This is a genomic window from Pseudomonas sp. GW456-12-1-14-TSB6, from assembly GCF_059424205.1.
In genome coordinates this window covers 1-55,530 of sequence record NZ_JBWKZE010000035.1, presented here as the reverse complement: position 1 = coordinate 55,530, position 55,530 = coordinate 1, and the positions used below count along the sequence as shown (strand labels likewise).

Annotated in this window: 51 protein-coding genes, 2 tRNA genes and 2 pseudogenes; 35 read left to right on the top strand and 20 right to left on the bottom strand. The window is 61.0% G+C overall.

Annotated features, from left to right (window positions below):
• Positions 1-102 precede the first annotated feature (102 nt).
• Together hemH and AC07Y2_RS25130 are read right to left on the bottom strand one after the other, a co-directional pair.
• On the bottom strand, positions 103-1,128 hold the full coding sequence (gene hemH / locus AC07Y2_RS25135; RefSeq protein WP_039766307.1) for a ferrochelatase: 1,026 nt from the start codon (positions 1,126-1,128) through the stop codon (positions 103-105).
• A 13-nt stretch (positions 1,129-1,141) separates the two neighbouring features.
• The gene (locus AC07Y2_RS25130) at positions 1,142-2,044 is read right to left on the bottom strand and encodes a TIGR01777 family oxidoreductase (protein ID WP_039766308.1); all 903 of its coding nucleotides are present in this window, start codon (positions 2,042-2,044) and stop codon (positions 1,142-1,144) included.
• A gap of 197 nt (positions 2,045-2,241) precedes the next feature.
• Between AC07Y2_RS25130 and AC07Y2_RS25125 the strand changes: the two genes are divergently transcribed.
• The 12 genes from AC07Y2_RS25125 (at position 2,242) to AC07Y2_RS25070 (ending at position 12,272) form a co-directional block, all read left to right on the top strand.
• Positions 2,242-3,228: an NAD(P)/FAD-dependent oxidoreductase gene (locus AC07Y2_RS25125; RefSeq protein ID WP_039766309.1), complete on the top strand. Its 987-nt coding sequence runs from the start codon at positions 2,242-2,244 to the stop codon at positions 3,226-3,228.
• Positions 3,225-3,440 (top strand): TIGR02450 family Trp-rich protein, encoded by a 216-nt coding sequence (locus tag AC07Y2_RS25120; protein WP_039766311.1) that lies wholly within the window; start codon positions 3,225-3,227, stop codon positions 3,438-3,440. The genes AC07Y2_RS25125 and AC07Y2_RS25120 overlap by 4 nt, the downstream gene beginning before the upstream one ends.
• A 112-nt stretch (positions 3,441-3,552) precedes the next feature.
• On the top strand, positions 3,553-4,515 hold the full coding sequence (locus AC07Y2_RS25115) for a YbgA family protein (protein WP_074690984.1): 963 nt from the start codon (positions 3,553-3,555) through the stop codon (positions 4,513-4,515).
• Positions 4,515-5,456, top strand: a complete 942-nt coding sequence (locus AC07Y2_RS25110) for a MerR family transcriptional regulator (RefSeq protein ID WP_074690983.1) — start codon at positions 4,515-4,517, stop codon at positions 5,454-5,456. The genes AC07Y2_RS25115 and AC07Y2_RS25110 overlap by 1 nt, the downstream gene beginning before the upstream one ends.
• A gap of 20 nt (positions 5,457-5,476) precedes the next feature.
• Complete coding sequence (gene phrB / locus AC07Y2_RS25105) at positions 5,477-6,922, top strand: deoxyribodipyrimidine photo-lyase (RefSeq protein WP_178082884.1); 1,446 nt, start codon at positions 5,477-5,479, stop codon at positions 6,920-6,922.
• Entirely contained in the window at positions 6,915-7,337 is a 423-nt protein-coding gene (locus AC07Y2_RS25100) for a nuclear transport factor 2 family protein (RefSeq protein WP_039766317.1), read from the top strand. The genes phrB and AC07Y2_RS25100 overlap by 8 nt, the downstream gene beginning before the upstream one ends.
• A complete protein-coding gene (locus AC07Y2_RS25095) occupies positions 7,334-8,116 on the top strand; it encodes an SDR family NAD(P)-dependent oxidoreductase (protein ID WP_039766318.1) in 783 nt (260 codons plus the stop codon). Before AC07Y2_RS25100 ends, AC07Y2_RS25095 begins: the two co-directional genes overlap by 4 nt.
• The gene (locus AC07Y2_RS25090) at positions 8,113-9,360 is read left to right on the top strand and encodes an NAD(P)/FAD-dependent oxidoreductase (RefSeq protein ID WP_103387144.1); all 1,248 of its coding nucleotides are present in this window, start codon (positions 8,113-8,115) and stop codon (positions 9,358-9,360) included. The genes AC07Y2_RS25095 and AC07Y2_RS25090 overlap by 4 nt, the downstream gene beginning before the upstream one ends.
• The gene (locus tag AC07Y2_RS25085) at positions 9,357-10,172 is read left to right on the top strand and encodes a DUF1365 domain-containing protein (protein WP_103387143.1); all 816 of its coding nucleotides are present in this window, start codon (positions 9,357-9,359) and stop codon (positions 10,170-10,172) included. The genes AC07Y2_RS25090 and AC07Y2_RS25085 overlap by 4 nt, the downstream gene beginning before the upstream one ends.
• Positions 10,159-11,430: an SAM-dependent methyltransferase gene (locus tag AC07Y2_RS25080; RefSeq protein WP_103387142.1), complete on the top strand. Its 1,272-nt coding sequence runs from the start codon at positions 10,159-10,161 to the stop codon at positions 11,428-11,430. The genes AC07Y2_RS25085 and AC07Y2_RS25080 overlap by 14 nt, the downstream gene beginning before the upstream one ends.
• Positions 11,423-11,914, top strand: coding sequence for a DUF2878 domain-containing protein (locus AC07Y2_RS25075; RefSeq protein ID WP_039766325.1), 492 nt, complete (start codon positions 11,423-11,425; stop codon positions 11,912-11,914). The genes AC07Y2_RS25080 and AC07Y2_RS25075 overlap by 8 nt, the downstream gene beginning before the upstream one ends.
• 52 nt (positions 11,915-11,966) lie before the next feature.
• The gene (locus AC07Y2_RS25070; RefSeq protein ID WP_007951707.1) at positions 11,967-12,272 is read left to right on the top strand and encodes a YkgJ family cysteine cluster protein; all 306 of its coding nucleotides are present in this window, start codon (positions 11,967-11,969) and stop codon (positions 12,270-12,272) included.
• A 57-nt stretch (positions 12,273-12,329) separates the two neighbouring features.
• Here the strand turns inward: AC07Y2_RS25070 and AC07Y2_RS25065 are convergent, their stop codons facing one another.
• From AC07Y2_RS25065 to hemA, 6 genes are all read right to left on the bottom strand, one after another.
• Positions 12,330-12,848, bottom strand: coding sequence for an acyloxyacyl hydrolase (locus tag AC07Y2_RS25065; protein WP_039766327.1), 519 nt, complete (start codon positions 12,846-12,848; stop codon positions 12,330-12,332).
• 112 nt (positions 12,849-12,960) lie between these two features.
• A complete protein-coding gene (gene murI, locus AC07Y2_RS25060; protein ID WP_039766330.1) occupies positions 12,961-13,752 on the bottom strand; it encodes a glutamate racemase in 792 nt (263 codons plus the stop codon).
• Positions 13,745-14,500, bottom strand: a complete 756-nt coding sequence (locus tag AC07Y2_RS25055) for a molybdopterin-synthase adenylyltransferase MoeB (RefSeq protein ID WP_039766333.1) — start codon at positions 14,498-14,500, stop codon at positions 13,745-13,747. The genes murI and AC07Y2_RS25055 overlap by 8 nt, the downstream gene beginning before the upstream one ends.
• Positions 14,494-15,324, bottom strand: coding sequence for a peptide chain release factor N(5)-glutamine methyltransferase (prmC, locus tag AC07Y2_RS25050; protein WP_074690977.1), 831 nt, complete (start codon positions 15,322-15,324; stop codon positions 14,494-14,496). The genes AC07Y2_RS25055 and prmC overlap by 7 nt, the downstream gene beginning before the upstream one ends.
• The gene (gene prfA / locus AC07Y2_RS25045; RefSeq protein WP_103387141.1) at positions 15,325-16,407 is read right to left on the bottom strand and encodes a peptide chain release factor 1; all 1,083 of its coding nucleotides are present in this window, start codon (positions 16,405-16,407) and stop codon (positions 15,325-15,327) included.
• Positions 16,404-17,690, bottom strand: a complete 1,287-nt coding sequence (gene hemA / locus AC07Y2_RS25040; protein ID WP_039766341.1) for a glutamyl-tRNA reductase — start codon at positions 17,688-17,690, stop codon at positions 16,404-16,406. The genes prfA and hemA overlap by 4 nt, the downstream gene beginning before the upstream one ends.
• Positions 17,691-17,872: 182 nt before the next feature.
• Here hemA and AC07Y2_RS25035 point away from each other — a divergent pair, with 182 nt between their 5' ends.
• The 8 genes from AC07Y2_RS25035 (at position 17,873) to ychF (ending at position 24,797) form a co-directional block, all read left to right on the top strand.
• The gene (locus AC07Y2_RS25035; RefSeq protein ID WP_039766343.1) at positions 17,873-19,597 is read left to right on the top strand and encodes a tetratricopeptide repeat protein; all 1,725 of its coding nucleotides are present in this window, start codon (positions 17,873-17,875) and stop codon (positions 19,595-19,597) included.
• Positions 19,598-19,600: 3 nt separating this feature from the next.
• A complete protein-coding gene (gene lolB / locus AC07Y2_RS25030; RefSeq protein ID WP_039766346.1) occupies positions 19,601-20,218 on the top strand; it encodes a lipoprotein insertase outer membrane protein LolB in 618 nt (205 codons plus the stop codon).
• Positions 20,219-20,221: 3 nt separating this feature from the next.
• Positions 20,222-21,073, top strand: a complete 852-nt coding sequence (gene ispE, locus AC07Y2_RS25025; protein WP_039766349.1) for a 4-(cytidine 5'-diphospho)-2-C-methyl-D-erythritol kinase — start codon at positions 20,222-20,224, stop codon at positions 21,071-21,073.
• A gap of 37 nt (positions 21,074-21,110) precedes the next feature.
• Positions 21,111-21,185 (top strand) — tRNA-Gln (locus AC07Y2_RS25020).
• 47 nt (positions 21,186-21,232) lie between these two features.
• Positions 21,233-22,174 (top strand): ribose-phosphate pyrophosphokinase, encoded by a 942-nt coding sequence (locus AC07Y2_RS25015; protein ID WP_003171603.1) that lies wholly within the window; start codon positions 21,233-21,235, stop codon positions 22,172-22,174.
• Positions 22,175-22,315: 141 nt separating this feature from the next.
• Positions 22,316-22,918: a 50S ribosomal protein L25/general stress protein Ctc gene (locus tag AC07Y2_RS25010; RefSeq protein WP_011335926.1), complete on the top strand. Its 603-nt coding sequence runs from the start codon at positions 22,316-22,318 to the stop codon at positions 22,916-22,918.
• 171 nt (positions 22,919-23,089) lie between these two features.
• The gene (gene pth / locus AC07Y2_RS25005; RefSeq protein WP_007951726.1) at positions 23,090-23,674 is read left to right on the top strand and encodes an aminoacyl-tRNA hydrolase; all 585 of its coding nucleotides are present in this window, start codon (positions 23,090-23,092) and stop codon (positions 23,672-23,674) included.
• Positions 23,675-23,696: 22 nt separating this feature from the next.
• Positions 23,697-24,797, top strand: coding sequence for a redox-regulated ATPase YchF (ychF, locus tag AC07Y2_RS25000; protein WP_007951727.1), 1,101 nt, complete (start codon positions 23,697-23,699; stop codon positions 24,795-24,797).
• Between the two features lie 63 nt (positions 24,798-24,860).
• On the opposite strand, the gene AC07Y2_RS24995 is transcribed toward ychF, so the two are convergent.
• Positions 24,861-26,078 carry an MFS transporter gene (locus AC07Y2_RS24995; RefSeq protein WP_039766351.1) on the bottom strand — a complete coding sequence of 406 codons (1,218 nt, stop codon included), beginning with the start codon at positions 26,076-26,078 and terminating at the stop codon, positions 24,861-24,863.
• 333 nt (positions 26,079-26,411) lie between these two features.
• Between AC07Y2_RS24995 and AC07Y2_RS24990 the strand changes: the two genes are divergently transcribed.
• From AC07Y2_RS24990 to AC07Y2_RS24970, 5 genes are all read left to right on the top strand, one after another.
• Positions 26,412-28,469, top strand: a complete 2,058-nt coding sequence (locus AC07Y2_RS24990; protein ID WP_103387140.1) for a methyl-accepting chemotaxis protein — start codon at positions 26,412-26,414, stop codon at positions 28,467-28,469.
• Between the two features lie 115 nt (positions 28,470-28,584).
• Positions 28,585-28,661 (top strand) — tRNA-Met (locus AC07Y2_RS24985).
• 225 nt (positions 28,662-28,886) lie between these two features.
• The gene (locus AC07Y2_RS24980) at positions 28,887-29,462 is read left to right on the top strand and encodes an S-type pyocin domain-containing protein (protein ID WP_039766354.1); all 576 of its coding nucleotides are present in this window, start codon (positions 28,887-28,889) and stop codon (positions 29,460-29,462) included.
• Positions 29,450-30,136: a pyocin-S2/colicin E7-DNase domain-containing protein gene (locus tag AC07Y2_RS24975; RefSeq protein ID WP_256587076.1), complete on the top strand. Its 687-nt coding sequence runs from the start codon at positions 29,450-29,452 to the stop codon at positions 30,134-30,136. Before AC07Y2_RS24980 ends, AC07Y2_RS24975 begins: the two co-directional genes overlap by 13 nt.
• A gap of 6 nt (positions 30,137-30,142) precedes the next feature.
• The gene (locus AC07Y2_RS24970) at positions 30,143-30,394 is read left to right on the top strand and encodes a bacteriocin immunity protein (RefSeq protein WP_064599398.1); all 252 of its coding nucleotides are present in this window, start codon (positions 30,143-30,145) and stop codon (positions 30,392-30,394) included.
• Positions 30,395-30,470: 76 nt separating this feature from the next.
• On the opposite strand, the gene AC07Y2_RS24965 is transcribed toward AC07Y2_RS24970, so the two are convergent.
• On the bottom strand, positions 30,471-31,577 hold the full coding sequence (locus AC07Y2_RS24965) for a M14 family metallopeptidase (RefSeq protein ID WP_103387139.1): 1,107 nt from the start codon (positions 31,575-31,577) through the stop codon (positions 30,471-30,473).
• Between the two features lie 155 nt (positions 31,578-31,732).
• Here AC07Y2_RS24965 and ggt point away from each other — a divergent pair, with 155 nt between their 5' ends.
• A complete protein-coding gene (ggt, locus tag AC07Y2_RS24960) occupies positions 31,733-33,565 on the top strand; it encodes a gamma-glutamyltransferase (RefSeq protein WP_103387138.1) in 1,833 nt (610 codons plus the stop codon).
• 88 nt (positions 33,566-33,653) lie between these two features.
• On the opposite strand, the gene AC07Y2_RS24955 is transcribed toward ggt, so the two are convergent.
• The 4 genes and pseudogenes from AC07Y2_RS24955 to AC07Y2_RS24940 all read right to left on the bottom strand — a co-directional run bounded on the left by AC07Y2_RS24955 (position 33,654) and on the right by AC07Y2_RS24940 (position 37,084).
• Positions 33,654-34,253, bottom strand: coding sequence for a flavin reductase family protein (locus tag AC07Y2_RS24955; RefSeq protein WP_103387137.1), 600 nt, complete (start codon positions 34,251-34,253; stop codon positions 33,654-33,656).
• An 83-nt stretch (positions 34,254-34,336) separates the two neighbouring features.
• Positions 34,337-34,768 (bottom strand): annotated as a pseudogene (locus AC07Y2_RS24950) (methyl-accepting chemotaxis protein); the annotation flags it as partial.
• A gap of 156 nt (positions 34,769-34,924) precedes the next feature.
• A pseudogene (locus tag AC07Y2_RS24945) lies at positions 34,925-35,563 on the bottom strand (PAS domain-containing protein); the annotation flags it as partial.
• Between the two features lie 207 nt (positions 35,564-35,770).
• Entirely contained in the window at positions 35,771-37,084 is a 1,314-nt protein-coding gene (locus AC07Y2_RS24940; RefSeq protein WP_103387135.1) for an MFS transporter, read from the bottom strand.
• Between the two features lie 199 nt (positions 37,085-37,283).
• Here AC07Y2_RS24940 and AC07Y2_RS24935 point away from each other — a divergent pair, with 199 nt between their 5' ends.
• From AC07Y2_RS24935 to AC07Y2_RS24915, 5 genes are all read left to right on the top strand, one after another.
• Positions 37,284-38,702 (top strand): short-chain fatty acid transporter, encoded by a 1,419-nt coding sequence (locus tag AC07Y2_RS24935; protein ID WP_103387134.1) that lies wholly within the window; start codon positions 37,284-37,286, stop codon positions 38,700-38,702.
• A 200-nt stretch (positions 38,703-38,902) separates the two neighbouring features.
• Complete coding sequence (locus AC07Y2_RS24930; RefSeq protein ID WP_103387133.1) at positions 38,903-40,600, top strand: molecular chaperone HscC; 1,698 nt, start codon at positions 38,903-38,905, stop codon at positions 40,598-40,600.
• A gap of 11 nt (positions 40,601-40,611) precedes the next feature.
• Positions 40,612-42,339: a J domain-containing protein gene (locus tag AC07Y2_RS24925; protein ID WP_103387132.1), complete on the top strand. Its 1,728-nt coding sequence runs from the start codon at positions 40,612-40,614 to the stop codon at positions 42,337-42,339.
• Between the two features lie 62 nt (positions 42,340-42,401).
• The gene (locus AC07Y2_RS24920; protein ID WP_103387131.1) at positions 42,402-43,574 is read left to right on the top strand and encodes a hypothetical protein; all 1,173 of its coding nucleotides are present in this window, start codon (positions 42,402-42,404) and stop codon (positions 43,572-43,574) included.
• Positions 43,575-43,751: 177 nt separating this feature from the next.
• On the top strand, positions 43,752-44,279 hold the full coding sequence (locus AC07Y2_RS24915; protein ID WP_039766379.1) for an SET domain-containing protein-lysine N-methyltransferase: 528 nt from the start codon (positions 43,752-43,754) through the stop codon (positions 44,277-44,279).
• 8 nt (positions 44,280-44,287) lie between these two features.
• Here AC07Y2_RS24915 and can read toward each other — a convergent pair whose 3' ends face one another.
• Positions 44,288-44,932, bottom strand: a complete 645-nt coding sequence (gene can / locus AC07Y2_RS24910) for a carbonate dehydratase (RefSeq protein ID WP_007951756.1) — start codon at positions 44,930-44,932, stop codon at positions 44,288-44,290.
• A 141-nt stretch (positions 44,933-45,073) separates the two neighbouring features.
• On the opposite strand from can, the gene AC07Y2_RS24905 reads away from it, so the two are divergent.
• Positions 45,074-45,478, top strand: coding sequence for a hypothetical protein (locus tag AC07Y2_RS24905; RefSeq protein WP_039766381.1), 405 nt, complete (start codon positions 45,074-45,076; stop codon positions 45,476-45,478).
• 15 nt (positions 45,479-45,493) lie between these two features.
• On the opposite strand, the gene rimI is transcribed toward AC07Y2_RS24905, so the two are convergent.
• Both rimI and AC07Y2_RS24895 read right to left on the bottom strand, forming a co-directional pair.
• Complete coding sequence (rimI, locus tag AC07Y2_RS24900; protein WP_039766383.1) at positions 45,494-45,946, bottom strand: ribosomal protein S18-alanine N-acetyltransferase; 453 nt, start codon at positions 45,944-45,946, stop codon at positions 45,494-45,496.
• Positions 45,939-46,691 (bottom strand): energy transducer TonB, encoded by a 753-nt coding sequence (locus tag AC07Y2_RS24895; RefSeq protein ID WP_085668215.1) that lies wholly within the window; start codon positions 46,689-46,691, stop codon positions 45,939-45,941. Before AC07Y2_RS24895 ends, rimI begins: the two co-directional genes overlap by 8 nt.
• A gap of 218 nt (positions 46,692-46,909) precedes the next feature.
• Between AC07Y2_RS24895 and mksB the strand changes: the two genes are divergently transcribed.
• From mksB to mksF, 3 genes are read left to right on the top strand one after another with little or no spacing between them, the layout of a single operon-like run.
• Positions 46,910-48,190: an Mks condensin complex protein MksB gene (gene mksB / locus AC07Y2_RS24890; RefSeq protein ID WP_162803847.1), complete on the top strand. Its 1,281-nt coding sequence runs from the start codon at positions 46,910-46,912 to the stop codon at positions 48,188-48,190.
• Positions 48,180-48,881 (top strand): Mks condensin complex protein MksE, encoded by a 702-nt coding sequence (mksE, locus tag AC07Y2_RS24885; RefSeq protein ID WP_011335946.1) that lies wholly within the window; start codon positions 48,180-48,182, stop codon positions 48,879-48,881. Before mksB ends, mksE begins: the two co-directional genes overlap by 11 nt.
• Positions 48,878-51,718, top strand: coding sequence for an Mks condensin complex protein MksF (mksF, locus tag AC07Y2_RS24880; protein WP_039766389.1), 2,841 nt, complete (start codon positions 48,878-48,880; stop codon positions 51,716-51,718). Before mksE ends, mksF begins: the two co-directional genes overlap by 4 nt.
• Positions 51,719-51,787: 69 nt before the next feature.
• Here mksF and AC07Y2_RS24875 read toward each other — a convergent pair whose 3' ends face one another.
• Genes AC07Y2_RS24875 through AC07Y2_RS24865 form a run of 3 tightly spaced genes read right to left on the bottom strand, consistent with a single transcriptional unit; the run spans position 51,788 to position 55,353 of the window.
• The gene (locus AC07Y2_RS24875; RefSeq protein WP_103387130.1) at positions 51,788-54,091 is read right to left on the bottom strand and encodes a PqiB family protein; all 2,304 of its coding nucleotides are present in this window, start codon (positions 54,089-54,091) and stop codon (positions 51,788-51,790) included.
• Positions 54,084-54,707, bottom strand: a complete 624-nt coding sequence (locus AC07Y2_RS24870; RefSeq protein WP_007951771.1) for a paraquat-inducible protein A — start codon at positions 54,705-54,707, stop codon at positions 54,084-54,086. The genes AC07Y2_RS24875 and AC07Y2_RS24870 overlap by 8 nt, the downstream gene beginning before the upstream one ends.
• Complete coding sequence (locus tag AC07Y2_RS24865) at positions 54,694-55,353, bottom strand: paraquat-inducible protein A (protein ID WP_039766393.1); 660 nt, start codon at positions 55,351-55,353, stop codon at positions 54,694-54,696. The genes AC07Y2_RS24870 and AC07Y2_RS24865 overlap by 14 nt, the downstream gene beginning before the upstream one ends.
• Between the last annotated feature and the right edge of the window lie 177 nt (positions 55,354-55,530).

The following is a 55,530-nucleotide window of genomic DNA, read 5'->3' as shown; positions in this document are numbered from 1 at the left end:
CCGCGTGGGAATGCAGCCCGTGACGCTCTGCGTCACTGGACGCGGAGCGTCCCCAGAGGCATTCCCACGCGGAGCGTGGGAACGATCAATCATCGACGATCATTAAAGGGCCAATGGCGCCCGTTCACAAAGTGTTGCCAACGCCTTCGCCCATTGCGGGTCATCATTCAGGCACGGCACCAGCACCAGCTCCTCTCCCCCCGCTTCGCAGAACTGTTCCTTGCCGCGATCGCCGATCTCTTCCAGGGTCTCGATGCAATCGGCAACAAACGCCGGGCACATCACCAGAATCTTCTTCACGCCGCTTTTGGCCAGCTCATCCAGCCGCGCTTCGGTGTAGGGCTCGATCCATTTCGCCCGGCCCAGCCGCGACTGAAACGACACCGACCACTTGCCGTCCGGCAGCCCCATACGCTCAGCGAACAACGCCGCTGTGCGCAGACATTGGGCGCGATAACAGGTGGCCAATACGGCAGCCGAGGCGTTTTTGCAGCAATCTTCATTCTTGAAGCAATGATTGCCGGTCGGGTCGAGCTTGGTCAGGTGCCGCTCAGGCAAACCATGGAAGCTCAGCAACAGGTGATCGTAATCCTGCTGCAAGTGCGGTTTGGCGCTGGCCACCAGGGCGTCGAGGTATTCCGGTTGATCGTAGAACGGCTGCAACACCGACAGTTGCACATCGAGTTTTTTCTCGCGCACCACCCGCTTGGCTTCTTCGATCACCGTGGTGGTGGTGCTGTCGGCGAACTGTGGATAAAGCGGCGCTAGGGTGATGCGTCTGTGCCCCGCCGCGACCAGCTTCAACAGGCTTGTCTCAATCGACGGCTCGCCGTAACGCATGGCCAGCTCAACCGGACCGTGAGTCCACTGCGCCTTCATCTGCTGTTGCAGGCGACGACTGAGTACCACCAGCGGCGACCCTTCGTCCCACCAGATCGAGGCGTAGGCGTGGGCCGACTGCTCCGGGCGCTTGATCAGAATCAGCGACACCAGCAGACGCCGCACCGGCCACGGCAGGTCGATCACGTAAGGATCCATCAGGAATTGATTGAGATAGCGGCGCACGTCGGCCACCGAAGTGGAGGCCGGCGAACCCAGGTTGACCAGAAGCAAGGCGTGATCGGTCATGCAACGTCCTATTTCAGAGGCGGCTGGAAAGATCGTCCAGGGCCGCGCGTAAATCCGTGAACCGGAAAGTGAATCCCGCTTCCAGCAAGCGTTTGGGCGTGGCCCGTTGGCCACCCAGCAACAGCAATGACATCTCGCCGAGCCCGACCTTCAAGGCGAGGGCCGGCATCGGCATGAACGCCGGGCGGTGCAACACGCTGCCCAGGGTCTTGGCGAATTCGCGATTGCGCACAGGTTTCGGCGCGCACGCATTATAAGGACCGCTCGCCTGATCGCGGTGCAGAAGAAAATCAATCAGGGCGATTTGGTCATCGATATGAATCCACGGCATCCACTGCCGACCGTTGCCCAAAGGCCCGCCCAGCCCGAGCTTGAACGGCAGCAGCAGGCGCGACAAAAAGCCGCCCTCGGCCGACAGCACCAGCCCGGTGCGCACCAGCACCACGCGAATGTCCATCGCTTCGGCGCGTTGCGCGGTTTCCTCCCAGGCGATGCATAACTGGCTGGCGAAATCGTCAATCACCGGTGGGGAGTCCTCGGTCAACTCGCGCTCGCCGCCGTCACCGTACCAACCCACGGCCGAGCCCGAGATCAGCAGCGACGGTTTCTGCCCGCGATGTTCCAGCCACGCCAGCAACGCTTCGGTCAGCGTAATCCGACTGCTCCACAACAACGCCTTGCGCCGATGGGTCCACGGCCGGTCGGCAATCGGCGCGCCGGCCAGGTTGACGATCACGTCGACCGGTTCGTCGCCAAGGTCCTCCAGACGCGCAATGCCACGCACCTGGGCGCCACAGATTTTCGCGACTTTTTCCGGACGACGACTCCAGACCGTCAGGCGATGCCCCTGTGCGGACCAGTGCCGGCAAAGCTGACGTCCGATCAATCCAGTACCGCCGGTCAGCAATATGTGCATGACTTCTTCCTCGCGTGGCGTTTTACCCCGATCACTAGTCTATTTTTATAAACAGGGATCTTTTCTATCGGGCAGGCTCTATTGTTTAACCATAGGCCAAGCTGTCAGAACAAGAACGCTGGAAGTTATACCAAAAAACATAATTGTACAGGTTTCATCCACGGCGTAGTCTGTACAGAAAGGTAAACGAGGCCCCTATGACTGTACCTATCGCAATCATTGGCACCGGCATTGCCGGACTCTCCGCCGCCCAGGCGCTGACAGATGCCGGGCATACCGTTCAGTTGTTCGATAAAAGTCGCGGCAGCGGCGGGCGCATGTCGAGCAAGCGCAGCGATGCCGGTTCGCTGGACATGGGTGCGCAATACTTCACCGCCCGTGATCGGCGCTTCGTGACCGAAGTCCAGCGCTGGCAAAGCAAAGGCTGGGTCGCCGAATGGGCACCGCAGCTCTACACCTTTCATGGCGGGCAGTTGAACCTGTCGCCGGACGAACAGACCCGCTGGGTCGGCACGCCGCGCATGAGCGCCATCACCCGGGGCCTGCTCGATGGCCTGGAAGTGCATTTCGCCTGCCGGATCACCGAGGTCTATCGCGGCGAAGAACACTGGCACCTGCAAGATGCCGAAGGTTTCACCCACGGGCCGTTCAGCCACGTGGTGGTCGCCACACCGGCGCCTCAGGCTACTGCCCTGCTGGCCTCCGCACCGAAACTCGCCGGTGCCGCCGCCGGCGTGAAAATGGACCCGACCTGGGCCGTCGCCCTCGCCTTCGATACACCGCTGGATACGCCAATCGAAGGCTGCTTCGTCCAGGACAGCGCCCTCGACTGGCTGGCTCGCAACCGCAGCAAACCGGGACGCGACACCACGTGCGACACCTGGGTCCTGCACGCCACCAGTGCCTGGAGCCGGCAGCACATCGATCTGCCCAAGGAAGCGGTGATCGAACAATTGCACGGTGCCTTCGCCGAGTTGTTGCACAGCGCCATGCCGGCCCCGACCTTCAGCCTCGCCCACCGCTGGCTCTATGCCCGGCCGGCCAGCAGTCATGAATGGGGCACCCTGGCCGACGCCGACCTGGGCCTGTATGCCTGTGGCGACTGGTGCCTGTCGGGTCGGGTCGAAGGGGCATGGCTCAGCGGTCAGGAGGCGGCAAGACGCTTGCACGAACACCTGCAGTGAATCGCATCAATCCGCGCAAATTGCTGCTGTCGAAATGGACAGCAGCTCACCCGCAAAACCGTGAAAAGCATTTTCTGGTGACCGAACTGTTCCGCGACGAGGACGGCACGGTGCTGGAAATCGAACTGCAGGCGGTGCTGACCCGGCGTACCGAGCAATGCGACTGGCATGCCCTGCAGGATGATTCACGCTGGAAAATGGGCTGGCGCTAAAAACCTCAAAAAAACTTATACAAACAATTTGACTTGTACACCCATGAATCTATGCTGAAGGCATGTTGTACAGATCAGATTGCCTGTACAGGTTCAGATTCGAGGTTGCTGCATGTCCGACTCATCGACGTCCCTACCGAAAATCGCCATCAGCGCCTGCCTGATGGGCGCCGAAGTGCGCTACAACGGCGGGCACAAGGAATCGCGGCTGTGCAGCCGCACCCTGGCCGAGCATTTCGAATTCGTTCCCGTCTGTCCTGAAGTAGCGATTGGTCTGGGGATTCCCCGCGAGCCGATTCGTCTGGTGGGCGATCCGCAAAAGCCTGATGCAGTCGGCACCGTCAATCCGTCGATCAACGTCACCCAGCCATTGGCCGCCTACGGCGAGAAAATGGCCGGGGAGCTCAATGACATCTGCGGCTACATCTTCATGCAGCAATCGCCGTCCTGCGGACTTGAGCGAGTCAAGGTCTACCACGCCAACGGCGCACCGGTGAATGGTGGTGGGCGTGGCATTTACGCCGAGGCGTTCTGTGCACAGCATCCGGATCTGCCGGTGGAAGAAGCCGGGCGTCTCAACGATCCGGTGCTGCGGGAGAATTTCATCACCCGCGTGCTCGCCTACCGCGAATGGCAGCAGGTGCTCGAGCAGGGCTTGAGCCGCCGTGCACTGACCGAATTTCACTCGCGCTACAAATACCTGCTGATGGCCCACAACCCGGTGCAATACAAGGCGCTGGGCAATCTGCTGGGCAACATGGGCCAGACCGACCCGGCCGAGCTGGGCCCGCGCTATTTCAGCGAACTGATGGCGGCACTGAAAAAATGCGCCACCCGCCGTACCCACAGCAACGTCCTGCAGCACATCAGTGGCTACCTGAAACAGGCGATCAGCCCTGAAGACAAACAGGAAGTGCAGCACATCATCGGCCAGTACCGGCACGGCATCGTTCCGCTGGTGGTGCCGCTGACCCTGCTCAAGCATCACTTTCGCCTCCACCCGGATCCCTACATTGCGCAGCAGGTGTACCTGCAACCGCATCCGGAAAACCTCAGCCTGCGAAACGCCATTTGATGAATGACTCACTAGACACCAGCGCCCGTGAAGACCTCGGCGCCGACTTCAAGAAAGCCCTCGACGAGGGCTGGCTGCCGATCCGCGAAGTCGCCCGTCAGACCGGCGTGAACGCCGTCACCCTGCGCGCCTGGGAACGGCGCTATGGGCTGATCGTTCCGCAGCGCACGCCCAAGGGTCATCGCTTGTACAACGCCGAGCATGTGCAACGTATCCAGAACATCCTTACCTGGCTCAACCGTGGCGTAGCGGTCAGCCAGGTCAAACCGCTGCTCGACACCGCGCAGACGTTCAACGAACCGGCGCAGGACGAATGGCATCCACTGCGCCAGGCCGCCCTGCTGGCGGTCACCCACCTGAACGAGCGCAGCCTCGACGACGGCATCAACCAGGCGATGGCGCTGTATCCGCCACGCACTCTGTGCGAGCAATTGCTGCTGCCGCTGCTGAGCGATCTCGAACAGCGCTGGCAGGGCCAGTTCGGCGCGCAGATGGAGCGGGTGTTCTTTTATGCCTGGTTGCGCAGCAAATTCGGCGCACGCATCTACCATAACAATCGTCAGTTGCGCACCGCGCCGCTGCTGCTGATCAACCAGTCGGACCTGCCACTGGAGCCGCATCTGTGGCTCTGCGCCTGGCTGATCAGCAGCGCCGATTGCCCGGTGCAGGTATTCGATTGGCCGCTGCCGGCCGGCGAACTGGCGTTGGCAACCGATACCCTGCAAGCCCGTGGCGTACTGCTGTATTCCAGCAAAGCCCTGAACCTGGCGCAGCTACCGAAACTGTTCAACGGTGTCAGCTGCCCAAAACTGATTGTCGGACCAACGGTGTGTATCCACCACGCCGAGCTGTCCACAAAGACTTCCGAACTCGCTGATCTGTTCCTGGCCGAAGACCCCCTTTCGGCACATCGGGCACTCATTGAGCGTGGGTTGATTTAATGATTTCGACAGAGACCGACATGCAATTGATCTGGCTGCGCAGCGACTTGCGCCAACATGACAACACCGCCCTCGCGGCCGCCGCCGAGCGTGGCCCGACCGTCGCCGTGTACCTGTTGAGCCCGCAGCAATGGCAGGAACATGATGATGCTCCGTGCAAGATCGATTTCTGGCTGCGCAATCTGCGTGAGTTGAGCAAAACCCTTGGCGACCTGAACATCCCGCTCCTGATCCGCACCGCGCCTCACTGGGATCAGGCACCCGCCGTGCTGCTCGAACTGTGTCGGCAACTGAAGATCGAGGCGGTGCACGTCAACGAAGAATACGGCATCAACGAAAGCCGTCGCGACGAGGCAGTTGCCAAAGCGTTGCAAGCGGCAGGCATAACCTTCCACAGCTATCTCGACCAATTGCTGTTCAAGCCCGGCAGCGTGCTGACCAAAACCGGCACTTACTTTCAGGTGTTCAGCCAGTTCCGCAAGGTTTGCTACGAACGCCTGCACCGCTCGATGCCGTCGCTGAAACAGCCGCCGGGCAAGCAATCGGCGCTGAATATCACCAGCGACCCGGTCCCGGCAGCCATCAAAAGTTTCCCGACACCCGGCGAATCCCTGCGCGCCCTGTGGCCCGCCGGTGAATCCGAAGCCCGGCGTCGCCTCGACACGTTCGCCGATGCACAGATCGATTACTACAAGAGCGAACGCGACTTCCCGGCCAAACCCGGCACCAGCCAGCTTTCGGCCTATCTGGCTGCAGGCGTGATCTCGCCGCGCCAATGCCTGCACGCCGCCCTGCAAAGCAATCAGGGTGAATTCGAAAGCGGCAAGGTCGGCGCCGTCACCTGGATCAACGAACTGCTGTGGCGCGAGTTCTACAAACATATTCTCGTCGGTTATCCGCGGGTTTCACGCCATCGCGCATTCCGTCCGGAAACCGAAGCCCTGGCCTGGCGCGACGCCCCGGAGGATCTGGCCGCCTGGCAAGAGGCGCGCACCGGCTTGCCGATCATCGACGCCGCCATGCGCCAACTGCTGGAAACCGGCTGGATGCACAACCGCCTGCGGATGGTGGTGGCGATGTTTCTGACCAAGAACCTGCTGATCGACTGGCGTGAAGGCGAACGTTTTTTTATGCGCCACCTGATCGACGGCGACCTGGCTGCCAACAATGGCGGCTGGCAGTGGAGTTCCTCGACGGGCACCGATTCGGCGCCGTATTTCCGCATCTTCAACCCGCTCAGCCAGTCGGAAAAATTCGATAGCGAAGGTCTGTTCATCAAGCACTGGTTGCCGGAGCTGGCCGGGCTGAACAAGAAAGAAGTGCACAACCCGGCCAGTGCTGGCGGGTTGTTCGGCGTCGCCGACTATCCGGCGCCGATCGTTAATCTGAGTGCATCACGGGAGCGGGCGCTGGCAGCGTTCAAGAACCTGCCGTCGCGCGCATCTCAAGGAGCGAGTGATGAGTGAATTTCTACGCAGTTTCGCCCAGCGGTTCGCACAGTTGAACAAAGACAATTTGCGCACCCTGGACGAACTGTACAGCGAGGACATTCACTTCACCGATCCACTGCATGAAGTGCAGGGACTGACGCAATTGCGCGGTTACTTCAGCGAGTTGTACGCCAACGTCAACGAACTGCGCTTCGATTTCCACGGCTTCGACCAGATCGGCGAAGGCGAAGGCTATTTGCGTTGGGTCATGAGCTACCGCCACCCGCGTCTGAGCGGTGGGCAACTGATCCGCGTCGCCGGCTGCTCGCATCTGCTCTGGCGCGACAAGGTTTACCGCCACCGGGATTATTTCGATGCCGGAGCGCTGCTTTATGAACATTTACCCGTATTGGGTCGGGTGATTGCCTGGCTGAAAAGGAGATTGGGATGAGTCGTACAGCTCCACGGCGTTATTGGCTGACCGGTGCCAGCAGTGGCATCGGCGCAGCACTCGCGGAAGACATTCTCAAAAGCGGTGCACAGCTGGCGGTCAGTTCCCGCCAGGTCGCGCCGCTCAAGGTTCTGTCACAACGGTATCCGGGACAGGTTCTGGTGGTGCCCGGCGATCTGACCAACAGCCAGACCGTACGCGAAATTGGCGAACAGATAGCCGCGGACTGGGGCTCGCTGGATACCGTCATCCTCAATGCAGGGACCTGCGAATACGTCGACGCTCACCAGTTCGACGCCTCGATCATCGAGCACGTGGTGCGTACCAACCTGCTCGCCAGCAGCTATTGCATCGAAGCCGCCCTGCCCTTGCTGCGCAAAGGTACGGCACCGCATCTGGTGGGGATGGCCAGCTCGGTGACCTATGTGCCGCTGCCACGGGCAGAAGCCTATGGCGCGTCGAAGGCCGGGCTGCGTTATCTGTTCGAATCCCTGCGCATAGATCTGGCGGACGAAGGCATTGAAGTCACGGTGATCAGTCCCGGTTTCGTCGACACGCCGCTGACCGCCAAGAATGACTTCCCGATGCCGCTCAGCTGGCCTGTGGATAAAGCCGCGCGGCATATCTTCGCCAAGCTGAAAGACCGGCCACTGGAAATCGCCTTTCCGGCGTTGTTCATGGCGGTCCTGTGGCCCCTGTCGAAAATGCCTGCACGCGTACAACTGGCGATTGGCAAACGCATGGTGCGCAGCAGCCCGCCGCTAAGGGATGCGACATGAAAATCGCCATCGTCGGCAGCGGCATCGCCGGTTTGACCTGCGCGTACCTGCTCGCACGCCGACACGAAATCACCGTGTTCGAAGCCGACGCCCGGATCGGCGGCCATACCCACACGGTGCCGGTCACCGTGGACGGGCGCGAGTACGCGGTGGACACCGGATTTATCGTGTTCAACGACTGGACGTATCCGAACTTCATTCGTTTGCTTGGCAAACTGGGTGTGACGTTCAAACCCACCGAGATGAGCTTTTCGGTCAACGATCCGGACACTGGCCTGGAATACAACGGCAACAACCTGAACAGCTTGTTCGCCCAACGCAGCAATCTGCTGTCCCCCGGATTCTGGGGCATGTTGCGCGACATTCTGAGATTCAATAAAGAAGCCCGGCGCGATCTTGCCGAACAGCGGATCGCCACCGACACCACCCTCGACGATTACCTCAAGGCCGGCGGTTACGGCGAGCGCTTTATCCTGCATTACATCGTGCCGATGGGCGCGGCGATCTGGTCGATGCCGATGGCTGAAATGCTCAATTTTCCGTTGCAGTTCTTCGTGCGTTTTTTCGAGAACCATGGGCTGTTGTCGGTCAGTAACCGTCCGCAATGGCAGGTCATCGAGGGTGGCTCCAGTGCCTACATCGCGCCGCTGACCGCATCGTTCAAGGAACGCATCCGCCTGAACTGCCCGGTGGGCCGGATCGATCGCGATGCGCACGGTGTGGTTATCCACAGCCCGGCCGGTATCGAACGTTTCGACAAAGTAGTGCTGGCCTGCCACAGCGACCAGGCCCTGCGACTGCTGGGCAACCCCGACAAGGTCGAACGGGAAATCCTCGGCGCCCTGCCCTACGCCGACAACGAAGTGGTGCTGCACACCGACACCCGCTTGCTGCCCACGCGCAAACGGGCCTGGGCCAGCTGGAATTATCGCCTCGGCGGAGCGGGTCATACCCGGGCGGCCGTGACTTATGACATGAACATTCTGCAAGGCCTGCAGAGCGGCACCACGTTCTGCGTCAGCCTCAACCAGAGCGCTGGCATCACGCCGTCCAAAGTGCTGGCGCGCTTCACCTACGCCCACCCGCAATTCAGCCTCGCGGCGGTGACGGCACAGCAGCGCTGGGCTGAAATCGACGGCGCGCAACACACGCATTACTGCGGCGCCTATTGGGCCAACGGTTTTCATGAGGACGGCGTGGTCAGCGCTTTGCGCGTGGCCGCGTCCTTCGGAGAAAGCCTGTGAACAGCGCGCTCTACAGTGGCTGGATCGCCCATCGGCGATTTGCTCCGCGCCGTCATGAATTCCGTTACCGGATCGGCATGCTGTATCTCGATCTGGCTGAACAGGAGACCGTGCTGGGCCTGTCCCGCCTGGCAGGCACCAGCCGCTTTGCGCCGTTTTCATTCCGCGAAACCGACTACCTGAAAACCTTCACCGGCCGGGGTATACGCCTGAGCGATGCGGTGCGCCAGTTGGTCGGCGAAGCCGTGGGCCATGCACCGCAAGGTTCGATCTGCCTGCTGACCCAGCCGCGCAGCTGGGGTCTGTCGTTCAACCCGGTGAGTTTTTTCTATTGCCACGAGGCCGACGGCCAACTGGCGGCGATTCTCTGCGAAGTGCGCAACACGCCGTGGCGCGAGCGTTATCACTACGTGCTGCCGGCTCGAGCGCCGACCCATCTGCAGGACTTCCACCAGCATTTTGCCGTGGCCAAGGCGTTTCATGTGTCGCCGTTCCTGCCGCCGGACCTGGAATACCGCATGAGCTTCAGCCCTGCCGCGCAGGTCCTGGGTGTGCACATGGCCGACTGGCAAGGCGAGCAAAAACTGTTCGACGCCACCCTCGATCTGCGACGCGAAACCCTTGACCGGCGCCACTTGCACCGGCACCTGTGGCGCTTTCCCTGGATGACCGCCAAGACCGCGCTGGCGATTTATTGGCAGGCGCTGCGCCTGTTGCTCAAGCGCACCCCGGTGTATGACCACCAGCGCGCCGACGACCATTTTCGAACCGCCACCGTACCGACCGAGGAACGCCACCATGAAATCCACTAGCGTCTCGGCCAAAGCCAGCCTGCTCAGCCCTCACGGCCTGAGCGGTTCGCTGCTGCGCCGGGGAGTACTGCGCCAGCTGGAGCAGCTCAAGCAGGGTCAACTGATCGTCATCGAGGACGGCGAACGCCACGTCTTTGGTACGCCGGGCAGCACGCTGGTGGGGGAAATTCAGGTCCTGGATCCGGCCGTCTGGGGGCTGGTCGCCGGCAATGGTTCGATCGGTGCCGGTGAGGCTTTTATTCATGGCTACTGGCGCTCGCCGGATCTGACGGCCGTAGTGCGTGTGTTCGTCAGCAACCTTGAAGTGCTCGACGCCATGGAAGGTGGCCTGGCCCGGCTCGGTCGCCCGCTGGTGCGCGGGCTGCACTGGCTCAACCGCAATACGCGCAAGGGCTCGCAGAAAAACATCGCCGCGCATTACGACCTCGGCAATGACCTGTTCGAGCAGTTCCTCGACCCGACCATGATGTATTCCGCCGCGCAGTTTCTCAGCCCCGACGACAGCCTGGAGCAGGCGCAACTGAACAAACTCGAGCGGATCTGTCAGAAGCTCGCGCTCAAGCCCGGCGACCATCTGCTGGAAATCGGCACCGGCTGGGGCAGCATGGCGCTTTACGCGGCGCAGCACTACGGCTGCAAAGTCACCACCACGACGCTGTCGAAGGAGCAGTTCGCCTTCACCGCCGCCCGCATCGAACGCCTCGGTTTGCAGAATCAGGTGACGCTGTTGCTCAAGGATTACCGCGACCTCACCGGCCAGTACGACAAACTGGTGTCGATCGAAATGATCGAGGCGGTCGGCCACCGCTTCCTGCCGACCTATTTCAAGCAATGCGCGCAGCTGCTCAAGAGCAACGGCCTGATGCTGCTACAAGCGATCACCATCCGCGAACAGCGTTACGAACAGGCGCGCCGTGGCGTGGACTTCATCCAGCGCTACATTTTCCCCGGCGGTGCCCTGCCCTGCGTACAGAAAATGCTCGAAATCGTCGGCCGCGACACCGACATGAACCTGTTGCACATGGAAGATTTCGGCCTGCATTACGCCCGCACCCTGCGTCTGTGGCACGAGAACTTTCGCCATGCTCACGGCCGTCTGAGCGAACTGGGCTATGACGATTACTTCCTCAGGTTGTGGGAGTTCTACCTGTGTTACTGCGAGGGCGGATTCCTCGAGCGCACCATCGGCACCGCACAACTGGTGCTGGCCAAACCGGCGGCGATGACCGCGCCTTTGCTGGGCCGGTTCGATGCTTGAACGGTTGGCCAACGCGGTGCTGTTCCAGATCGGCTGGCTGGCCTGCGTGCTCGGTGGCGACAGCCTTTGGTTGCTGCTGGCGCTGGCGGTGCTGGTGATCCATCTGCGCTGGATCAGCAACTGGGCGCAGGAAGGTCGATTGATCCTCGGTGTGGTGATCATCGGCACGGCTGTAGACAGCGTACTGCGAGGCCTTGGGGTATTCGAGTTCAAGGACCTGTCGCCGCTGATTCCGCTATGGCTGATGTTGCTCTGGGCGTTGTTTGCCACGACTTTGCGTCATTGTCTGCAATGGAGCGCGACGCCGTGGTGGCTGGCCAGTCTGCTCGGTGCGGCAGGTGGCGCGCTGTCCTATGGCGCCGGCGGACGACTGGCCGGTGTGCAATTTCCTTTCGGTGAGTTACCGACCCTGATCGGCATCGCGCTGCTGTGGGCGTTGCTGTTTCCGCTGCTGCACCAATTGTCCCGACGGCTGGCGCGCTAAACGCCTGTCAGGCCTTTCACACGGTCATCGGTCACTGCCGTACACTGGCGCCATGAAAACCATTCCCCATCGACAAATTGCCGAGCCCGAGGTCACCTGCTCGACCTGTGCGGCCTGCTGCTGTCAGCTTGAAGTGATGCTGATCACCGACACCGGCGTACCCGAGCGTTTTATCGATACCGACGATTGGGGTGGTGAGGTGATGCTGCGTCTGGACGACGGCTGGTGCGCGGCGCTGGATCGCGACACGATGATGTGCACGATTTACGAGAAGCGCCCGCTGATCTGTCGCGAGTTTGAAATGGGCGCACCGGAATGCATCGACGAACGCCAGGGGATTGCTACGGCGTACCGCTGAGCACAAAAAAAAGGAGCGCCTGGCGCTCCTTTTTTCTTGAACTGACTTTCCGGGTGCTTACAGCGGCATCGTGTAATGCAATGCGTAGCTTTCCACACCGTCGTTGTCGCTGCTCAGACCGGCGTTGGAATAGTGCGTCGCACGGATCCCGACTTCATGCCCGCCATTGAAGCGCAGGCCGAAACCGATACGGTCTTCGAACTGGAAGGAACCGCCGAGCTTGTTGTCTTCGTATTCGGTGTTGGAGAACAGCGCCACACCGATCCCCGCCTCGACATACGGTTTGACCGACTGACCGGCAAACTCGTAAACAAATACCGGCGAGAACGACAAGCTGTTGTTGCTCGACGTCTTGTCGCCTTCCCAATAAGTGTAGGCCCCGCTCCAGTAACCGGTCAGACGACCGACGTCACTTTGCAGCCAGCTCTTGTCCCAGTCGAAATTCATGCCCAGGCGATAAGTCATGGTCGAATCGCTGGTAGCACCCACTGCAAACTCGACGCCAGCAGCCTGTGCGGTAAAACTTTGCCCCATCAGTGCAGCCGCAATCGCGGCCAAGCAGAATAGTCGCTTCACTTTGAAACTTCCTTTTCCGGAACGATCGTTTGGTTTTCTAGGTCACTCTGCGCTATAGAAATCTGCGCTTGGTCAGAAGTTCAGCTGAATTTTTAGTTATTTCACATTTTTTTTACAAGTTGAATTTCTCGACTTCGCCGGCGACTTGCCCCAGCAGGACCAAGGTGTTGCGTAAAGACGCGGGATCGGCACTGGTCCAGAATCTGACCGGTCGGTTCGGACCTACGGCGAGCAGATCACGCTCGGCCAGCAGCCGCTGCAGTTGCCGCGCTACCGCCGCGCCGGTATCGATCAGGCTGATGCTCTCGGGGATCATCGACTTGAGCATCGGCTTGAGAAACGGGTAATGGGTGCAGCCCAGAATGATCGTGTCGCAACCGTTGGCCAGTAGCGGGTCAACGTAGTGCTTGAGCAATGCACGCAACTCGGGGCTGTGCAGGTCGCCGCTTTCAATGCGCTCGACCAGTCCGGGACACGGCTGAGTGATAACCCGCACATCCGTGGCGAAGCGGTCGAGCAACGCGGCGAACTTGGCGCTCTGCAAGGTGCCGGTGGTGGCAAGTACGCCGACCACGCCGCTGCGGGTGGCGGCAGCGGCCGGTTTGACCGCTGGCTCCATGCCGACAATCGGCCAGTCAGGAAAATCCCGGCGCAGATCGGCGACGCCGGCCACGGTGGCGGTGTTGCACGCGATCACCAGCGCCTTGGCGCCCTGCTCGCGGAAAAAACCGGCCATCACGCTACAACGCTGGCGGATGAATTCCGGGGTTTTCTCGCCATAAGGGATGTGGCCGCAGTCGCCGAGGTACAGCAGCGATTCATTCGGTAGCAGATGCTGGATTTCCGCCAGTACCGACACGCCACCTACGCCGGAGTCGAATACGGCGATCGGCGCTTCACGCATGCTGCGAACCACAGACGCTGCAGCCGGGGTCGCGCTTGACCCGTAGCTCACGGAAGCGCGACCCCAGCGCATCGATCAAAAGCAGACGGCCCACCAGTGGTTCGCCAAAACCCGCCAGCAACTTCAAGGCTTCCAGCGCTTGCAGGCTGCCGACCAGACCGACCAGCGGCCCGACCACGCCGGCTTCGCTGCAAGTGAGTTCGGCTTCGCTGCCGTGACCGTACAGGCAGTGGTAGCACGGGCTTTCGGCGCGACGCGGGTCGAACACCGAGAGTTGCCCCTCGAGGCGGATCGCCGCGCCGCTGACCAAGGGCTTGCGCGCCGTCACGCACGCGGCGTTGACCGCTTCGCGGGTGGAGAAATTGTCCGAGCAGTCGAGCACCAGATCCACCGCCGCCACGGCTGCAGCGAGGGAATCCTCGTCCAGCGCCTGACGATGAGGCACCAGTTTGATTTCGGGATTGATCGCGCTCAGGCGCTTGAGCGCCGAGTCGACCTTGGTCATGCCGACGCTGTCGGTGTCGTGGATGATCTGGCGTTGCAGGTTGGTCAGGTCGACCGTGTCGAAATCCGCCAGATGCAACTCACCGACACCCGCCGCCGCCAGGTACAACGCCACCGGCGCGCCGAGACCGCCGAGGCCGACGATCAATACCCGGCTGTCCTTGAGCTTCAACTGGCCATCGATGTCGATGTGTTGCAGCAGGATCTGCCGACTGTAGCGCAACAATTCCTGATCATTCAGCACGGCAGGCGCCCCAGGCTGATCCGTTGATGGCCGCCCAGATCGGTGCGGCTGTGGACTTCTTCGAAACCTTGCGTCAGCAGCAGATCGCGCACGGCGTCGGCTTGATCATAGCCGTGTTCGAGCATCAGCCAGCCACCGGCCTCGAGATGCGCCGGCGCCTGGGCGATGATCAGCCGCAGATCGTCGAGCCCGTCGATGCCGGCCACCAAGGCGCTTTCCGGCTCGAAGCGCACATCGCCTTCCACCAGATGCGGATCGGCCGCGCGGATGTACGGCGGGTTGCTGATGATCAACTCGAAACGCTTGCCTTCAAGGGCGCTGAACCAGTGACTGCTCAGCACCGTCGCATTGTTCAGGTGCAGGCGCTGGCGATTGCGTTCGGCCAGGGCCACGGCTTCCAGCACACGATCCACGGCGGTGACTTTCCACGCCGGGCGTTCGCTGGCCAGGGCCAGGGCAATCGCCCCGCTGCCGGTGCCGAGGTCAAGCACTTTGGCCGGGGTCGCCGGCAGCAGCTCCAGCGCAGCTTCCACCAGCAGTTCGGTGTCCGGGCGCGGGATCAGCGTGTGCGGTGCGACTTCCAGATCGAGCTTCCAGAAACCCTGCTGGCCCAGAATGTAGGCGACCGGCTCGCCGCTGCGACGGCGTTGCAGGTACTCGGCGAAGACCAGTGCGGCTTCGCTGGGCACGATGCGCTCGGGCCAGGTGTGGAGAAAACTGCGCGACTTGCCCAGCGCGGCGGCCAGAAGCAATTCGGCGTCCAGACGCGCTGTAGGCGAATCCGGCAGTTCGGCGGCGCGCAACAGGCTGGCGATGATGGTCATTTACTCACCTATCGCTGCGAGCTGGTCGGCCTGGTATTCGGCCAGCAACGGCTCGATCACCGCTTCGACGCCACCGGCGAGGATTTCATCGAGGGAATACAGGGTCAGGTTGACGCGATGATCGGTGACCCGGCCCTGGGCAAAATTGTAGGTGCGGATGCGCTCGGAGCGGTCACCGGAACCCACCAGCAATTTACGTTCGCTGGCGATGGCGTTGGCCGCCGCAGCAGTCTGCTGGTCGTTGAGCTTGGCCGTCAGCCAGGCCATCGCCCGGGCGCGGTTCTTGTGCTGGGAGCGTTCTTCCTGGCACTCGACAACGGTACCGGTCGGTATGTGGGTGATGCGGATCGCCGAATCGGTGGTGTTGACGTGCTGACCACCGGCCCCGGAGGAGCGGTAAGTGTCGACGCGCAAATCCGCCGGGTTGATCTCGATGGCTTCACGCTCGTCCGGCTCGGGCAATACCGCCACGGTGCAGGCCGAGGTGTGGATACGGCCTTGGGATTCGGTGGCGGGTACACGTTGTACGCGGTGCGCGCCGGATTCGAATTTCAGCTTGCCGTAAACGTTGTCGCCTTCGATGCGGGCGATGACTTCTTTATAGCCACCGTGTTCGCCTTCGTTTTCCGAAAGGATCTCCACCCGCCAGCCACGGCGTTCGGCGTAACGCGAGTACATGCGGAACAGGTCGCCGGAGAAGATCGCCGCCTCGTCGCCACCGGTGCCGGCGCGGATTTCGAGGAACACGTTGCGCCCGTCGTTGGGATCCTTGGGCAGCAGCATGCGTTGCAGGTCGGATTCCAGCGTGATCAGCAACTCCTTGGCTTCGCGGACTTCTTCCACGGCCATTTCACGCATGTCCGGGTCGCTGTCCTTGAGCAGCGCCTGCGCGCCTTCAAGATCGCTTTGTACGCCGAGCAGCTTTTTATAGCCTTGTACCACCGGCTCAAGTTCGGCGTATTCCTTGGAATAGGCGCGGAATTTTGCTTGATCGGAAATCACTTCGCCGTCGCCGAGCAGCGCGGTCAGTTCCTCGAAACGGTCCTGGAGAATGTCCAGCTTATTGAGCAGTGACGCTTTCATTGCGGTTTTTTATCCGAAAAGCTATCCGGTGAGCCCTCGAGGGCAAAGAGTTCCTGAGCCATGGCCAGCGCATCGAGGCGGCCTTCGGCAGAAAGCTTTTTCAACTGCACGCTCGGGGCGTGCAGGAGTTTGTTGGTCAGGCCGCGGGCCAGTTGCCCGAGCACATCTTCGGCGTTGCCGCCATTGGCCAGCAGGCGCAGGGCCTTTTGCAGTTCTTCGTCGCGCAGGCGTTCGCTCTGTTGACGATAAGCCTTGAGCACGTCGACCGCCGCCAGCTCGCGCAGGCGCACCATGAAATCGTCGGCGCCGACCGAAACCATCTCTTCGGCCGCCTGCGCTGCCCCCTGACGGCTCTTCAGGTTTTCGGCGACCACTTCGTGCAGATCGTCGACGCTATAGAGGTAAACGTCGTCGAGTTCGCCGACTTCCGGCTCGATGTCACGGGGAACGGCGATGTCGACCATGAAGATCGGCTTGTGCTTGCGCAGCTTCAGCGCGCTTTCCACCGCGCCCTTGCCGAGGATCGGCAACTGACTGGCGGTAGAACTGATGACGATGTCGCTGCGTACCAGTTCGGCAGGAATGTCCGAGAGCAACACTGCGTGGGCACCGAACTGCTCGGCCAGCAGGCTGGCGCGCTCCAGGGTCCGGTTGGCGACCACGATGCGCTTGACCCCCAGTTCATGCAGATGGCGGGCGACCAGGGTGATGGTCTCGCCGGCACCGATCAGCAGGGCCTGGCTGCGCTGCAGGTCGCTGAAAATCTGCTTGGCCAGGCTGACGGCGGCAAACGCCACGGATACCGGGTTTTCACCGATGGCAGTGTCGGTGCGCACCTGCTTGGCGGCATTGAAGGTCGCCTGGAACAGTCGCCCGAGCAGCGGCCCGATGGTGCCGGCCTCGCGGGCCACGGCGTAGGCCGATTTCATCTGGCCGAGAATCTGCGGTTCGCCCAGCACCAGCGAGTCGAGCCCGGAGGCGACGCGCATCATGTGACGAACGGCCGCATCGTCTTCATGCACATAAGCACTCGCCCGCAGCTCTTCGAGGCTCAATTGATGGTATTCGGCCAGCCAGCGCAACACGATGTCCGCCGACACGTGATCCTGTTCTATATACAGTTCACTGCGATTGCAGGTGGAGAGGATCGCAGCTTCGCGGCTGTCGGTGAGTCGGCAGAGCTGCTGCAAGGCCTCCACCAGCTGCTCAGGGGTAAAGGCCACGCGCTCGCGGACGTCTACTGAAGCAGTCTTGTGGTTGATACCGAGTGCAAGGAAGGCCATTCAAGGTCGCTGATGGTGACGTGAAGCCGGCAATTGTCCTACTTCGTCAGATTCAGAACAACTACCGCTGACTATTGTCCCAATTGCCGGCCCCTATAATGGCCACAATCGAGACTCGGTTATGTTTGGCCGAAGGCTTGTGTCATGATGATCCGACCGCAGGTTAGTCGTCCTCTTCCTATATGAATAGATCTTCCGCGTTGCTCCTCGCTTTTGTCTTCCTCAGCGGCTGCCAGGCCTTGGCCCCCGTTCCGCAGGACGGTGCCTCACCGGTCGAAGACACCACGCCGGCCCCTGAAAAGCCCAAGGTTTACAGCTCGTTCAGCCAGGAGACGGTGTTCAGCCTGCTGAGCGCCGAGCTCGCTGGCCAGCGCAATCGTTTCGATATTGCCCTGGACAACTACGTGACCCAGGCCATCAACACCCAGGATCCGGGTGTTTCCGAGCGTGCGTTCCGCATCGCCGAGTACCTGGGCGCCGACCAGCCGGCCCTCGATACCGCGCTGATCTGGGCGAAAAACGCCCCGGACGACCTCGAAGCGCAACGCGCCGCCGCCGTGCAACTGGCGCGCGCCGGGCGCTATGACGACTCGATGGTCTATATGGAGAAAGTCCTGCAGGGCAAGGGCGACACCCATTTCGACTTCCTCGCGCTGTCGGCTGCCGACACCGATCAGGAAACCCGCAACGGCCTGATGAAAAGCTTCGACCGCCTGTTGCAGCGTCACCCGAACAACAATCAGCTGATTTTCGGCAAGGCCCTGCTGATGCAGCAGGATGGCGACACCAAAGGTGCGCTTGCCCTGCTCGAAGACCATCCGCCGGAAGACGGCGAGATCGCCCCGATCCTGCTGCGCGCGCGCCTGCTGCAAGGGCTGAATCGCGGCGACGAAGCGCTGCCGCTGCTGCAAAAGAGCATCAAGAAGTATCCGGACGACAAGCGCCTGCGCCTGACCTACGCGCGGATGCTGGTGGAACAGGACCGGATGGACGACGCCAAGGTCGAGTTCTCCACCCTGGTTCAGCAATACCCGGAAGACGACGAACTGCGTTATTCCCTGGCGCTGGTCTGCCTGGAAGCCAAGGCCTGGGACGAGGCCAAGGGCTATCTGGAAGACCTGATCGCCCGGGAAAGCCATGTCGATTCGGCGCACCTGAACCTGGGCCGCATCGCCGAAGAGCGCAACGACCCGCAAGGCGCGCTCATCGAGTATGCCCAGGTCGGCCCGGGCAACGACTATCTGCCGGCGCAACTGCGTCAGGCCGATATTCTGATGAACAACGGCAAGACCGCCGAAGCCCAGAGCAAACTGGCCGCCGAGCGTGACGAGCAGCCGGATTACGCGATCCAGTTGTACCTGATCGAAGCCGAAACCCTGTCCGCCAATAATCAGGGCGACAAGGCCTGGAAAGTCCTGCAACAAGCCTTGCAGCAGTACCCGGACGATCTGAATCTGCTTTACACCCGCGCGATGCAGGCGGAAAAACGCAATGACCTGGCGCAGATGGAAAAAGACCTGCGTCTGATCATCAAGCGCGATCCGGACAACGCCATGGCCCTCAACGCCCTCGGCTACACGCTGTCCGACCGCACTACCCGCTACGCCGAAGCCAAGGCGCTGATCGAGCAGGCGCACCAGATCAACCCGGAAGATCCGGCAGTGCTCGACAGCCTCGGCTGGGTGAACTTTCGCATGGGCAATCTGGAAGACGCCGAGAAATACCTGCGTCAGGCCCTTGAGCGTTTCCCCGATCATGAAGTCGCCGCGCATCTGGGCGAAGTGCTGTGGGCCAAGGGCAAACAGCGCGAAGCAAAACAAATCTGGGGCAAGTTCCTCAAAGACCAGCCTGACAGCACCATCCTGCGCAGCACCATCAAGCGCCTGACCGGATCCGAGACTCTTTAACTCATGTTTTTGCGCCACGTCATAGTTTTCAGCTTCATCGCCCTGCTCGCCGGTTGCGCGGGCTTCGGCGCCCGTGAATCGGTCGAAGGCCACGGCAATCCGGGCCAATGGCGCGAGCACAAACAACAACTGACCGGCCTCGACGGCTGGCAGATCGACGGCAAGATCGGCATCCGCGCCCCGAAAGATTCGGGCAGCGGCACGTTGTTCTGGCTGCAACGTCAGGATTACTACGACATCCGCCTGTCCGGCCCGCTGGGTCGTGGCGCGGCGCGACTGACCGGCCGTCCGGGCGCGGTGTCGCTGGAAGTGGCGAATCAGGGCCGTTATGAAGCGCCGACTCCGGAAGCGCTGGTCGAAGAGCAACTGGGCTGGAAACTGCCGGTCTCGCATCTGGCGTGGTGGGTTCGCGGCCTCCCGGCACCGGACAGCAAAAGCCGTCTGACCCTGGATGGCAACAGCCGTCTGGCCAATCTGGATCAGGATGGCTGGCAGGTCGAATACCTCAGCTATGCCGAACAGAACGGTTACTGGCTGCCCGAGCGAATCAAGCTGCACGGCACCGATCTGGACGTGACGCTGGTCATCAAGACCTGGCAACCGCGCAAATTGGGGCAATAACGCATGACCGCTCCACGCCTCACTTTGCCTTCGCCGGCCAAACTCAATCTGATGCTGCACATTCTCGGTCGCCGTGAAGACGGTTATCACGAGTTGCAGACGCTTTTTCAGTTCCTCGACTACGGCGACGAAATCACCTTCGCCGTGCGTGACGACGGCGTGATTCGCCTGCACACCGAATTCGATGGCGTGCCCCACGACAGCAACCTGATCGTGCGCGCGGCGAAGAAACTGCAGGAACAATCCGGATGCTCGCTCGGCATGGATATCTGGATCGACAAGATCCTGCCCATGGGCGGCGGCATTGGTGGCGGCAGCTCGAATGCGGCCACCACCCTGCTCGGCCTCAATCATTTGTGGCAACTGGGTTGGGATGAAGATCGACTGGCTGCACTGGGCCTGACACTGGGCGCGGACGTGCCGGTGTTCGTGCGTGGCCACGCAGCTTTCGCCGAAGGTGTCGGCGAGAAACTGACCCCGGTCGAGCCCGCCGAACCGTGGTACGTCGTGCTCGTTCCGCAAGTCTCTGTTAGTACGGCAGAAATTTTTTCAGATCCTTTGTTGACACGTAACACGCCGCCCATTAAAGTGCGCCCCGTTCCCGAGGGAAACAGTCGAAATGACTGCTTGCCGGTGGTCTCGAGGCGTTATCCAGAAGTACGTAACGCATTGAATTTGTTAGGTAATTTTACCGAAGCAAAACTCACCGGAACTGGAAGTTGTGTGTTTGGGGGCTTCCCAAGCAAAGCTGAAGCTGATAAAGTCTCGGCCCTTCTGACAGAGACCCTTACAGGGTTTGTAGCAAAAGGAAGCAACGTTTCGATGTTGCATCGCAAGCTGCAAAGTCTGCTCTAAAGGAATCAAGTGCCCGGCACTTGCAAGCAACAGATACAGGGGCGTCGCCAAGCGGTAAGGCAGCAGGTTTTGATCCTGCCATGCGTTGGTTCGAATCCAGCCGCCCCTGCCATTTTCCTATACTCATCCAGGTATACCCTCAGCCTTCAGGTACTGCGCGTGTCCAAGATGATGGTCTTTACGGGGAACGCTAACCCCGATCTGGCTCGGCGTGTCGTACGTCAGCTGCATATCCCTCTCGGTGACATCTCTGTCGGTAAATTCTCCGACGGCGAAATTACAGCCGAGATCAATGAAAACGTTCGCGGTAAAGACGTCTTCATTATTCAGCCGACTTGCGCTCCGACCAACGATAACCTGATGGAACTGGTAGTGATGGCTGATGCCTTCCGCCGCTCCTCGGCTACTCGTATCACTGCTGTTATTCCTTATTTTGGTTATGCCCGTCAGGATCGCCGTCCGCGTTCCGCACGTGTGGCTATCAGCGCGAAAGTCGTTGCTGACATGCTTACCGTAGTCGGCATCGACCGTGTTCTCACGGTTGATCTGCATGCTGACCAGATTCAGGGCTTCTTCGATATTCCGGTAGATAACATCTACGGCTCCCCGGTTCTGGTGGATGACATCGAAGATCAGCGCTTCGAGAACCTGATGATCGTGTCCCCGGACATTGGTGGCGTCGTGCGTGCACGTGCCGTTGCCAAATCCCTGGGCGTGGATCTCGGGATCATCGACAAACGCCGTGAGAAAGCCAATCACTCTGAAGTGATGCATATCATCGGTGATGTCGAAGGGCGTACCTGCATCCTGGTCGATGACATGGTCGATACCGCCGGCACTCTGTGCCATGCGGCCAAGGCCCTGAAAGAGCATGGCGCAGCCAAGGTCTTTGCCTACTGCACACACCCTGTGCTGTCGGGTCGGGCCATCGAGAATATCGAAAATTCCGTGCTGGACGAGCTGGTGGTCACTAACACCATCCCGCTGTCCGCTGCAGCACAAGCCTGTGCACGTATCCGTCAACTGGATATCGCACCGGTTGTTGCCGAAGCGGTTCGCCGCATCAGCAATGAAGAATCGATCAGCGCGATGTTCCGTTAAGGGCCCTGCCCTTCTCGAAATGTCTCGTTGACGAAAAGCGCCCCGCCCCCGCATTCCTGCCGGGGCGGGGCTTTTTTGCCCATACCGTGTTCGGCGCTGGTCGCAAACGCCACTCGGTCATGGCTATTTTGGAGATACAAAATGAACGATTTTACTTTGAATGCTGAACTGCGTTCCGACCTGGGGAAAGGTGCGAGCCGCCGCCTGCGTCGTCTCGCTGCCCTGGTTCCAGCTGTTGTTTACGGTGGCGACAAAGCCCCTGAATCCATCAGCATGCTGGCCAAAGAAGTTGCCAAACTGCTCGAAAACGAAGCTGCCTACAGCCACGTTATCGAACTGAACGTTGGTGGCACCAAGCAGAACGTGATCATCAAGGCTCTGCAGCGTCACCCGGCCAAAGGCCACGTGATGCACGCTGACTTCGTACGCGTTGTAGCTGGCCAGAAACTGACCGCTATCGTTCCTGTGCACTTCATCAACGAAGCTGCTCCAGTGAAGAAAGGCGGCGAAATCTCGCACGTTGTTGCCGAGATCGAAGTTTCCTGCCTGCCAAAAGATCTGCCTGAGTTCATCGAAGTCGACCTGGCTAACGCTGAAATCGGCACCATCGTTCACCTGTCGGACATCAAGGCTCCTAAAGGCGTTGAGTTCGTTGCTCTGGCACACGGCGATGACAAGGCTGTTGCCAACGTCCACGCTCCACGTGTTGCTCCAGAAGCTACCGAAGAAGGCGCAGCAGAGTAATTCACTCTGTCATGCCTGAGTGAGCAGGTAACATCGCGGACTGGAACGTAGCGAGAAAGCGGGCGGGAACGCGGAGTTTACATCCATGGTAAATGAGCATTTTTCGTCCACTTTCGCCGCCTTCCCTGATCGCGGCGATGTTATCCACCACTCAAAGGAAGGGCCCCTATCGTGACTGCCATCAAACTGATCGTTGGCCTGGGAAATCCAGGCGCTGAATACGAACAGACCCGGCATAACGCAGGGGCCCTTTTTGTTGAGCGCATCGCCCACGCACAGAACGTGAATCTCGTGGCCGATCGCAAGTATTTCGGCCTGACCGGGCGTTTTTCGCATCAGGGTCAGGATGTTCGTCTGCTGATTCCCACCACCTACATGAACCGCAGCGGCCAGGCCGTGGCGGCACTCGCCGGTTTCTTCCGCATCAAGCCCGAAGAAATCCTGGTGGCACATGACGAACTCGATCTGCCTCCGGGCGTCGCCAAACTCAAAGTCGGCGGCGGCCATGGCGGTCACAACGGGTTGCGCGACATCATTGCGCAATTGGGCAATCAGAATACGTTCCACCGCCTGCGGCTTGGCATCGGCCACCCGGGCGTCGCCAGTATGGTTTCAAATTTCGTCCTGGGTCGTGCGCCACGCGCCGAACAGGAAAAACTCGATGCCAGCATCGACTTTGCCCTCGGCGTGCTGCCGGATATCCTCGCCGGTGAATGGAACCGCGCGATGAAAAACCTGCACAGCCAGAAGGCCTGACTCTAATCCGAGGGGAAACACCATGGGATTCAATTGCGGCATCGTCGGCCTGCCTAACGTCGGCAAGTCCACCCTGTTCAACGCCCTGACCAAATCCGGGATCGCGGCGGAGAACTTCCCCTTCTGCACCATCGAGCCGAACAGCGGCATCGTGCCGATGCCGGATCCACGTCTGGACGCTCTGGCGGCCATCGTCAATCCGAAGCGCATCCTGCCGACCACCATGGAATTCGTCGACATCGCGGGCCTGGTTGCCGGCGCGTCGAAAGGTGAAGGTCTGGGCAACAAGTTCCTGGCCAACATCCGCGAAACCGACGCGATCGCTCACGTCGTGCGCTGCTTCGAAGACGAGAACGTGATCCACGTTTCCAACAGCGTCGACCCGAAGCGCGACATTGAAATCATCGACCTGGAACTGATCTTCGCCGACCTCGACAGCTGCGAGAAGCAACTGCAGAAAGTCGCGCGCAACGCCAAGGGCGGTGACAAGGATGCAGTGGCCCAGAAGGCTCTGCTGGAACAACTGATCCCGCACTTCAGCGAAGGCAAGCCTGCGCGCAGCCTGATGAAGAACATGAGCGCCGACGAAAAAGCGATCATCAAGGGCTTCCACCTGCTGACCACCAAGCCGGTCATGTACATCGCCAACGTCGCTGAAGACGGTTTCGAGAACAACCCGCACCTGGACGTGGTCAAGGCCATCGCCGAAGAAGAAGGCGCGATGGTTGTTCCGGTCTGCAACAAGATCGAAGCGGAAATCGCCGAGCTGGACGACGGCGAAGAGAAAGACATGTTTCTCGAGGCCCTGGGCCTGGAAGAGCCTGGCCTGAACCGCGTGATCCGCGCCGGCTACGAAATGCTGCACCTGCAGACCTACTTCACCGCCGGTGTCGAAGAAGTCCGCGCCTGGACCGTCCGCGTCGGTGCCACCGCACCGCAAGCCGCTGGTGTGATCCACACTGACTTCGAGAAAGGCTTCATCCGCGCCGAAGTGATCGCCTACAACGACTTCATCCAGTACAAGGGCGAAGCCGGTACCAAGGAAGCCGGTAAATGGCGTCTGGAAGGCAAGGATTACATCGTCAAGGACGGCGACGTGATGCACTTCCGCTTCAACGTGTAAAAGCAGCACCCAAGAAAAAGCCGCGTTTGATACGCGGCTTTTTTGTGCCTGAAATTCGGCCCGTCAGGCCTTCCTGGTTCTCGGCAGGAAGATCGCCAGCACCCCGAACAGCGGCAGGAACGAGCACAGGAAGTACACGTATTCGATGCCGTGAATGTCCGCCAGATGCCCGAGCAACGCCGCGCCAATCCCGCCGAAACCGAACATCAGACCGAAGAACACCCCGGCAATCATGCCGACGTTACCCGGCACCAGCTCCTGCGCGTACACCACAATCGCCGAGAACGCCGAAGCCAGGATGAAGCCGATCACCACGCTCAGGACGCTGGTCCAGAACAAGTCGACATGGGGCATGAGCAGCGTGAACGGTGCCACGCCGAGGATCGAAAACCAGATCACCGCTTTACGCCCGATCTTGTCGCCAATCGGCCCGCCAAAGAACGTTCCCGCCGCCACCGCGCCGAGGAACAGGAACAGATGCAGCTGCGAGCTTGCCACCGACAGGTCGAACTTCTCGATCAGGTAAAAGGTGAAGTAACTGGTCAGGCTGGCCATGTAGAAATACTTGGAGAACACCAGCAGACCCAGCACCACCAGCGCACTGACCACCCTACCCTTCGAAAGTCCATGAGTGGCGGCCTGGCCGGCCTTGAGCTTGAACAGGTTCAGGTGATGGGCGTACCAGCGACTGATGCGATAGAGCACGAACAACGCAAACACCGCGAACAGCCCGAACCACGCCACGTTGCCCTGCCCGAAAGGAATGATGATCGCCGCCGCCAGCAACGGGCCGAAGGCCGAGCCGGCGTTACCGCCCACCTGAAAGGTCGATTGCGCCAGACCGAAGCGCCCGCCCGACGCCAGACGCGCGATACGAGAAGCTTCAGGGTGGAAGGTCGAAGAGCCGATACCGATCAACGCCGCCGCCAGCAAGATAAGAGGGAAACTGCCAACCATCGACATCATCACAATGCCGATCAGCGTGCACACGGAACCTGCCGGCAAAAGCCACGGTTTCGGATGCCGATCGGTGTGATAACCGACCCACGGCTGCAACAGCGACGCGGTCAACTGGAAGGTCAGGGTAATCAGGCCGACCTGGGTGAAGCTCAGGCCATAGTTGGCCTTGAGCATCGGATAGATCGACGGCAGCACCGACTGGATCAGGTCGTTGATCAAATGCGCCAGCGCCACCGCGCCGATGATGCGCATCACCAGTGGACTGCTCTGGGGAGGAGCGGACGCCGAGGCAGCGGCGGTCTGAACGTTGCTGATAGCCATGGGAATTTCCGGACTGCAGATGGGTGCACGCGGGCAGGTGCGTCAATGTGCCATTTTTCGGTGCGCCAGCGCCATCCCCTTAGCCAGCTAACGAACTATTCAGTCGTCGCGCCACAAGTGATAGCGCAACGCCATGGTCTGAATCTTGCCTTGCTTATCCGCTTGAACGCGGCGCCCTTACAAAGGGCATCGAGAATGGGAAGTTTCGCTACAGAGCCGGCCTACAGAGCGGGCAAGGGTGAACTTTCGAGGCCTTTTAGCAGGGCACCAGTCACGGTCGCAACGACCGCGATGCACGCCGATGGTGCGTGGTGTCCAGAGGAGTCATGGGGCATGCAGGCTTTTTTATCACCGGGGATCAGGTTGCTGGGGCGATTTGGCTTCGCGCGTAAATTCCAGTTGTTGTTTCTGCTGTTTATCCTGCCGTTGGCCGGCAGCCTGTTGATGATCGGCCAGGACTATCGCGACAAACTCAACCTGATCGCCGGCGAACGTGCCGGTGTGCGGCAGTTGCTCGCCCTCGATGCACTCGACAACCTGCTCGCCGCCCAGCGCGATCGCGCCGCCCGCTGGCGCGCCACGGAAACCAACCGCCAGCCGACACCCGCGACTCTGGCCGCCGTGGCCGCCTTCGATGGCGTGCAGCCTGCTGTTGCCCAGGCGACGCTGGAGCTGGGCAGTGCCTTGCAAGCCGAAGGTGCGGAAGGTGAAACCCTGACCCGCTATCAGGCACTGCAAGCCGCGCTCAATGGTCTGGACTCGAAAAGCCTTTCCGGTGTCGGTTGGTGGCCGGATGGTTACGACCGCTTCACCAACGCCCTCAGCGCCCTGCAAGCCTTGCGTGAGCAGATCGCGATGGACAATCGCCTGATCCTCGCGCCGTGGCTGGAAACCTATCTGCTGACTCAGATTTCCACCCAGCACGCACCGGACCTGATCGAGCGGGTCGGCCGACTGGCAGCCGTCGGCCAGGCGTCCGTGGTTTCCGGTCAGTTCACCCTGCAAAGCCGTCTGCAACTGCGTGACCTGCGCAGCCGCATCGGCGATGCGCGCGAGCAGTTGGTGAAAACCGCGAGCCTGCTCGAAGCGCGTCTGCCGCCAGCCCTGCAAGGCTGGGCCGGGCAATATCACGACAGCCTCAAACAGCTGGATGCCGGGTTGAAAGTGCTGGATGACGGCGTGTTCGGCGGCAGCATCAATCTCAAACCTGAAGAGTTCGAGCGCACTCTCGATGCCCTGCTCGGCAACCTCGCCACGCTGCGCCAGCAATCGCTGGTGTCGCTGGATCAGCGGCTGGATGACTACCACGGATCGGCGATTCGTCAGTTCATCATTGTCGCGGCGGTCTTCGGTTTCCTGTTGCTGGCGGCGCTGTATTTGTTCGTCTGCCTGCAAGCCTCGATCCGCCGCAGCGCCAGCGGCATCACGCTGCTGGCCGAAGCCCTGCGCGACGGCAATCTGAGCCTGCAAGTGCCGGTCGTGGGACGTGATGAACTGGCGTCGATCAGCACCGCGCTCAACGTGGCCGTAGTGCAACTGCGCACCAGCCTGCTGGGTGTCGATCACGAAACTTCGCAACTGAGCAACGCGGTGCGCAGCCTCAACGATCACTCCAGCGGCGCTCTCAGCGAAGTCGAAGCGCAACAATTGCAGATCAGTCAGATCGCTGCAGCGGCCACGCAACTGGCGGCGACGTCCCAAGGCGTGGCGCAGAGTTGCGAACAGGCTTCGGGCAGCGCCCAGCACACCCGGCGCATCGCTGCCGACAGCAGCCGTGACAGTCAACGCACCACGGCGAGTATCCAGCAGCTCAATCAGCGCCTGAACGAAACTGCCGCAGCGCTCGGCCGGGTCAGCGAGCAAGGGCAGCAGATTCAATTGGTAGTCGACACCATTCGCGGCGTCGCCGAGCAGACCAACCTGCTCGCACTCAACGCCGCTATCGAGGCCGCTCGTGCGGGTGAACAGGGTCGTGGCTTTGCCGTGGTGGCCGACGAGGTGCGCAGCCTGTCGCAACGTACGCAATCATCCACGGCGCAGATCGCCGGTACGGTCGACAGTCTGCGCAATACGGTCAACGAAGCCGTGAGCCTGATGGAGGCTGCGTGCGGTCAGGCGCAATCAGACGCGGAAGCGGTCACCGGACTGGGCGAACGCCTGGGGGAAATCGCCAGCGCCGTGCAGAGCGTCACCGACACCCTCGCGCAGATCGCCACGGCGGTCGAGGAACAGGCAAGCACCGCCGATGAGGTCAGCGGCAATATCCAGCAGGTGGATCAGGCGGCGGTTCGCCTGCTCGAAGGCGCGCGGGCGGTGAATCTCGCGGCGGACACCTTGAGCCAGGGCAGCCATGCCTTGAGTGCCAACACCGGAAGATTTCAGCTGCGTTGAAAGCCCCTCCCGCGCCGATTTTCGGCGCGGGAGGATAAGCGGTTGAAAATAAGAAGAAATATTTTGAATTTACGCTTGACGCTTTTCCATTTCAGGGGAATAATGCGCGCCACTTGGCTACATAGCTCAGTTGGTTAGAGCATAGCATTCATAATGCTGGGGTCCGGGGTTCAAGTCCCTGTGTAGCCACCAAGTACTAAAAACGGCTTACCGAAAGGTAGGCCGTTTTTTTATGCCTCGAGAAAAGTGCCCTTCCTCAGTGAATCGACTGGCTCCGTAGGAACCGGGTGCGAAAAGCGTACGAAGAGGATTTTTCGTTCGTTCAGGCACGCGCATCCCGGCAAGTCGATTTGATCGCCATCGCGATTGACCGACAAGCTCCCCCCGTCTCGTTCCAAAGACAGACAGGGAGTTGTCATGGACCTGGACCAAGACCTTTTCGATGATATCTGGCGCCGAAAGCTTCCGAACGGCGGCGCCTCGTGGGCTGCCTGGAATCCGCCCCCGGAGCCAGAGCCTGTCTACGTCCCGACAGACGAATGGCCATCGCCAAAGCCTCGCGACGATCTGGTTTTTGCCAAGTCCTGCACGCCGGGCAACTGGTGCCGGACGGATGCGGGCACAACACCTGAGCCCGTCTTTCATTTCGGCAAAGTCATGGTGGCGGGCGCGCTGCGCATTCCCGCTGCCAGTCACGCCGTAGCGAAGGCAATCGGTGCCGATCTGGCGTTGGGGCGCATGGCCGGTGGTGGAATCCTGCAGCAGCGCCTCAATTGGGCAATCCGTGGCGCGGGAGGCCCGGCCAGCGTGTTCATCCTCGGGATGCTTCCGACCCGAATGGGCGACGGCACGCTTCACACTGATGAACAGCTACGCAGCATGAGCCGCGCCAAAACTCGCGTGCGGTTCCAGTTCCGACGCGATGCCGAAGGCGTCATGCAGGTTTACGGCATCCACCCGGAGCCTCGGGCGACGACTCGGTGCGTACCGTAAAAGTCGAGTGGAACAACGACAAGAGCGCCATGGAGGCGAAGCTCAACGACATCACGATTTTGTGGACGCCGCAACGCGGGCCGCTGGGATCGATGCCGCCGCTGGTTTATCCGGAGCACGGCGAACCACTGAGCACGATCCTCGTCCACCCGATCGCCGCGAACACCGACAGCCAGATAGAAATCCTGCCCGGCGAAGACATCACCGCCGAGGATTGTATTCCGGTGTTTCCGGCTGAGACCGGGCTGAAGTCGTTGTATGTGGTGTTTTCGAAACCGGCGAGATTGATGCCGGGGACGGTGACGGGGATTGGTGAGGATGTTTCCGGTGTATGGCTGGCAGGAGCTGGAACAGGGATTGGAGTGCCGATTCCGACGCGGATTGCGGACAGACTCAGAGGGAGGGAGTTTTCAAACTTCGACGCGTTCAGAAAAGCATTCTGGCAAGCCGTGCGGGATGATCCAGAACTTTTCGATCAGTTCAATTCGGATGCCCAAGATCGTTTAATGTCGGGCAACGCACCCGCGGTTCGAGACAGGGAGTCTGTAGGCACAAGAGGGGTATTTGAAATACATCACGTCGAGCGGATCACTGATGGCGGCGCTTTCTACGACATAGACAACCTCCGAATCAACACCCCTAAAAATCACATCTTTCAACACAAAAAACAGTGAACGCACATGGAAAAAATATCTGAATACACTGAAACCGAATTTATCCGTTTCATCGAAAAAATACGTGCCACCAATAAAAGTGGATCGGATACGGAGCTTGGCGAGCTGCTGGCACAATTCAGAAAGCTTACCGGCCACCCGGACGGCACCGACTTGATTTTTTATCCCGAACCAGGAGAGGACAACTCTGCCGTGGGCATTACGAAGACCGTGAAAGAATGGCGTGCGACCAACGGACTGCCTGGCTTCAAGCAGTGAACATCAGCCGGCCATAGTCCCACCACTGTAAATATCCAAGCAGTCAAAACGGCTTACCGAAAGGCAAGCCGTTTGTTTATGCCTCGCCCCCTAACGCCCTGAGCCCCTTCGCCCAAATCTGCCGCGTCCGCAAACCGACCATCGCCCGCCAGTCCGGATCCGCCGGATAAAACTGCTCCAGCAGATTCAACTTGATCGCCCGCCCCGTCGCATCCAGCGGATCACCATGCAAATGCAGCCAGTGATCGTCGCGCAGGTAACGATGCACGTCCGGCCCCGGATAAGTCCCGCACTCGATCACGAACGGCATCAGTTGCACATTCGGCAACGCGTTGAGCAAAGCCTGCGAGGTATAACCGGTAGCGGTTGCCGCAACACCGGTTTCGCTCAGGGTTTCGGCGCCGGTGTGCAGCGTGTAGAGCCACGGGCCGTAAATCGATTGCGCCTGGGCCAGTGCTGGATACGGCGCCTGGGTAATCGTCAGCAGCATCGGATGCCCGTACTCACCGGCGCCGGTGTGCAGGTCGAAACACATCACGGTTTCAGCACCGGCCAGATGATTCTCGATGATTGAATGCAGCGTGCGATTCGACCAGCTCGGCGCGAGTCCGCCAAAAAACAATCCGTCGGGATGACTGTGCTGCCCGCCCTCGACAATCGACATGACGGCCGGCCATCCGTGCTCGGCAATCTGCGCCTCCAGCAAGGCATCAGCCTTTTGCCGCCCGGCGCCGTTCAAATCGGTGCAGGCGTAGATTTCATGCAGCGCCGCGTAAGCGCGGTTGTCCGGAAGCGGTCGGTTGAAATCCAGGTGATTGCGGTTGAGGTCAATATTGTCTTCATTGACCCGCCGCAGCCACGCCGTGCCCCACGGGTTGATCAGGTGAATCATCACCACCGCGACATCCTTCGGCAGCGAGTCCGGCGTGAAATGCTTCAGCCAGTCGATCTGGCACTCCGAACCGTAATAACCCTCAACCCCATGGGTGCCGCTGAGCGCCACCAGGCGCCGTTTGGCCGCTGGATCACCCAGCACCGCGACATCGGTACTCAAAGACTCGCCAAACGGCCCATTGAGCGGATGCGCGTACGAAGAGAGCGTGGCACCCGTCACCTTCGCGGCGGCAAGAAAGCGCTCGCGCTGTTCGCGATAGCTGGGCTGGGTCGGAAACTCGTTGTGCATGGCGGCCTCTTGTTGATTGTTCTGGCTTCACGTTTGCCCCTGCCCCTACAGAAAATCCGCCAAGGCATGAAGGACAAAGGTGCCTGCGGTTTGCGTCGTACACGGTCGGCCGATACAGTCCGTCAGACCTTTATCCCACGGACGGAGAGCCCCGCGTGTTTCCAGCCCTGCCCCTGAACCGCTTTCGCCTGCCCGCCCTGACACTGATCGTCAGTGCCATTGCCCTCACGGCCTGCAACGCACCGCCCTCCTCGACCCTGCCGCTGGCGCCGGAAGCCGCCTCCGGTTACCGCACCGGCCTGCAAGCCAGCCACGCTGAAAAACACATGGCCGCGGCTGCCAATCCGCTGGCCGCCGAAGCAGGTCGCGAGATGTTGCGTCAGGGTGGTTCCGCCATCGATGCCGCCATCGCGATGCAAGCCGTGTTGACCCTGGTCGAACCGCAGTCCTCGGGGATCGGCGGTGGCGCGATGATCGTGCTGTGGGATGGTAAACAGGTGCGCACCTACGACGGTCGCGAAACCGCACCGGCGGGTGCGACCGAGAAGCTGTTTCTACAGGCCGACGGCAAACCGATGCCGTTCCCGCAGGCGCAGATCGGTGGACGCTCCGTCGGCACGCCGGGTGTGATGCGTGCATTGGAGCTGGCGCACAAAAAGCACGGACGCTTGCCGTGGGCAACATTGTTCGAGCCGGCGATCAAACTGGCCGAGCAGGGTTTTGCGATCTCCCCGCGCCTGCATTCGCTGCTGGAGTCCGACCCGGTGATTCGCCGCTCGCCGGACATGGCCAGGTACTTTCTGAACAGCGATGGCAGCGTCAAAGCCGTCGGCACGCGACTGCAAAACCCGGCGCTGGCCGCCGTTCTCAAACGCATCGCCAACGAAGGTGCGGACGCACTGTACAAAGGCCCGATCGCCGAAGAGATCGTGGCCAAGGTTCAGGGCCACGCCAACCCCGGCAGCCTGTCGCTGAACGACCTTCAGCACTATCAGGCCAAGGAGCGCGCGCCCCTGTGCACCGACTACAAGCGCTGGCAGGTGTGCGGAATGCCGCCGCCGTCATCGGGCGGGATTGCGGTGGCGCAAATCCTCGGCACCTTGCAGGCGCTGGAAACCCGCGATCCGCGCCTGTCCCTGACGCCGCTCAAGCCTGTGAAGACCGATAAACCCGCCGGCATCGAACCGGCACCGCAAGCCGTGCACCTGATCGCCGAAGCCGAGCGCCTGGCCTACGCCGACCGCGCGCAATACGTAGCCGATAACGACTTCGTGCCTGTACCGGTCAAGGGCCTGGTCGATCCGGGTTACCTGGCCAGCCGCGCCAGCCTGATCGGCGAACGCAGCCTGGGCAGCGCCAAACCCGGCACACCGCCGGGCGTGCAGGTTGCCTACGCGCCGGATCGCTCGCCGCTGCGCATTTCCACCTCGCAAGTGGTGGCCGTCGATGACTTCGGTGGCGCGGTATCGATGACCACCACCATCGAAGCGGCATTCGGCTCGCACCTGATGGTTCAGGGCTTCTTGCTCAACAACCAGATGACCGACTTCTCGTTCATCCCCGAAGAGAACGGACAGAAAGTCGCCAACCGAGTGGAGCCGGGCAAACGCCCACGCTCATCGATGGCGCCGACCCTGATCTTCGACCGCAACAGTGGCGAGTTCGTCGCCACCGTTGGCTCTCCCGGCGGCTCGCAGATCATCGAGTACGTGGCCAAAACCACCGTCGGCCTGCTCGACTGGAACCTCGACCCACAAAGCGCCATCAGCCTGCCCAACTTCGGCAGCCGCAACGGCCCGACGGAACTGGAACAAGGCCAGTTCAGCCCGACGCTGATCCAGGCGCTCAAGGACAAGGGCCACACCGTCAATGAAATCGACATGACCAGCGGCACTCAGGCCATCGTGCGGGTCAAGGATGCTCAGGGGAAGTCAACGCTGTCAGGTGGGGCAGATCCTCGGCGCGAAGGAGTAGCGTTGGGGGATTGAATCAACTCTGCCAACTGAAAAAGGCTTACCGAGAGGTAAGCCTTTTTTGTATTGCAACATCCGGCCATGACTTGTCATTCAGCGGCGCTCAAACCTCGAGCATCTTGCCATCCACCGAATCGCCAATTGTCAGGAAATGCCCGCCGGCCACATGGTGCAGAGTGCGCAAGCCGTCATGCCCCTCGAAGTGCCAGCGTCCATCGCTGAACACCCGCGAATCAGCCTGCGCCGCAATCACCTCGGCCAGAAACAGATCGTACTGTTCGTGATTGCGCGGCTCAGGCAGCAACCGGCATTCGAGCCAGGCCACGCAACCGTCCAGCATCGGAGCATCAACCTGCTCAGCAGCGAAGGTCGGCAGGCCATAAGCCTGGAACTTGTCCTGACCTTGATCGCGATTGATTTCCAGGCCTGAAGTCGAGCCGACGGTCTGCACGATGTCAGCCTGTTTCACACAGGGAACGTTGAGAACAAAGGTGCCCGAGGCCTCGAGCAGTTGCCGGGTCCAGGTGGATTTGTCGAGAACCACCGCGACTTTCGGCGGTTCGAAATCCAGCGGCATGGCCCACGCCGCGGCCATGATGTTGCGCTGCCCGGCATGGGCGGCGCTGACCAGCACGGTCGGCCCGTGATTGAGCAGGCGGTAGGCTTTGTTCAGGGAAACCGGGCGACGGAAGGACTCGCTCATGGGATCTGCTCCGGGAAAAAGAGCCGATTGTAGCGGGATAAAAACCGCGAAGGGATTGCCATGGACAATCCCTTCGCCTCGCATCAGCTGGATAACTGATTGGCAAACTGGCCGACCGCGTTCACCACTTTCTGCGCGCCGTCCTGGATCTCGACGATCACCGTACCGGCCTCGGCCGCCAGCGCCAGCCCTTGTTCGGCCTGTTGCTTGCCGTCGGTCATCAGGGCCACGGCGTTGCGCGCCATGTCCTGGTTCTGGCGCACCACGCCGACGATTTCCTCGGTCGCCTGACTGGTGCGCGAGGCCAGTTGCCGCACTTCGTCGGCCACCACCGCAAAGCCTCGGCCCTGCTCACCGGCACGAGCGGCTTCAATGGCAGCGTTGAGCGCCAGCAGGTTGGTCTGCTCGGCGATGCCGCTGATGGTCTTGACGATGGTGCCGATCACCTGGGATTGCTCGTTCAGCGCCTCGATGCCTTCGCCGGCGGTCTGCATGTGCCTGGACAGATCACGCATCACATTGACCGCTTCAGTCACCACACGGGTGCCGCGCTGGGCCGTGCTGTCGGTCTGCAGGGACGTGCTGTAGGCGATATTGGCGGCGTCGGCGACGGCCTGTTCCTGATTGACCTGATCGGTGATCACCGTGGCGAACTTCACCACTTTGTAGAGTTTTTCGTTGGCGTCGAGCACCGGGTTGTAGGACGCCTCCAGCCAGACAACGCGACCATGGCTGTCGACCCGTTTGAAACGGCCGGCAACGAATTCGCCGTTATTCAGGCGACGCCAGAAGTTCTGGTACTCGGCGCTGTTGTACTCCTCCGGCTCGCAGAACTGGCGGTGATGTTTGCCCTTGATCTGCGCCAGGCTGTAACCCATGCCTTGCAGGAACCGTTCGTTGGCGCTCAGCACGTTTCCGCTGAGGTCGAACTCGATCACGGCGGTCGAACGCACCAGCGCGCCGATCAGGTTTTCGTGTTCGCGGGAGGCCTCGATGGTGCGGGTCAGGTCGCTGGAGAAAATCGAGAAGTGCTTGATCCGGCCATCCGAAGAGCGAATCGGCTGCACGATCGAACGCAACCACGCCTCTTCGCCGTTACCGCGGGAAAGGCGCACAGCGCCGGCGAAATGCTCGCCACGGGTCAAAGCGGCCTTGAAGCGGTGATGAAATTCGTCGGATTTCACATGGGCCGGCACGATGTCTTCGATGGCGCGGCCGATCAGGTCGTGGCTCTTGTAGAGCATTTCGCTGAGGAAGTTCTGGTTGACCGACTGAATCCGTCCGTCGGGCTCAAGGGTGAGCACCAGCATCTCGCTTTCCAGGCTCTCCTTCACTTGCAGAAGGCTGGAGAGTTCTTCACGAAGAGCCGCCAGCTCTTGCTTCAGGCGTTTGTTGAACATGGGAAAGCACCGATGGACTGGATGGATAGCGGGTATGCAGCCTAACCATCGGCCTTGGAAGGCTTTTCTGAAGAGCGTTTGAGGCGTGTCCTACAAAAATAGTTAAGCCTCAACAACTCAGGCGGCGCCGGCCACGGCACACTGCTCCGCGCGTGGCATTCGCGAGCCAAAATACGCCGCACTGGCGACACCCACCGCGCCCATCACCGCGCAGAACATCACACAGATCCACGGACTCCACGGCATCAGACCGATCAGCAGCAACGGTGTGACACTCGCCCAGGCGGCGTAGGCAATGTTGTAGGTGAAGGAGATCCCGGAGACACGGATCCGCGCCGGGAACAGGCTGACCATCACTGACGGCACCGCCCCCACCACGCCACAGCACAACCCGGCGACGGCGTAAGCCAGACCGACCCAGTCACCGCCGCTGATCAGGCAGGTGTAAAGCAGGCCGATCCCCAGTGGCAGCAACAGACTGTAGAGCATGACCGTGCGCCAGGCACCGATGCGATCGACCAGTCGACCGGCAATCACACAACCGATATTCAGGAAGACGATGCCCAATGCGCTCAACGCGAAGGTGTGGCCGGCAGTCATGCCAAAGGTTTTCTGCATCATGGTCGGGGTGATGACCACAAACACCACCACCGCCGAGGTCAGCACGCAGGTCAGAAGCATCGCCGGCAACATGGCCAGGCGATGATCGCGCAGCACGGTGCGCAGCGGCAGTTCGACCCGTGCCTCGCGCTGCGCCTCCATGGCCATGAACACCGGGGTTTCGCTCAGCCAGCGGCGCAACCAGACACCGATCACGCCAAACACACCGCCGAGCAGGAACGGATAGCGCCAGGCGTAATCGAGCACTTCGGCCGGGGTGAACACTTGTGCCAGAAAAGTCGCGGTCAACGCGCCAATCAGGTAACCGAAGGTCAGCCCGGCCTGCAGAAAGCCCAGGGCATAACCGCGATGGCCGGCCGGTGCGTGCTCGGCCACGAACACCCAGGCGCTCGGCACTTCACCGCCCACCGCCGCGCCTTGCAGGATGCGCAGCGCCAGCAGCAACAGCGGTGCGAAATAGCCGATTTGCGCGTAGGTCGGCATGATCCCGATCAGCAGGCACGGCAGCGCCATCATCAGGATGCTCAGGCTGAAAACCTTCTTGCGCCCCAGCCGGTCGGCGAAATGCGCCATCAGGATTCCGCCCAGCGGGCGCGCCAGATAGCCGGTCACGAAGATCCCGAAGCTTTGCAGCAGGCGCAGCCACTCGGGCATTTCCGGCGGGAAGAACAGCTGGCTGAGGGTCAGGGCGAAGAACACGAAAATGATGAAATCGTAGATCTCCAGCGCCCCGCCCAGGGCCGCAAGGCCGAGGGTCTTGTAGTCGGAACGGCTGAACGGCGCCGGTCGGGCAGTGGAATGGGCAGTCATGGCAAAGAACTCTGGCAGGCAAAAAACCAAGGCGCCCATGGTCTACGCAAACGGGCCGCCGGACAACCCGTTAGACCATAGTCTGATTCAGCAAAACACGGTCACAAAAATCCGCCGGTTGATTTACTGTTGGCACCTGTCCAGACGGGCCGGCCAAGCCCCGAAGACCACAATAAACATAAAAATCCGAGGTACTCCCGTGGCCGTTGATATCGAAGATAGCCGCTCTGCGCGCTTTGCCTTGCGCTGTTCAAGTTTCGCCGAACGCTGGTTTCCCGACTCCTGGGTATTCGCCGCGCTGGCGGTGATCATCGTCGCGCTGGCGACCCTGGCCATGGGAGCGAAACCCACCGACGCCGCGATGGCGTTCGGGGACGGATTCTGGAGCCTGATCCCGTTCACCATGCAGATGGCCTTTGTGGTGATCGGCGGTTACGTGGTGGCCAGTTCGCCGCCCGCCGTGAAGCTGATCGATCGCCTGGCGCGGATCCCGAAGAACGGCCGCTCCGCCGTGGCGTGGGTCGCGCTGATCTCGATGTTCGCGTCCTTGCTCAACTGGGGCCTGTCGCTGGTGTTCGGCGGTCTGCTGGTCCGCGCCCTCGCCCGCCGCACCGATCTGAAAATGGACTATCGCGCCGCTGGTGCCGCCGCCTACCTTGGCCTCGGCGCCGTGTGGGCGCTGGGCCTGTCGTCGTCCGCCGCGCAGTTGCAGGCCAACCCGGCCAGCCTGCCGCCGTCGATCCTGTCGATCACCGGGGTGATTCCGTTCACCCAGACGATTTTCCTCTGGCAGTCGGGAGTCATGCTGCTGGCGCTGATCGTGATTTCGATCATCATCGCCTACGCCACCGCACCCGGCCCGAACTCGGCGCGTGACGCCAAGGCCTGCGGCATCGACCCGGCCTTCAACCTGCCGCCGCTGCAACCTCGTACTCGCCCCGGCGAATGGCTGGAACACAGCCCGCTGCTGATCATCCTGTTGGTGCTGCTGGCGGCCGGATGGCTGTTCCACGAGTTCTCGACCAAACCGGCGATCACCGCGATTTCCGGGCTCAACACCTACAACTTCCTGTTCATCATGCTCGGCGCGTTGCTGCACTGGCGCCCGCGCAGTTTCCTCGATGCAGTGGCGCGCGCCGTGCCGACCACCACCGGTGTGCTGATCCAGTTCCCGCTGTACGGCTCGATCGCCGCGCTGATGACCACGGTCAAGGGCACCGACGCCCAGACCCTGGCCCATCACATCTCGACCTTCTTCGTCAGCATTGCCTCCCACGACACCTATGCACTGCTGATGGGCGTGTACTCGGCGATTCTCGGCTTTTTCATTCCGTCCGGCGGCGGCAAGTGGATCATCGAGGCGCCGTACGTGATGCAGGTGGCCAACGATCTGAACTATCACCTTGGCTGGGCGGTGCAGATCTACAACGCCGCCGAAGCCCTGCCGAATCTGATCAACCCGTTCTATATGCTGCCGCTGCTGGGCGTGCTGGGGCTGAAGGCACGGGATCTGATCGGTTTCTCGTTTGTGCAATTGCTGGTGCACACACCGCTGGTGCTGGTGCTGCTGTGGGCGCTGGGCACGACGCTTTCCTATCTACCGCCCGTGATGCCGTAAACGATGACGACAGGGTGCCGGCTCCGGCGCCCTGTCTTTCTCCTCCACAAAAACGCCCCGAACGATCCCTTCTGCGGTTGCCTGTCGCAAATAATGGCTCAGCGCCATCATCTTTCTTTACCGCGCCACTGCCTCGGTAATATTCTTGCGCGCCAATATCTGTTTCATTTTTTGTCAGAGCGCAAAGGGAGTTCGTTGCAATGATCGTCGGGATTGACCTGGGAACCACCAACAGCCTTGTTGCCGTATGGCAGGGCGACGCCACCGAGTTGGTGCCCAACGCCCTGGGGCAGTTCCTGACACCCAGCGTGGTGGGTCTGGACGATCAGGGCCGGATTCTGGTCGGGCAAGCTGCCCGCGAACGCCTGCACACCCATCCGCGCCTGACCGCATCGCTGTTCAAGCGCCATATGGGCAGTGCGACGGAGGTCTACCTCGGGGATAAAAAATTCCGTCCAGAAGAACTGTCGGCGCTGGTGCTCAAGAGCCTGAAAGAAGACGTCGAGCGCACCTACGGCCAGACCGTCACGGAAGCCGTGATCAGCGTTCCGGCCTACTTCAGCGACGCCCAGCGCAAGGCCACGCGCATCGCCGGTGAGCTGGCGGGCCTGAAAGTCGAAAAGCTGATCAACGAACCCACCGCCGCCGCACTCGCCTACGGCCTGCACCAGCGGGACAAGGAAACCTCGTTCCTGGTGTTCGACCTGGGCGGCGGTACGTTCGACGTGTCGATTCTCGAACTCTTCGAAGGCGTCATGGAAGTGCGCGCCAGCGCCGGTGACAACTTCCTCGGCGGCGAGGATTTCGACAACGTACTGCTCGAGCACTTTATCGATCAGCATCGCAACGTGTCGGACTTCCCCGAGCGCTCCAGCATCCTCCAGCCGCTGCGCCGCGAAGCCGAGCGTGTACGCCGCGCATTGGGCCAGGACGCCAGCGCCGAATTCAGATTGCAGGTCGGCGAAAAGCAATGGACCCAGACCATCACCCAGGCGCAAATGGCGACGCTGTACATGCCGCTGCTCGAACGCCTGCGCGCGCCGATCGAACGGGCCCTGCGCGACGCACGCATCCGCGTCAGCGACCTCGACGAAATCCTGCTGGTCGGCGGCACGACCCGCATGCCGCTGGTGCGCAAACTGGCTGCCGGGCTGTTCGGCCGTTTCCCGTCGATCAGCCTCGATCCGGATCAGGTAGTAGCCCAGGGCGCAGCGATTCAAGCGGCACTCAAGGCCCGTTCGGCCGCGCTGGAAGAAGTGGTTCTTACGGATGTCTGCTCCTACACCCTGGGGATCGAGACCTCCACCCAGGTCGGTCGCCAGTATGAGAGCGGTCATTACCTGCCGATCATCGAACGCAACAGCATCGTTCCGGTCAGCCGGGTGAAAACCGTGCAGACCCTTCACGACAACCAGGAACAGGTCGTCGTGAAAATCTTTCAGGGCGAAAGCCGCCTGGTCAAAGACAACGTGGCGCTCGGCCAACTGGACATCAAGGTGCCCAAGCGCAAGGCTGGCGAAGTCGAGCTGGATGTGCGTTTCACCTACGACAACAACGGCTTGCTCGAAGCCCAGGTCAGCATCCCCCTGACCGGTCAGCAGCATTCGCTGGTCATCGAGAACAACCCCGGCGTGCTGACGCCCGAGGAAATCCAGCAGCGTCTGCAAGCCCTGGCGCAATTGAAGATCCATCCGCGCGAGCAACAGGTGAACACCCTGCTCAGTGCGCGGCTGGAACGTCTGTATCAGGAAAGCCTGGGCGACCTGCGTGATCAGATCGGCCATTGGGCCAAGCAATTCCAGCACGCCCTGGACTCTCAGGACGAGCGGCAGATCCGTGAGACCCGCACCGAACTGAGCAAGCAGTTGAGCGCCCTCGACCGCAGCCCCTGGCAGTAAGGAAGCACGACATGAAATGCTGGTCCGTCCTGCAACTGCCCGAAGACGCCGGGCTGCGCGATATCAAGCGCAGCTATGCGCGTCTGCTGAAAGTCTTCCGGCCCGATGAGGATGCCGCAGGCTTCCAGCGCCTGCGCGAGGCCTATGAGCGGGCACTGTCGATTGCCCAGTGGCGCCTTGAAAACGAGGAGACCGACGAGCACGGCGACGTCATGCTTGCTCCGGGTATCGCCGCGCTGGCGGCACAGGAGCAGTCCATGGCCCAGCCGCTGCAGAAGACAGGGACCGATGCGTGGGATTACCCTGCGGCGCTATTCGAACCGGTGACCCCGGCCGCGCCCGAAGCACCGCTCGAGTCGCCGATCTTGCGGGTACAGCCCCTGAATCCGGAGCCTCTTAACCTGGAACCCGAGCAGCCGACTGCCGACCCGGCCATTGAAGCCGCATCGCAATTGCTGAACGGCCTCTCGGAAGCCAACCTGGACGAGCGCTGGGAGCAAGCGCGCCAGCAGGATTGTGCGCAGGCGTTCCAGACATTGTTGCTGACGTTGTGCTTCGATCAGCCCGCCCTGCGCCTATCGATTGCCCGCTGGGCGGTGCAGCACCTCGGTTGGCTGGGCCCCTGGCAGGAAATCGTTATCGGCGACGGGCAGCGCAGCATTCTCGCCAGCGAGTTGCTGACGGATTACCGGCAATCGCTGGAAACCCTCCTCGCCTCGCAAAACGAGCGCGAATTTCTCGCGCTGCTCAAGACTTACACGGCCCAACCCTGGCTCCAGGTGTTCGACCGTCGGGAACACTGGCAGCAGATCATTCTGCAACTGCTGCAGGACAGAGAGTGGAGCGTTCCGCTGTTCGACCGTATCTCCCAATTATTTGGCTGGGACGACACCAAGGGCATTCATCCGCAACCGGACTGGCTCTGGCAGGCGCTGATCGAGCGCTGCAACCAGGAAAGCCTCTACGACACTCTTTGCGCCCGAGCCGAAGATCAACGCAACGGGTCGCCCGACGCACTGGCCGCGCGCATGCTGATCAGCCCGATGAAGCCGCGGCAACACAAAGACCTGACCGACCGCTTCATTCCGGCGGACTGGCAGGCCTGCCAACAGTTGTCGGAAACCCTCAAGTGGCGCTTCCCCGACCTGCTTGCCCGCTTGCCCTATGCCGACGTTTTCTACTGGCGACGGTTTCTGCCGCGCTACATCGCCGCCGAAACCTGGTTGCGGTCTTGGGCCGCGATAGCGTTAGCACTGTGGCTGTTCTATCTGCCCGCCGAGCACAAAACCACGGCGATGAGCATCGTCATTCCCCTGGCCTTCGCCTGCGTTCCTGTGTGGTTTTTCCGGATCGGCCTGAGTTATTGGTTTCTGATCAGCGCCCATTTGATCGTTCAGGACCTGTGGTTGACCGAAAGAGTCATTCCACGCCGATGGAATCCTGACACCCGCTGGCTCGTGCTGCGCCATGGCGTGCCGCAAGCCGTCATGATCCTGCTGTTCTCGGTCATGCTCGGTGCCTTGGGAGCCTTCACCTACATCGGCGTAATCGTGATCGGGCTCTGGCACAAGCGGCGCATCGGCACGCTCGACCCGGAGTTCAGCGACAAGCACCCATGGCTGACCGCGCTGCACTGGGCGCATTTCAGCCCGTTGCAATTGCTGTTTCTGGTGGTCATGACCGGCGTGATTCTTGCGAGTCAGCTTGGTTATTCGCTGAAACATCTGTTCCCCGGCTAGGCTTGATGCGGGCCGGATTGCCCCTCCACCAAGGTTTTACCCTCGCTGAAAAGGATCTGAGCATGTTGAAACTTGCAGGCCTCACCCTCGCGGCGCTCACGCTGAGCGCTGCGGCCCACGCCGATGTCGACCTGAAACTGGGCAGCACCGAACGCGTCACCCGCCTCTTCGCCTACCCCAACAATTGCAGCGTGATCTGCTTTCGCAACTGGACGCTGGAGCAGACCGTCGCCCATTACCTGAGCCAGAGCGTGCAGCGTGACGGCTACACCAACGCCAAGGTGCTGGTGAAAAACGACAACGATCAGCTCTATGCCGAAATCAGCGGTGTACCACAGGGCTACGACAAACCGCTGACCGCGCTGCTGGACGCCGGCGATCTGGCCTACACCGGCGCCAGCAAGCTCAACGCCGACGGCAAATGGGCGTACAGCTGGTACCTGTTCCTGCCACTGGGCATGGCCCTGGAAAACCGCAAGAGTGTCGAGCTGCTGCACTTCCCGCCGGATTACTCACTGACCCAGGCCCAGGATTACCTGCGCTCGAACACCACCGACCGCTGGGCTGCGCTGCTGACCGACAATGGCATCCCCGCCGAGCAGACGCCGGCCTACCAGACCATCGTCGACATCGCCCCGATCGCCGCGCCCGCCAGCGCCGGCAAGGATCTGGAAGGCGTGTACGACTACTTCAAGGATTACCAGACCACCATGGTCAAGCAGGTCAGCCAGAACGCCAGCGGTGCCGCGCTGCCGATGGTTGCCTTCGGTGCGCCGGTGCGCAACTGGCTCAAGCAGCAATATGGTGCAACCGTGAATGTGCTGGGCCTGGCGAGCATCAGCCCGAGCGCGGGGGTGAATGTGCCGGTGCTGGGTTCCAACCACCCGAGCTACATCTGGTATGCCGCCGATCCCGAGAGCTACACCGGCGACGATGCCCAGGCCAAGGCCGATGCCGCGGGTCTGAAGGTGATGGGGCAGGACTTGAGCGCCGCCTGCTGGCAGGCCGGGATGGGCAGCAAACCGGGTACCGACCCGAAAACACTGCTCAACAGCTGCACGCAGACCTGGCAAGTGACGCAGAAGGTCAAGACCTGCGAACTGTTCTACACCTCGATCCGCAACCTGAGCCCAGAACAGGCCACGGCCAAGTGCGCCACTGCGCCGATCAAGACTCAGCTGCAACAACTCAAGAACCCGCTGCCGGCCACCGCCGCACCGGCCCCCCCGCTCTAAACCGCCAACGTTTCCCGTGTCAGCCTTGGCTGACTCGGGAAAGCGTCTATCTCGCCTGTCAGATCTGACAGTAGACCGCCAGTATCATTTAGGAGATCTTGGATCCAATCACTGTGTTGCAGGACTGACAGGACGTCAGCCGAGGGATGTCGCGACACCGAGCCAACAGGGAGCGTTATGAACACTTACGCATTATCGGGTAAACCGGCACGCGATACAGAGGGCATTTATCCTTTTGCCGGACTCCCCGTCCGCCTGGGATTTCCGTCGAAGCAGGATTTCGAGATTGTTCACGATCCCGAGGGCTTGGCCATCGCTGTGGTAGCGTGCCGAGAATTTCTGCGTATCACTCGAATATGCCGGTTTTCGGGCCAACTGCTGCCCTATCGCTGCCGGCAGACAAGGCAACTGCTGGCCGGCATCCATCTGTACGACCCGCGTTTTTGTGGCGCATTCGAGCATTGCTGCGACCCGAACACCTTTCTCGACATGAGCGAGTTATGGGTGTGGGCCCTGCGCGATATTGTGGAGGGTGAAAGGCTGACCATCGATTACACCGCCACCGAAGACAAACTGCTGCGGCAGTTTGCCTGTGGTTGCGGGTCCTCGAACTGCCGTGGGTGGATCACCGGTTACGACGAAACACCCAATCGTGAAGGCCAGCGCTATTTGCTGAACTGGCGGCGTCGGCAAGGTTTACGCTGAACGACCGATCAAGGCGCGCCGACCGGACGCAAACGGTACTGCGGCGGCAATTGCTCGAAACCGCTGATCGTGGTGTTCAGACTTTTCCAGCGACCATCCTTGATGCCGTAGATGCAGCCGTGGATCGACAGGCTCTGCCCGCGATGCCAGGCGTTCTGGATGATGCTGGTGTGGGCGACGTTAGCCACTTGCTGGATCACGTTGAGTTCGCACAGACGGTCGACCTGTTCTTCTTCGGTCGGCAGCTTGGCCAGTTCTTCGCGTTTTTCGTAGTACAGGTCGCGGATCGAACGCAGCCAGCCATCGATCAGGCCGAACTGGCGATCCTGCATCGAAGCCCGCACGCCGCCGCAGCCGTAGTGCCCGGTCACCAGGATGTGTTTGACCTTGAGCACGTCCACCGCGTACTGGATCACCGACAGGCAGTTGAGGTCGGTGTGCAGCACCACGTTGGCGACGTTGCGGTGAACGAACAGATCGCCCGGCAGCATGCCGACGATTTCGTTGGCCGGCACCCGTGCGTCGGAGCAGCCGATCCACAGATATTCAGGCGTCTGCTGACGGGCCAGCTTGGCGAAGAAATCCGGGTCTTCCTTGGTGATCGCGTCAGCCCAACGCTCGTTGTTATCAATCAGGTCTTGTAAGTCATGCATGCTGTAAGGCCTCAAGAAAGATGCGCTGGTAGGACAGTCGACCGCCCGTCGGGGTCACGCAGGAATCGCGGGTGATTTGCTTTGAATTCTCGTGCGCCCGGTGAGTCCACCTCAGTAAGGCCCACAGTATGAGGATTTGCCATGACTGATTCACGACGTCCATATGATGCGGTGCAACCGGAGCCCATCGATGACAACGAAGACCGCATGGGTTCGGTGCACGAGCTGGACTTCGACGACGAAGAGCCCAGTGCGAAGATCGGCGATGAACTGCCCGAACGCGAGCGCGAGCAGCTTATGCCACGCGAGCGCGTGCGCGAAGCCGGTTTGACCGGGGCATCGACCGCCGATCACGAGCCCACCGACGACGACCTCAGCCCGGAAACCCTGATCCATGAGGACGGTGCCCGGGATGCCCAGGAACTCGGAGAAGGCAATCAGGCCGATTGGGATCTGAGCGTGGTCGACGAGGACGACATCGGCGGCGGCAATGGGCTGGATGAAGCGGAACTGGCGCGCCGCGATCCGCTGGATCGCAAGCGCTGAGGACTCCTGCCGCGATCAGTCGACGAGCGTGCAAGCCATGACCACGGCATCTTCACGCCCGCCGACCGCCGGGTAGTAATCCCGGCGCCGGCCGATCTCGTTGAAGCCATAACGTTCGTACAGGCGAAACGCCGAGGTGTTGCTGTCGCGCACTTCCAGGAAACATTCCCGGGCATTGGCGGCGTAGGCGCGTGACATCAGGTATTCAAGCAGGGTCAGCCCCAGCCCGCGCCCCTGGTTTTCCGGCTTGACCGTGATATTGAGCAGATGCGCCTCGTCCAGAATGATCTGCACCACTCCGTGTCCCACCTGTTGCTCGCCTTCGAACATCAGCCAGATCTGGTACTTGCCCAGGCCGTCGAGAAAAATCCCGCGGGTCCACGGATGGCTGTACGCGGCGAATTCAATCTTCAGCACAGCGTCCAGATCCGCCTCGGTCATCGGGCGAAACGATACAGCGTCACTCATTCGATTCTTTCCAGCGCGCCATCAGCCGACGCATGGCTTGCCACACGGCGGCCTTGCGCTGTGGCTCTTCCATCAACAATTCCAGCCCCGGCACGGCCCACGCCAGGCCAAGACCCTCGATTTGCAATTCACGGTTGAACGCCTCGGCATCCGCCTCACCGGCAAAGCGCACCGCCGGCAGGCCGATCAGCCACAGGCAGACGCACGGCGCCGCCTCCATCTGCACCGACAGGAAACCCTGGACGAAATCCCGGGCCGCTTCAGGTCCCTGATCCATCGTGCCGCGATTCAGCCATGGCCAGCGCACCGGCTCACCGACAATCTGCGGCGCGTCCGGCAGGCCGGCGGCACGCAGCATGTCCTTGAGCAACAGATAAGCAGGATCGCGCGACTGGAAGGCTTCGCCTGTGGGTAACTCCACCAGCAGCAGGCAACGGCCGGCGCGCAGCAATTGCAGGGCGAAACGCGGTGGCGGCACCGGCGCCGGCTTGGCCACCACGGGTGTGTCGTCGACTTCTTCGACCGGTTTGGCGCCCGTACGGGTGCTGGCCAGCGAAGGTCGCGGAACCTCGATCTTCGGCCGCTCGACCGGACGCGCAGCCGGCTGCTCCGGCGCTTCGGCCGGGGTTGCCGGAATCACCGGCGCGGCAATCCCGGGCTCGGGCTCGGGCATGTCCAGCAGCTCGGGCCGCGACGGTGCGGCAAAGGGCAATTCGGTGCGCGGCAGCCAGTTGACCACCTGCATGGCGTTCAAATAGGCGCGGCGGCGGGACTCGATTAGCAAGGGTCGGCCACTTGTGGATAACTGAAGTGCGCTGATTCTACAGCCCTTCGCTCAAGATCGCCCGCTGTTGATCGATACCTTGACGCAAAGAAAAGCGACAGCCCGTCCCGAGAGTGAATCGCATCCTTCGTGATGCAGTACAATCGCGGCTTTTAATCGCCAACCAGCCGGCCATTCCGATGATCGAACCCAAGCGCGTCTTGCGCGCCCTCGCTGAACACTGGGCACTTCTGGAGCCACTGTGCGAGCACTTCGACCAGGGCACCCTGAGCCTCAACGAACTGCGCACGCAACTGGCCGCCCAACAACTGGACAGCACGCCGCAGGACATCACCAGTCTGCTCGACGTGTGGATCCGCCTCGACATTCTGGTTCCCGTGGCGAAAAGCCCGAACCGTTTCGAGCTCAATGCACAGATCCACGACTTCCTCGCCTATCTGCGCCGGGAACACCGTCTGGGCCTGTGCCTGGAAATCGAAGCCTATCTGCGTCACCTCGAGCGTCTGGCCGGTTATATCCAGGACGCGTTCGATGTCCGTGACGGCAATGATCTGGCGCGTCAGTTGCGTCTGCTCGACATGCGCGTGCGCGACGTTCTGAAGAAACTCGACAACGACGAACAGGCGCTGGTGGCCGTGGCCGAACGGGCCAAGACCAGCGACCGGCAGATCCCGCTGCGTCAGCGTTATGCCGAAGTGCTGGCGACCTGGGACGAATATGTCGAGCCGATGATCGATCTGGTGAACGCCGACGGCGCCTTCGAGCAAGGCGTGCGCAAGGTCGAAACCGTGCTGCTGAAGATGCTCAGCGAACAGCAGCGCCTCGGCCATCTGGTCGATGACGACATGCTGCTGCGCACCCATGCGCGCATCCTCGAAATGCAGACCAGCGCCCAGTTGACCCTGCGTCACGCCCGCGAGCTGCTGCTGCCGCTGCGTGAAGAAGCCCGCCGACACAACGCCGTGACCCGTGGCGCTGCGCTGGCGCTGGCCGCGATCCGCCGCAAAGGCATCGACGCCGTGCCGCAAGCCGCGATGCCGCTGTTCACCCGGCCGCAAAGCACCTTTCTCGGCAGCGCCAGTCAGGTTGAAGCCTACGTCTACGCCCTGGCCCGTTTCGAGCCAAAACCGGCGCGTTTCCCCAAGGCGCACAAGTCGCAGAAGACTGGCGATGCCCCACGCGCACCGCGCACCGTCCGCGAGATGGTCGACCGCTGCGAAGAGTCCCTGCCGATGCCGGATCTGATGACCTGGCTGCTGGAGCAGGAACCGGACGGCGCGACCGACGAATTGCTTTACTGGTTTTCGCGCCTGTCGCGGGAAAAACGCTTCAAGCGCGAGCGTCTGGAACGCCGCGAATACCACACTCACGAGCACCAGGTCAGCCTGCGCTCCTTCGCCCTGCTCTCGGCCGGCGACACCGCCGCCGAGGATTCTGCGAGCATCCCCAATGCATCTTGATCTTTCCGAACTGTCGCAACTCGCGCCGATCTTCCGCGAGCTGTTCAAGGGTTACCACGTCAGCCGCCGCGACCCGGAGCTGTACGCGCAACTGTCGAACTTCCAGGACCAGTACCGCACGCTGTTCAAGGCACTGGGTTTCGAACTGGTCTGTGATACCCGTGGTTTCTACTACTTCGTCCCGGACATGGCCGCAGCGGCGGTGAACAAGACTGCCCAGCGTCTGGCGCTGTTCACTTTCATCCTGGTCGAACATCTGGCCGATCAGGGCCGCGACCCGATCGCCGTGCTCGACGGTGGCAGCCTCGGCCGTGAAGAACTGCCATCGCTGCTGGAAAAGTACCGCGACCTGTTCATCCAGGCCGAAGTGCAGACCGTCGAAGAACTCGAAGAAAAAATCATGCGCCGCATGACCCAGCTCGGTTTCGCCAGCGAAGAAAACGGCGTGTACCGTTTCCTGCCGCCGATGCACCGCTTCCTCGACGTCTGCCTGTCGGTCCAGCAGGACCGCGACCTGGCGGCCAGCGTGCACAGCGTTCTGCCGCTGCCGGCACCGGTGCTGATCGACGAAGAGGCCGAGGCGAAATTCCTCGCCACCGACGACCCGCTCGATCTCAGCGAATTTGAGGAAGAGAGCGAAGAAGACGCACTGGCCCGCGCCATTGCCGAAGAACAGGAGTCCGACGCATGAGCCAGGAACGCTACGGCATCCGCCGCTTTGCCCTTTTGAACACCGCCGGTTACAGCCTCGGCCTGTTCCCGCTGGAAGAACCACTGTCGGTCTACGGCGCGAACAACCTCGGCAAATCCGCCTCGATCAACGCCTTGCAGTTCCCGATCCTGGCGCGCATGTCGGACATGAGTTTCGGCAAGTACAGCCTGGAACAGTCCCGGCGTTTCTATTTTGCCTCCGACACCAGCTACATCCTCGTCGAAGTGAACCTGCCTCATGGCCCGCACGTGATCGGCGTGGTCGGTCGCGGCCCGGGCGGCGGTTTCGGTCACCAGTTCTTTGCCTATGCCGGCAAGCTCGATCTGGCGCACTACCAGAAAAACGACACCTGCCTGCGCCAGAAAGAGCTGTTCAGCAACCTCGAGAAAGAAGGCCTGAAAGCTTACGAACTGAAGCCGGATGAACTGCGTCGCTTGCTGGTTGGCGGTCACACGTCGATCCCGCTGGATCTGACGCTGATCCCGCTGCGCTCCACCAGCGAGCAGAGCCTGAAGACCTTCCGCGCGCTGTTCATCAACCTGCTGCACATGCGCGAAATCACCGCAGCCAAGCTCAAGCAATTGTTCCTCGATGCCTTCGAACACAGCCTGCGTTCCGGCAGCGTCGACTACATTGCGGCGTGCGAAGAAGCCTTCCGCGATGTACGTCGCATGGAACAGGACTACAACTCGCTGGTGGCTGCCGGCCCGCTGGTCGAAGCCTTGGCCAACGGCGTGAAACAGCGCGATGTACTGCGCGGCAAACTGCATCGCCTGTCGCCGCTGCTCGACTCGTTGCTCGGCACCTGGTCGGATTACGCCACGGCGCGCAAGGAAGAACTGACCATTCAGGCCGAGCATTACCGTCGTGAGCAGGACGATCTGCAAAACGATCAGCGTGGCGGCACTCAGGAACTAATGCGTCTGGAACGGGAAATCTCCGGCATCCAGCGCTGGCTCGGCGAGTTGTCCGTTCTGAAGAACCGCTTCGCCCTGGTCGATGACGTCAAGGTTCTTGAGCAGCAACTGCTGGCGGCTAAGGACGCTCACGACGAACTGGCCGGTGCGCTGGCGCAGTCTCGTCAGTTCAGTGCCGAGGATCTCGAAGAACGTCTTCGCGATCTGGAAAAACGCCTGAAGTCGGTGAAGCAGCAACTCGATCACGCCGACAACAACAGCTACGCCCGCCTGCGCGAAGAATTCTCGCAACAGGACGTCGAGCGCCTGATGCGTCTGTTCAACAGCGCACTGTTCAGCCTGCCGCTGGGCGAACATGGCATCACTCTCGACGAGGACGGCGAGTGGGTGAAATCCGTCGAGCTGATCCTCGACGGCTTCAAGGGCGAGCGTTTCGAAGTGCCGGGCCTGTCGATCGACATCTCGCACATCGAGCCGCCGGCCCTGCAAGCGCTGGCCGACCGTGCCGCGTTGCGCGATCAGAAAGAGCGTCTGGAAAAAGAGCTTAAGCAACTCAAGACCCAGCAAGCGGTGGCCGCCGACCGCGCCGCGAGCAAGACCCAGACCGAAGCGCTGTACCAGCAGGTGCTGGATGCGCAGAAAGCGCTGGAAGACTTCCGCCGCACCCAGACCCTGAGCGCCGAAGAAGGCGACAAGCTCGAACAACTGGCGCAGATGGAAGCCGCGCAGGACGAACTCAAGCGTTCCAGCGATGCGTTCACCGAGCGCGTCCAGCAGCTGTCGGCCAAGCTGCAACTGGTCGGCCGGCAGATTGCCGACATGGAAGCCAAGCAGCGCACCCTCGACGATGCCCTGCGTCGTCGTCAGCTGCTGCCGGCAGATCTGCCGTTCGGTACGCCGTTCATGGATCCGGTCGACGATTCGATGGACAACCTGCTGCCGCTGCTCAACGACTATCAGGACAGCTGGCAAGGCCTGCTGCGCGCCGATGGCCAGATCGAAGCGCTGTACGCGCAGGTGCGCCTTAAAGGCGTAGCCAAGTTCGACAGTGAAGACGACATGGAGCGTCGTCTGTCGCTGCTGATCAACGCTTACGCGCACCGTACCGACGAAGCCCTGACCCTGGGCAAGGCCCGTCGTGCAGCCGTGACCGATATCGCACGGACCCTGCGCAACATCCGCAGTGACTACGACAGCCTCGAGCACCAACTGGCGCTGTTCAACCGCGAGATCAACAAGCGTCAGGTGTCCAACCTGCAGAGCTTCCGCATCGTGCTGGCGCCGAACAAGGAAGCGCTCAAGCACATCGACCAGATCATCCACAGCGCCGGTCAGTACGAGGAAGGCGAAACCCTGTCGGTGTTCGACCTGAGCCAAAGTGCGGAACAGGACAACAAGAACGAAGAGGCCAAGGAATACCTGGCGCGGCTGGTGGCGGCGAACCACAACCAGCTCGGCCTCAAGGACTTGTTCGAACTGGCGTTCGAGATCACCAAGGTCAACGGCCAGCCAGTTATCCACACCGACATCGATGGCGCAGCGTCCAACGGCACCACGATGACCATCAAGGCGCTGACCAACATGTACCTGTTGCTGCACTTGATGGACCGCGACCTGGCCGGTCGCGTGCGCCTGCCGTACTACCTCGACGAGGCGGCGGACATCGACGAGAAGAACCAGGCCGCGCTGCTGGAAACCAGCCTGCAACTGGGCTTCGTGCCGATTCTGGCGAGCGTGAAGCCGCAGGTCTGCGCCAGTGTCGCCATCGACCTGGAAGGCGGCAGCGGCCCGGCCGGTATCTACATCGACGAGGCGGACTGGAAGTACATCCGTCGCCACGATGTGGTGAAGGCCACCATCAATGTCCAGGCCGACGAGCCGGAGCTGGATGCGGTTTGATGCGTAACTGACGGGCACAAAAAAGGGCCGCGATCCATTGGATCGCGGCCCTTTTTCATGGGCTCTGGATTATTTGCCGAGAGGGATTTTCGGTGCCCAGTTCAGCCACTCGTCTTCGAACTTGTCGAACAGCGGGAAGGTTTGTTCGGCGCGGGCTGGGTTGCCCATCTTCTCGCCGTCCGGTGTGGCGAAGGCGATACCGCCCTGAATAACGGTCTCGAGCGACTCAGTGCGCACCGTTACACCCTTGAACAGGCCAATGTCGAAACCGACGCCGCTAGTGTTCCAGAAGCGACTTCCGCTGCGCACCAGTGGCGCGTATTTCGGTTCGATCAGGATGTGCACCAGTACTCGATCCGCTGTCTGGCCCAGTTCGTAACCGGTGACTTTGCCCACGGTGATCTCGCGGTAGGTGACCGGCACACCCGGCTTCAGCGAACCGCGACGGGCAGCGCTCAACACAAGACTCAAGCCTGCCTCTTGCTTGGTCACCTCTGGCGGATTGGCCAGGGCCACGAAGTTCTTCTGCGGGCCGAGGTTCTTCGCCGCAGGTTGCACTTCGATGTACTGGCCGGTGACCAGGGTCTCCAGGTTCGAGGTCTTGATCAGACCCAACTCCGGTTTGACCACCCAGAACTGACTGCCGACTCGAGCAATCTTCTCCGGCACTTCAGTGATGCGCGCGGTGAGGATTACCGATTGCAGATCATCGGTCAGGTCGACACTTTCGATCTTGCCCACGTCCAGGCCTTTGAAGCGAACCGGGGTGCCACTGCGCAAACCGTCCGCGCGATCGACCTTGATGGTGACGACGGCGCCTTTCTGATTCGCTTCATCATGGTTGGCGAACAAACGGAAGCGCGGGATGCGCTTTTGTAGCGGGGCCTTGGCTTGCGGCGTCTCGAAAGCGATGCCGCCGGCCATCAGGGTCTGCAACGATTCACTCTTGACCTGAATCCCACCGGTCAAACCGCCGGTCAGCGTGACGCCGCTGACGTTCCAGAACCGGGTCGAAGCGTTGACCAGGTTTTCGTATTCCTTCTCGATGTGGACGCCGATCACCAGTTGTTTGCGGGTCTTGGAGAACTGATAGCTCTGCACCGAACCGACCTTGACCTGCTTGTAGAGGATCGGACTGCCGACATCGATCGAGCCGAGGGTGTCGGTGAACAGCACCAAATGCAGACCGGGTGCGCGCAGATCCAGCGGCGGCGCTTTTGGCCGGGCTTCGAATTCACGTTGTGGCGCACCACCCTTGTCGCCCGGGCGTACGGCGATGTAGTTACCTTTTACCAACGCTTCCAGACCGGTGATGCCAGCCAGGGAGATCGATGGTTTGACCACCCAGAACTGCGTGCCGGTCACCAGATAGTCTTCGGCCAGCGGGTCGAGGGTCAGTTCGGCGGTCGCGCTGGACAGATCCGGATCGATCTTCAGCGCTTTCAGGTTACCGACCTGAATGCCCTTGTACATCACCGGAGTGCGCCCGGCTTGCAGGCCTTCGAAATCGCTGAGTTTGACCTTCACGCGGATGCCGGCGGCGGCCGCATCGAAGTCTTCGTAGAGACGGAACGGCAGGCTTGGATCGGTGGGCGGGCTGTCCTTGCGGTTCTCCGGGGTGGCAAAGGCAATACCGCCGGCGACGATGCTGGCCAGGGATTCGCTGCGCACTTTCACGCCGGACAGGTTGGCGTCGATGCTGATGCCGCTGGCGTTCCAGAACCGTGTGTGTTTGCGCACCAGTTTGGCGTAGGTCGGTTCGATGAACACCTTCAGTTCGACCGTGCTCTGGTCTTCCGACAGCACGTAACTCTTGATCTGACCGACTTTGATCTGCTTGTAGAACACCGGGCTGCCACGGTTCAGCGAACCGAGGCGATCAGCCTTGATCGTCAGGTGCAAACCGGGTTTGGAGTCCGACAGCGGCGGCTCCTCGGCCAGGGCCTTGAACTTTCGGGTCGGCTCGCCCTCACCAGGGCTGATAGCGACGTAGTTACCCGATACCAGAGTTTCCAGCCCCGTGATCCCGGCCAGCGTCACGCTCGGCTTGACCAGCCAGAAACGGGTACTGGTCTTCAGGTACTGATCGACATCCTTGTTCATCTCGATAGTTGCGATGACACCTTTGGAGTTGCCTTCATCATCGAGCTTGAGGGTTTTCACCTTGCCGACCGGCATGCCTTTGTAGACCACTTCGGTCTTGTTGGCCTGAATGCCTTCACCGCTTTCAAAACGCACCTGAATCTCGATACCGGTTTCATTGTAGGCACGCCAGCCGAGCCAGCCGCCGATAATCAGAGCGATCAGGGGCAGCACCCAGATGGCAGACCAGTTCGAAGCCGGTCGGGTTTTAGCTACAGGCAAATCAGTCATGGTCGGCGTCCGACTCCGTGTTATCCCAAATCAGTCGGGGATCGAAAGTGACAGCGGCGAGCATCGTCAGAATCACCACACTGGCGAAGGCGATGGCGCCAAGATTGGCTTCGACACTGGCAAGCCGGCCGAAGTTGACGACCGCCACCAGAATGGCGATCACGAAAATATCGAGCATCGACCAGCGGCCAATAAACTCGATGAAGCGATACATCCAGATCCGCTGACGTGCGGACAAGGGCTGGCGGCGCTGTACGGAAAACAGAAGCAGCGCGATGCCCACCAGCTTGAAGGTCGGCACCAGGATACTGGCGATGAACACCACGGCGGCGATGGGAATCATGCCGTGCTGCACCAATTGGATGACACCGGACATGATCGTGCTGGGATCCCCCTGACCAAGCGAGCTGACTGTCATGATCGGCAGTACGTTGGCCGGGATGTAGATAATCGCGGCCGTGATCAGCAACGCCCAGGTTCGCGCGAGACTATTGGGCCGCCGGGCGTGAACCAGCGCACCGCATCGGGTGCAGGTCTGCACATCGCTGTCGGTATCCTGCCTGTTCAGTTCGTGGCATTCGGTACAGATCAGAATGCCTGCATCAATCGCCCGCATGGGCATCTTCTCCTGATAACGCCTGCCAGATCTGGTGCGGCGACATCACCACTTCAAGCCAGACCTGAACCAGTAACAAACCGATGAAACATGCCAGACCGAGGCCGACGGTGATGGCCGCCATGTCCGCCAGTTTGACGATCGCGACAAGGACGCCCATGAGGTAGACCTCAAGCATGCCCCAGTCTTTGAGGTGGTGATAAATGCGGTAGAGCAACAGACCATAGCTGCGGCCGACATTGAAGCGAATTGTGAGTAAAACGAACAACTGGCAGAGCAGCTTGAGCAGCGGTATAGCCATGCTGCATAGAAACACGACGATCGAAACGCCCTGCATATCAGTGTTGAACAGACCGAGCACGCCGCTCCATACCGTATCCTGCGAGGATTGCCCGAGGATATTGAGCTGCATGATGGGTAAAAAGTTTGCCGGGATATACAACAGCAATGCCGCAATCACCAGGGCAAGGCTGCGCTGCACCACATTATGGCGATGGGCATACAGTTCGTAACCGCAACGTGGGCAGAGGGCTTTTTCGCCATGAGCAAGGGTTGGCTTGCGCATCAGCAGGTCGCACTCATGACAGGCCACCAAGTCTTCCAGCGGTAATTCTGACAGCCCTTGGGCGCCAACCGGATCTGACATAAAGGCTCTGGCTCCGAAAAAGGTGGGGCTATTCTAGTGTTCCGATTCGAAAATAACTGTGCAAATTTGTTCGCTGTCGCGAGTAAAACTTTTCAACGGACAAAACAAAACCCCAACTGCTTTCGCAATTGGGGTTTCGGAATTTAATCTTGACGATGACCTACTCTCACATGGGGA

Excerpts from the sequence above, each read along its gene's own strand:
- hemH (WP_039766307.1), bottom strand. The coding sequence starts at position 1,128 with ATGACCGATCACGCCTTGCTTCTGGTCAACCTGGGTTCGCCGGCCTCC.
- AC07Y2_RS25130 (WP_039766308.1), bottom strand. The coding sequence starts at position 2,044 with ATGCACATATTGCTGACCGGCGGTACTGGATTGATCGGACGTCAGCTT.
- AC07Y2_RS25125 (WP_039766309.1), top strand. The coding sequence starts at position 2,242 with ATGACTGTACCTATCGCAATCATTGGCACCGGCATTGCCGGACTCTCC.
- AC07Y2_RS25115 (WP_074690984.1), top strand. The coding sequence starts at position 3,553 with ATGTCCGACTCATCGACGTCCCTACCGAAAATCGCCATCAGCGCCTGC.
- AC07Y2_RS25110 (WP_074690983.1), top strand. The coding sequence starts at position 4,515 with ATGAATGACTCACTAGACACCAGCGCCCGTGAAGACCTCGGCGCCGAC.
- phrB (WP_178082884.1), top strand. The coding sequence starts at position 5,477 with ATGCAATTGATCTGGCTGCGCAGCGACTTGCGCCAACATGACAACACC.
- AC07Y2_RS25100 (WP_039766317.1), top strand. The coding sequence starts at position 6,915 with ATGAGTGAATTTCTACGCAGTTTCGCCCAGCGGTTCGCACAGTTGAAC.
- AC07Y2_RS25095 (WP_039766318.1), top strand. The coding sequence starts at position 7,334 with ATGAGTCGTACAGCTCCACGGCGTTATTGGCTGACCGGTGCCAGCAGT.
- AC07Y2_RS25090 (WP_103387144.1), top strand. The coding sequence starts at position 8,113 with ATGAAAATCGCCATCGTCGGCAGCGGCATCGCCGGTTTGACCTGCGCG.
- AC07Y2_RS25080 (WP_103387142.1), top strand. The coding sequence starts at position 10,159 with ATGAAATCCACTAGCGTCTCGGCCAAAGCCAGCCTGCTCAGCCCTCAC.
- AC07Y2_RS25075 (WP_039766325.1), top strand. The coding sequence starts at position 11,423 with ATGCTTGAACGGTTGGCCAACGCGGTGCTGTTCCAGATCGGCTGGCTG.
- AC07Y2_RS25070 (WP_007951707.1), top strand. The coding sequence starts at position 11,967 with ATGAAAACCATTCCCCATCGACAAATTGCCGAGCCCGAGGTCACCTGC.
- murI (WP_039766330.1), bottom strand. The coding sequence starts at position 13,752 with ATGCGTGAAGCGCCGATCGCCGTATTCGACTCCGGCGTAGGTGGCGTG.
- prmC (WP_074690977.1), bottom strand. The coding sequence starts at position 15,324 with ATGACCATCATCGCCAGCCTGTTGCGCGCCGCCGAACTGCCGGATTCG.
- prfA (WP_103387141.1), bottom strand. The coding sequence starts at position 16,407 with ATGAAAGCGTCACTGCTCAATAAGCTGGACATTCTCCAGGACCGTTTC.
- hemA (WP_039766341.1), bottom strand. The coding sequence starts at position 17,690 with ATGGCCTTCCTTGCACTCGGTATCAACCACAAGACTGCTTCAGTAGAC.
- AC07Y2_RS25035 (WP_039766343.1), top strand. The coding sequence starts at position 17,873 with ATGAATAGATCTTCCGCGTTGCTCCTCGCTTTTGTCTTCCTCAGCGGC.
- lolB (WP_039766346.1), top strand. The coding sequence starts at position 19,601 with ATGTTTTTGCGCCACGTCATAGTTTTCAGCTTCATCGCCCTGCTCGCC.
- ispE (WP_039766349.1), top strand. The coding sequence starts at position 20,222 with ATGACCGCTCCACGCCTCACTTTGCCTTCGCCGGCCAAACTCAATCTG.
- AC07Y2_RS25010 (WP_011335926.1), top strand. The coding sequence starts at position 22,316 with ATGAACGATTTTACTTTGAATGCTGAACTGCGTTCCGACCTGGGGAAA.
- ychF (WP_007951727.1), top strand. The coding sequence starts at position 23,697 with ATGGGATTCAATTGCGGCATCGTCGGCCTGCCTAACGTCGGCAAGTCC.
- AC07Y2_RS24995 (WP_039766351.1), bottom strand. The coding sequence starts at position 26,078 with ATGGCTATCAGCAACGTTCAGACCGCCGCTGCCTCGGCGTCCGCTCCT.
- AC07Y2_RS24990 (WP_103387140.1), top strand. The coding sequence starts at position 26,412 with ATGCAGGCTTTTTTATCACCGGGGATCAGGTTGCTGGGGCGATTTGGC.
- AC07Y2_RS24980 (WP_039766354.1), top strand. The coding sequence starts at position 28,887 with ATGGACCTGGACCAAGACCTTTTCGATGATATCTGGCGCCGAAAGCTT.
- AC07Y2_RS24970 (WP_064599398.1), top strand. The coding sequence starts at position 30,143 with ATGGAAAAAATATCTGAATACACTGAAACCGAATTTATCCGTTTCATC.
- AC07Y2_RS24965 (WP_103387139.1), bottom strand. The coding sequence starts at position 31,577 with ATGCACAACGAGTTTCCGACCCAGCCCAGCTATCGCGAACAGCGCGAG.
- AC07Y2_RS24955 (WP_103387137.1), bottom strand. The coding sequence starts at position 34,253 with ATGAGCGAGTCCTTCCGTCGCCCGGTTTCCCTGAACAAAGCCTACCGC.
- AC07Y2_RS24940 (WP_103387135.1), bottom strand. The coding sequence starts at position 37,084 with ATGACTGCCCATTCCACTGCCCGACCGGCGCCGTTCAGCCGTTCCGAC.
- AC07Y2_RS24930 (WP_103387133.1), top strand. The coding sequence starts at position 38,903 with ATGATCGTCGGGATTGACCTGGGAACCACCAACAGCCTTGTTGCCGTA.
- AC07Y2_RS24925 (WP_103387132.1), top strand. The coding sequence starts at position 40,612 with ATGAAATGCTGGTCCGTCCTGCAACTGCCCGAAGACGCCGGGCTGCGC.
- AC07Y2_RS24920 (WP_103387131.1), top strand. The coding sequence starts at position 42,402 with ATGTTGAAACTTGCAGGCCTCACCCTCGCGGCGCTCACGCTGAGCGCT.
- AC07Y2_RS24915 (WP_039766379.1), top strand. The coding sequence starts at position 43,752 with ATGAACACTTACGCATTATCGGGTAAACCGGCACGCGATACAGAGGGC.
- can (WP_007951756.1), bottom strand. The coding sequence starts at position 44,932 with ATGCATGACTTACAAGACCTGATTGATAACAACGAGCGTTGGGCTGAC.
- AC07Y2_RS24905 (WP_039766381.1), top strand. The coding sequence starts at position 45,074 with ATGACTGATTCACGACGTCCATATGATGCGGTGCAACCGGAGCCCATC.
- rimI (WP_039766383.1), bottom strand. The coding sequence starts at position 45,946 with ATGAGTGACGCTGTATCGTTTCGCCCGATGACCGAGGCGGATCTGGAC.
- AC07Y2_RS24895 (WP_085668215.1), bottom strand. The coding sequence starts at position 46,691 with ATGCAGGTGGTCAACTGGCTGCCGCGCACCGAATTGCCCTTTGCCGCA.
- mksB (WP_162803847.1), top strand. The coding sequence starts at position 46,910 with ATGATCGAACCCAAGCGCGTCTTGCGCGCCCTCGCTGAACACTGGGCA.
- mksE (WP_011335946.1), top strand. The coding sequence starts at position 48,180 with ATGCATCTTGATCTTTCCGAACTGTCGCAACTCGCGCCGATCTTCCGC.
- mksF (WP_039766389.1), top strand. The coding sequence starts at position 48,878 with ATGAGCCAGGAACGCTACGGCATCCGCCGCTTTGCCCTTTTGAACACC.
- AC07Y2_RS24875 (WP_103387130.1), bottom strand. The coding sequence starts at position 54,091 with ATGACTGATTTGCCTGTAGCTAAAACCCGACCGGCTTCGAACTGGTCT.
- AC07Y2_RS24870 (WP_007951771.1), bottom strand. The coding sequence starts at position 54,707 with ATGCGGGCGATTGATGCAGGCATTCTGATCTGTACCGAATGCCACGAA.
- AC07Y2_RS24865 (WP_039766393.1), bottom strand. The coding sequence starts at position 55,353 with ATGTCAGATCCGGTTGGCGCCCAAGGGCTGTCAGAATTACCGCTGGAA.